We start from the raw sequence: 56684 nt of genomic DNA on the forward strand, positions 1-56684 counted from the left end.
TGGGGTTGGCGGCTTGGCGCCCTACTATCCTTTTGTTTTTTTTTTTGTTTGGGCGGGCGTGGGCCCGCCAACCCCATGAACCGCGATGCGGTCAGATCAACCCTTCACCGGCCAGCGTACGCAGCCCATCCTCGTCGAGGATCTCCACCACGTTCAGGTGGGGCAAGGCGATCAACCCCTGCTGGCGCAGCTTGGTGAAGGTACGGCTGACCGTTTCCATGGTCAGGCCCAGATGGTCGGCGATATCGCCGCGGCCCATCGGCAGCGATACGCGCAGGCCGTCGCCGCCCAGCTTGGCCTCGCGCGCGGCCAGGCGCAGCAGGAAATCGGCCAGCTTCTCGGCCGGCTGCAGGCGCGCCAGTGCCAGCGCGGCGTCCTGCGCGGCATCCAGTTCCTGGCAGGCACGCTGCAGCAGCTTGCGCTCCAGGTGCGGGAAACGGCTGCGCAGTGCCTTCATCTGTGGCAGCGCGACGCGGCAGACGCGGCTGTCGGCGATGGCCTCGATGTCGTAGCGATGGTGGTCGCTGCCGCTCAGGCCCAGGTAGTCGCCGGGCAGCACGAAGCCGTTGATCTGGCGGCGGCCGTCGGCCAGGGTGCGCACCAGCCGCAGTGCGCCGCCGGTCAATGTATAGACATGGTCGCGCTCTTCACCGGTGCGGGCCAGCGTGCTGCCCATGCTGACCTGCTGCGAGACGGTGACCTGCTCCAGCGCCTGCACTTCATCGGGCGACAGCGCCGAGCACACCGCAAGGTGGCGAACCGAGCAGTGCAGGCAGTCCAGCGTGGTGCAGGACGGCGAGGCGGGATCGTTGGTGGCGGGCGGAGCGCCGGAAGGCCGTGACATGTTGCGGGGGGGCGTATCGCGGGCGGGGAGGGCCTTATGATACTTCAAGCGGCCGTTCGACCCTGCCCGAGGCGGGGGCGCTAGAATGTCGCCCCCTCCCACGTCCCGTTCCAGCAGGAGTTCCGCCCGTGATCAAGCCCCGTACCCCGCCCGGCACCCTTGAACTGCTGCCGCGCGAGCAGATTGCGTTCCAGCGCATGCTGGACGTCATCCGCCGCAACTACGAGCGCTTCGGGTTCCTGCCGGTGGAGACGCCGGTGTTCGAGCTGTCCGACGTGCTGCTGACCAAGTCCGGTGGCGAGACCGAGCGCCAGGTGTACTTCGTGCAGTCCACCGGGGCGCTGGCGAACGCGGCCGAGTCGGGCGATCGCTCGCTGCCGGAAATGGCGCTGCGCTTCGACCTGACCGTGCCGCTGGCGCGCTACGTGGCCGAGCACGAACACGAACTGACCTTCCCGTTCCGCCGCTACCAGATGCAGCGCGTCTACCGCGGCGAGCGCGCCCAGCGCGGCCGGTTCCGCGAGTTCTACCAGTGCGACATCGATGTGATCGGCAAGGACAGCCTGAGCGTGCGGTACGACGCCGAAGTGCTGGCGGTCATCCAAGCGGTGTTCTCTGAACTGCGCATCGGTGATTTCAGTATCCAGTTGAACAACCGCAAGCTGATGCGCGGCTTCTTCGAGAGCCTGGGCGTGGCCGAAGGCGAGCGCCAGCTGGCGGTGCTGCGCGAAGTGGACAAGCTGGACAAGCGCGGCGCCGATTATGTGCGCGAGACGCTGGTGGGCGAGGGCTTCAACATCCCGGCAGAACAGGTCGAGAAGATTCTGGCGTTCGTCGCCGTGCGTTCGCAGAGCCATGCCGATGCGCTGGCGCAGCTGGCGACGCTGGAAGCCGACGCCGGTTCTTCGGAGATCCTGCGCACCGGCGTCGCCGAACTGCGCGAAGTGCTGCAGCTGGTGCAGGCGCTGGGCGTGCCGGAAACCGCTTACTGCCTGAACTTCTCCATCGCGCGCGGTCTGGATTACTACACCGGCACCGTCTACGAGACCACGCTGACCGACCACCCGCAGATCGGCTCGATCTGCTCGGGCGGCCGCTACGAAGACCTGGCCAGCCACTACAGCAAGTCGAAGCTGCCGGGCGTCGGTATCTCCATCGGCCTGTCGCGCCTGTTCTGGCAGCTGCGTGAGGCCGGCCTGATCGACGGCATCGAAGCCAGCAGCGTACAGGCGCTGGTTGCACTGATGGACGAGCAGGGCATGCCGCAGTCGCTGGACATTGCCCGCCGCCTGCGTGCCGGTGGCATCAACACCGAAGTGCAGATGGAGCCGAAGAAGATCGGCAAGCAGTTCCAGTACGCGGCCAAGGCAGGCATCCGCTTCGTGGTGCTGGCGGGTGAGGATGAACTGGCGCGCGGTGTGGTTGCGGTGAAGGACCTGCTGCGCGAGCAGCAGTTCGAAGTGTCGCGCGACGAACTGGCCAGCACCCTTCTGGTGGAGCTGGAGCAGTCCAAGGCGATGGTGTGAAGCCTGCCGCCGCAGGAGTGCTGAGCGTGCTTCTGCTGGCGGGCTGCCAGAGCGACCCGGCGCTGCACAGCACGCGGATCGGGCCGGCGCAGTACCGGCTGGCGGTTGATCGCTGCCATGCGATCGACCGCGCACAGCTGGAGGACGATCTGCAGGCCCTGGCCTCGCGGACGTGCCGGGCGGGAGCGGGGGCGTTGGAGAACATCCAGTCCCTGCCGAGCCGGCAGGGCAGCCTGTTCGGCGAATGCCTGCGGCGCGGCGCGCTGCAGGCCGAGGTGCGCTGCCTGCCCTGAGTCGGGCCAGGTTGTTGATTTGAAAGCAGAGCGCCCGCCCCTTGGTGGGCGTTTTGCGTTTGTGGGGAAAGAGCAGTCGAGCATGGCTCGACTCTACAAAAGCCGGTTCCGATCAGTTTCCCAGCGAGATCCAGCAGATCGCGGCCAACTGTCGAAGGCGGGGTGGGTCCGGTTGAGGGGGCGTGAGCCGCATGGATGCGGCGACCGAGCTTACATGGGTGAGGGCGCTTTGCTTGCGAAGCACGGCTTCGCAAGCGCCCGAACGCACAGCCGCCAGCGGCTGGGCCGGGCCCCGGAGGGGGACTTGCAGCGTCCCCGCACTCCGGCACCACCCCGCCATCCCATGGAAAGCCCGCTGTTGCTGTTGTTGCTCCTGAGGTTGCCGGCCAGCGGCCGGCACTACCGCGGGTGCAGGGCTGCAAGCCCTGCCGAACAACCCCTAATCGTGACCGCTGTCGTCCAGGCTGATGATCCCGCGCCGCAGCGCCTGGGTCACCGCATGCGTGCGATCACCCACGCCCAGCTTGTCCATCAGGCTCTTCATGTGCGCCTTCACCGTCTGCTCGGAAATCTGCATGCGCTCGCCGATGCGCTTGTTCGACAGGCCGCCGGCTACATGCCTCAGTACCTCGGTTTCGCGCGGCGACAACCGGTCTTCCACCACATGCGCGGCGATGCTGGCCGCCACCGCCGGGGGAATCGGTGCGCGGCGGCCGCCAGCGACCATGCGGATCGTATCGACCAGCTCATGGCGCAGCATGTCCTTCAGCAGATAGGCGCTGGCGCCGGCCTGCAGCGCGCGGACCGCGCGTACGTCACCACGGTAGGTGGTCAGCACGATGATGCGCGCGCGCGGGTCCATCGCGCGGATCCGCACGATCGCTTCCACACCATCCAGCCGTGGCATCTGCAGGTCCATCAGCACCACGTCGGGCTGCAGCCGCTGGTAGCAGGCGATGGCTTCCTCGCCATCGGCGGCTTCGCCGAGCAGGCGCAGATCGGGTTGTGCGCCCAGCAGCGCCGCCAGGCCGTCACGCAGCAGCGGGTGGTCGTCGACCACCAGCACGCCGATCAGGGCAGGGGACTCAGTCATGGTTTGCTTTACTCCAGGGCCAGCGCCAGCGCGATGGGCGGCGGTGATACAGGCGCCGGGCGGGAACCGCCAGCGCGACTTCGGTTCCCAGTCCGGCGCGGGTCCACAGCTGTAGTTCCGCACCGAGGCGCTGCGCGCGCTCACGCATGCCCTGCAGGCCCCAATGACCATGGCCGGCATTGTCGTCGGCGATGCCGACGCCATCGTCGCGCACGTGCAGCAGGAAGCACCGCGTGCCGTAGGACAGCTCCACTTCGATGGCGCTGGCGTTGGCGTGACGCAACGCATTGCGGATCGCCTCACGCCCGATCAGGAACACTTCTTCGGCCGCGTCGGCCTGCAGCGGTGGCGTTGCACCTTCCACGGTCAGGCGCAGTGGGTTGGTGCCATGCCCGGCGTACTCGGCGTGCACATCGGCCAGTGCCGAAGCGAGGTCGCGGCCAGCGAACGGTCCCTCACGCAGGGCATTGACCCGCTCGCGGCCCTCGGCCAGGTTGCGCTCGGCCAGTTGCATCGCCGATTCCAGCTGGCCGCGTACCTGCTCCGGGGTCTGCGGCGACTGGCTGATCGCGTGCAGGCGCAGGATCAGGCCCTGGCTGCCCTGCAGCAGGGTGTCGTGCAGGTCGCGTGCGATGCGTTCGCGTTCGCCATTGCGTTCCTGCAGGCGCGCGCGGAACAGCGCGGCCAGCTGCCCGCTGCGGATGCGCACCGCCATCACCAGCAGTGCGAGGATCGCGGCCGCACACAGCAGCTTGAACCACACCGTCTGCATGAAGGTGGGGGCGATGCGGAAGCCGCGACTGGCCGGTGCAGTGCTCCAGATGCCGTCCTCGTTGGCGGCTTCCACGTCGAACCGGTAGTTGCCCGGAGCGAGGTTGGTGTAATACGCGCGGGTGCTGCTGCCGGCATCCTGCCAGCCGTCGTCGACGTTGGACAGGCGATAGCGGTAGCGGTTGCGCTCCGGGCGCGCCAGCGACAGCGCCACGTAATCGATCTGCAATTGGCTGGTGCCGGCCGGAAGGCGCAGGCCATCGCGCAGTGGCTCGTGCTCACTGCCATACAGCACTTCGCCGATGCGCACGCTGGGCGCCATGGTGTTGACGTGCGAGCGGGTGGTGTCCAGCCAGGCCAGGCCCTGGTTGGTGGCCAGCCACAGCAGTCCGTCATCGGCCAGCGTGGCGGTGGCGATCGGTCCGCTCTGCAGGGCGATGCCCGGCATGCCATCCACCGCATCGAACAGGCGTGGCGTCACCGGCAGCCCGGTCCGCAGCGTCCGTCGCAGCTGATCGCTCCCCAGCCGGACCAGGCCACGGCTGCCATTGAACCAGAGGTGTCCGTTCGGATCGGCCACCATGCCGGTGATGCCTTCCAGTACACCGGCCATGTCGGTTCGCACCGGAACGAAACGACCGTTGCCAACGCGCGCAGCCAGACCGGCTTCGCCGGCGACCAGCAGCAGGTCCTGGTGATGCAGCATTGCGGTGATCGGCCCGACCGACAGGCCCTGGCTGGCATCGAAGCTCTCGATGTGGCCCGCGCTCATCCGGCGCAGGCGGCCGTCGGCATAGCCGAGCAGCAGCTGGCCATGGGCATCCAGCGCCAGCGATGAGCAGGCCTGCTCGGGCAGGCGGACCTCGCGCTGCCATTGGCCATGCAGGTAGTGCAGGACGCCGCGTTCACCCGTGCATACCCAGGCCTGCGCGTCGTCGGGGAACAGCAGGGCGTGCAGCGGTTGCCCGGTGAACGGGGCCGGCAGCGGGATCAACGAGGTGTGGCCGGCGACCGTGCGCGCAAGATTGACCCAATCGAACTGCCAGATCGGCGTGGGTGCCTGGCGCGCGGCGGCCTGCAGCTGCGGGGCACTGCCATCCAGCAGAGTGCGCCGCAGATCGTAGGGTTTGAGGTCTTCGCCATAGCCATACACGCGGCCATCGCTGGCCCGCACCAGCGAGCGGTAGGGATCACTCGGGCCCACTGCCAGGGTGTGCACGCTGCGTGCGCGGAAGCGGTTGAGGCCGAGATTGGTGCCGACCCAGAGATTGCCTTCGCGGTCGGCGATGATCGGCACCGCCGAGGTGGCGGTCAGCCCGTGCGGCGAATCGAAACGCTCCATGCGCACGGCGCGGCTGCCGTCGAAGGTGATGCGGGCGACGCCGCCGTGCGGGCTCATCGTGGCCCACAGCGCGCCATCGGCAGTGAACTGCAGGCGTGCAGCAACCAGTTCCGGAAGACGCCGCGCTTCACGTTCGCTGGCCGCCAACAGGCCCTGCGCGTTGGCCAGGGGTGAGGTGCCGCGCACCCGGTCGGCCAACCACACTTCACCCTGCGGGCTTTCGGCCAGCGTTGCCATCTGCGAGACCGCGATGCCGGTGTCCTCGAACGTGGTCTGGCCGGCCGCACGCATCCAGATCTTCAGGTCGGCCAGCACCCAGAACCTGCCCCGGCTGTCGTGCAGCACCCACTGCACACGGCGTTCGGGCAGGCCGGCTGCGGCCGGCAGTGGCTGCCAGCGCTGTCCATTAAAGCGGCGCAGCCCGCCATTGATCGCCGCCCACAGCTGGCCCTGGCGATCCTGGCTGAAGCGTGGGACCACGCCGACCGGCACCCCCTGCTCGCGGCCGTAGTTGTGCAGCCTCCCCTGTGCGAACCGGCTGATGCCGGCCTGGAAGTAGCCGATCCACAGGGCACCGTCGGCGGCATGCGCCAGCGTGACCATGTTGGTGGACGGGAACTGGCTGCCGACGGGCGCTGCCTGCCGTTCGAAGCGACGGCCATCAAAGCGGTACAGGCCCGAGCCGGTGGCCAGCCACAGCAGGCCGTCGCGGTCCTGGGTGATGTCCCAGATATCGCCGGGTGCACCCTGGCCGACCCGCCACGCGGTGTGCTCGTAACCGGGCAGCCCGCCGCTCACCGGCGGGCGCTGCACGGCAAAAGCGGGCAGGGCGGTCCACAGCAGCAGGCACGTCAGCAGCGTCGGCAGGCGACGCAGGAACGGGAAGGGGCGGCCACGCATGGCGCGCATTCTGGCAGGTGCGGGGCAGTCCGGGGTGACCCGAACGGGGTAGGCGGTCGCCGCCGCGGTCGGTTATCACGCCGGCATGCCCTGTGGAGCCCGGCCATGCAGCGCCTGTTCGTGATGTTCCCCGACCGCGGGCCGGGCATCGGCCTGCTGTGGCTGCGGCTGTGCCTGTCCGCGGCACTGTGCACGCCCGGCACGCATGCGGGCGGGTGGTCGGCGCTGTGCCTGCTGGCAGTGCCGATGCTCACGCTGGGTGTGTTGACGCCACTGGCCGTGCTGATGGCGGCCGTGGGCCTGCTCGCGCAGCAGGCGCCGTGGTCACAGGTGGTGCTGCCCTTGGCGCTGTTGATGTTGGGCCCTGGCGCCTATTCACTGGATGCGCGGTTGTTCGGTCGTCGCCTGCTCGGGCGTCGGCCTCCCCCATTCGGGTAGGTGCTGGCCTCGACCGACGGGGGTAGGGCATCGTGCGGCGGCCACGCACCATGGGGCACCCCCTCGCGGCGTCCCGCATGGCCACCGTCTTTTCGCCCGATCCGCCCGCCGTGGCGCTGGCACCGCAGCAGGCCGCCGCATTGCAGCGCGCCCTGCGCTATGTCGATGAGCACCTGTCGCAGCCGCTGCGGGTGACCGAGCTGGCCGCAGCCGCCTGCGTCAGCCGCTTCCATCTGGTGCGCCTGTTCCGGACCGGTACCGGTGCAAGCCCGCTGCGCTACGTGCGCCGTCGTCGCATCGAACGTGCGCGCCAGTTGTTGCCGGTCGCGCAGCTGCCGATGTCCTGCCTGGCGCAGCAGCTGGGCTTCTTCGACCAGAGCCATTTCGTCCGCAGCTTCCGCGCCGAAACCGGCTGCAGCCCCGGCCAGTACCTGGCCGGCGATGCGGCCCTGTTGCTTCCCCCTGATCGTGTTTCCAACGGAGTCCAACCATGAGCCTTGCCACCGCCACGCCCGCCCCGGCCCTGTTGTCGCCCACCGACCATGCCCTGGTGCTGATCGACTTCCAGTCGCAGATGGCATTCGCCACCCACACCATCGATATCTCCGCGCTGCGCAACAACGTGTCGTTGATCAGCAAGGGCGCCAAGGGCTTCAACGTGCCGGTGCTGCTGACCACCGTCGCCGAAGCGTCGTTCTCCGGCCCGATGTTCCCGGAACTGCCGGAGATCTTCCCGGGCCAGACGGTGTTCGACCGCACCTCGATGAACACCTGGGAAGACCAGCCGGTGATCGATGAGATCAACCGCATCGGCAAGCGTCGCCTGGTCGTTGCCGGCCTGTGGACCAGCGTCTGCATCGTCGGCCCGGCGCTGTCGGCGCTGGCGCAGGGTTTCGAGGTGTATGTGATCACCGATGCCTGCGGCGATGTCAGCGAAGAAGCCCACGAGCGTGCGATCACCCGCATGGTGCAGGCCGGTGCAGTGCCGATGACCAGCGTGCAGTACCTGTTGGAGCTGCAGCGTGACTGGGCGCGTGGCGAGACCTACGAGCTGACCACCGGCATCGCCCGCGACCACGCCGGTGGCTATGGCATCGGCATCCAGTACGCCAAGCGCATGTTCGGCGCGCAGGAAGGCGGGCACTGAGCATGCTGGCTGGCCATGGCCTCGACCTGGCCCTGCTGATGCTGCGCGTGGCAGCCGGGGGATTCCTGCTGCCACACGCGCTGGGCAAGCTGTTCGGTTGGTTCGGCGGTCCTGGGCTGGCCGGCTTCGCCACCGAACTGCGCGGTTTCGGCCTGCCAGCGGTGGCACCGCTGCCGCTGCTGCTGGCCCTGCTGCAGGTGCTGTCAGGGCTGGCCGTGCTGCTGGGCTGGCAGACCCGCGTCGCCGCGCTTGCAGCGGCGGCCTTCATCGGCTTCACCGTTCTGTTGGCCCTGCCCAAGGGCTGGTTCTGGATGCGCGGTGGCAGTGAGTACCCGTTGATGTGGACCACGGTACTGCTGGCCCTCGCGCTGACCGGGCCCGGCGCCTGGGCACTGGACGGCCAACGCCTTCCGGGAGATCTCGCATGAGTCACGATCCACTCGATCACGGCCGCCGCAACGTGGTGCTGGCCGGCAGCGCCGCGGTGGCGCTGGGTCTGGCCGGCCGTGCCGGTGCCGCACTCGATTCCACTTCCAAGGAGCGTCGCATGAGCACGCTGGTCATCCGCAATGCCCGCATCACCACCCTTGACCCACAGCAGCCGCATGCACAGGCGCTGGCCGTGCAGGAAGGGCGCATCGTTGCCGTCGGCAGCGACGAGGAGATCATGCGTGGCTGGGGCAATGAAGCGACCCTGATCGACGCCCAGGGCCGGCGCCTGCTGCCCGGCCTCAACGACAGCCATACCCACCTGATACGTGGTGGCCTGAACTACAACCTGGAACTGCGCTGGGACGGCCTGCGTTCGCTGGGCGATGCCTTGGACATGCTGAAGGCGCAGGTCGACCGCACGCCTGCACCGCAGTGGGTGCGCGTGGTCGGTGGTTTCACCGCCACCCAGTTCAACGAGAAGCGCCTGCCCACGCTGCAGGAGCTCAACGATATCGCGCCGGACACGCCGGTGTTCCTGCTGCACCTGTACGACCGGGCGCTGCTCAACCGCGCCGCACTGCGTGCCTGTGGCTATACCAAGGACACCCCGGATCCGCCGGGCGGGCAGATCGTGCGTGATTCGCTCGGCAACCCGACCGGGCTGCTGCTGGCCAAGCCCAACGCGCTGATCCTGTACGCGACCCTGGCCAAGGGTCCGAAGCTGCCGATCGAGTACCAGGCCAATTCCACCCGTCATTTCATGCGTGAGTTGAACCGTCTCGGCATCACCTCGGTGATCGACGCCGGCGGTGGTTTCCAGAACTACCCCGAGGACTACCAGGTCATCGAGCAGCTGCACCGCGATGACCAGCTGACCGTGCGCATCGCCTACAACCTGTTCACCCAGAACAAGGGCAAGGAAGTGGATGACTTCCGCGGATGGAGCGAGATGCTGCAGCCGCGGCAGGGTGATGACCTGCTGCGCCACAACGGTGCCGGCGAGATGCTGGTGTTCTCCGCGGCCGACTTCGAGTTGTTCAACGAGCCGCGCCCGGAACTGCCGCCGGAGCTGGAGCCGGAACTGCACGATGTGGTGAAGCTGCTGGTCGAGAAGCGTTGGCCGTTCCGCATCCATGCGACGTACGACGAGAGCATCACCCGCATCCTCGATGTGTACGAACAGGTCAACCGCGAGGTGCCGTTCGATGGCCTGCACTGGTTCATCGATCACGCCGAAACCATCACCCCGCGCAACATCGAGCGCATCCGTGCGCTGGGTGGCGGCATCGCCGTGCAGCATCGCATGGCCTATCAGGGCGAAGCCTTCGTCGAGCGCTACGGCGTGCAGGCCGCGCGGCATACGCCGCCGGTCAAGCGCATGCTGGCCGAAGGCGTGCCGGTCGGTGCTGGAACCGATGCCACCCGTGTGGCCAGCTACAACCCGTGGGTGGCGTTGTCCTGGCTGGTGACCGGGCGCACCGTCGGCGGGCTGGCCCTGTATGGCGATGAGAACCTGCTCGAACGCGAGCAGGCGCTGCGCCTGTGGACCCAGGGCAGTGCCTGGTTCTCCGGCGACGAAGCAGTGAAGGGTACGTTGAAGGTCGGCCAGTTGGCCGATTTCATCCTGCTCTCGGCCGATTTCTTCCGCGTGGATGATGCGCAGATCGCCGACATCACCAGCGTGTTGACCGTGGTCGGTGGCCGCATCGTGCATGCCGACGCCGACTATGCAGGGCTTGCGCCGCAGCTGCCGCCGGCGATGCCCAACTGGTCGCCGGTCAACCGGTTCGGCGGCTACCACGTCGGCGGTACCGCCACCGGGTTGGCCGCCGCCCATCGTCACCATCACGGCGTAGCCTGCAGCACTCACGGTGCTCATGGTCATGCGGCCCGGCACGCGGCGCCCACCGATGACCTGACCGCGTTCTGGGGCGCGATGGGATGCTCGTGCTTCGCGTTCTGAGCCTGGCATTGCTGGCCGCACCGTCGCTGGTGCAGGCCTGCGACGGCGGTCATTGCAGCGACGCCGGTGACGGCCAACTGCAATGGGATGCGTCGCTGCGTGTGCGTGGGCTGTACTACGACCCGACCCGGTTCGGCATTGGCGGCAGCGAGGATGGCTATGGCCTGCTGCGCGCGCTGGCCTCGGCCACGTATGTGGAAGAGACCTGGCAGGCGAAGTTGCAGCTGGGTGTGCACGGTGAGAGGGGCAAGGCCGGCGGCCCCGGCCGTACCGACCGTAGCGCGCTGGACGTGCAGCAGGCGTACTGGCGCTGGCAGCGCGATGGCTTCCACCTGCAACTCGGCCGGCAGGAAGCCGGCTATGGCAGTTCACGGCTGCTGTCGGTGCGCGACGGGCCGAACATTCGCCTGGCGTTCGACGGTGCGCGTGTGGGTTGGAAAGGCCGCCTGGGTACGCTTGATCTGATGGCATTGCGGCCAGTGGAAAACCGACCGGGTGCCTTTGATGATCGCGGCGAGCACGGTGCCCACCTGTGGGGTGCCTATGCCACCACGGTGCGGGGACAGGGCGCGGGACAGTGGGATCTGTATCTGCTGGACTACCGCCGCGAAGGCGCGCGCTTCGCCGCAGGCAGCGGTACCGAACGTCGGCACACTCTGGGCGCGCGCTGGTTCGGCCATGCCGGTGCACTGGACTGGAACAGCGAGCTGGTGGCGCAGGGCGGTGAACTGCGGACGACCGCCGGCACCCTCGATATCCGCGCCTGGACGCTGGCGACCGATACGGGGTGGCGCTGGACGAACCTGCCGCTGCAGCCGCGGTTGGGGTTGAAGGCCGACATCGCCAGTGGCGATGGCAACCTGCATGACGGCCGCCTGGGAACCTTCAACGCCTTGTTCCCGAAATCGGCCTACTTCAGCGAGGCCAGCCTGCTGGCCCCGGCCAACCTGATGGACCTCCAGCCGACCCTGACCCTGCGCCTGCACGACGCGGTGACGACGGAACTGGGCGTACAGATGGCCTGGAAGCATCGTCGTGCCGATGCGGTCTACACCACGCCGGCACCGCTGGTGGCGTTGCCAGGCAGCGCCGGTGGCGCGCGCCGCATCGGTAATCAATACAAATCCGAAACACGCTGGCAGGCCAGCGAACACTGGCAATGGCAGCTGCAGCTGGCCTGGGTCGATGCCGGTCCTGCACTGAAGCAGGCCGGAGGCCAGGACACGCTGTTCGCCTCGATCGTTGGAGCATGGCAATGGTGAACGCAACCGCGTCGCAACCCCCCGCACAGGCCGCAGGTGCCTGGTCCCCGCTGAAAATCCGGATGTTCCGCTCGATCTGGCTGGCGATCCTGGCCAGCAACATCGGCACCTGGGTCAACGATGTGGCCGCCGCCTGGGTAATGGCCGAGCGCACCGGCTCACCACTGATGGTGGCGCTGGTGCAGTCGGCCACCACGGTGCCGATCGTGCTGCTGGCACTGGCCGCCGGCACCCTGGCCGACATCGTCGACCGCCGCAGGTACCTGCTGGCCACCCAGGGCTGGATGCTGCTGGTCGCCGCGGTGATGGCGGCCCTGACCGCGATGGACATGCTGACCCCGCAGTTGCTGGTGCTGCTGACCTTCTGCATGGGCTGCGGTGCGGCGATGGCGATGCCGGCGCAGGCCGCGATCGTATCCGAACTGGTGCCGCAGCCGTTGCTGGCCTCGGCGGTGGCGCTGAACTCGATCGGCATCAACATCGCGCGCTCGATCGGCCCGGCCATCGGCGGTGTGATCGTCGCCCAGCTCGGCGCGGTCTGGGCCTTCGGTTTCAACGCCATCACCTTTGCCGCAATGCTGTTCGTGGTGTGGGGCTGGAAGCGCGACCCGAAACAGTCCAGCCTGCCGCCGGAAGGCTTCGGTGCCGGCCTGAAGGCGGGCCTGCGCTATGCCAGCCGCGCCGGGCGCCTGCAGGCGGTGTTGATCAAGTCGGTCGGCTTCTTCTTCTTTGCTGCAGCAATGAATGCACTGCTGCCGGTGGTGGTACGCGGCCAGATGCAGGGTGGGGCGGGGCAGTACGGCATGCTGCTCGGCTGCATCGGGATCGGTGCCGTGGGTGGTGCGTTGTTGCTGCCGAAGCTGCGCGCGCAGATGGATCGCGACCTGCTGGTGCTGCTGGCCACGCTGTCGCTGGCACTCAGCCTGGTCGGGCTGGCGCTGACCCGCAGCTGGTACGTGCTGCCATTGGTGATGCTGATCAATGGCTTTGCCTGGATCACCGTGCTGTCGTCGCTGCAGATTGCCGCGCAGACCGCAGTGCCAGCGTGGGTACGGGCGCGTGCACTGGCGCTGTACATCATGGTGTTCTCCGCTGGCATGGCGGCCGGTGGCCTGAGCTGGGGTGCACTGGCGCAGCGCACCTCGCCGGAGCTGGCCTTGCTGGTGGCTGCCGCGGGTGCGGTGATCGGCGGATTGCTGGTGTGGCGCGTGCGCATTGCCGGTACTGAAGACCTGAACCTGCGCCCGGCGGGACACTGGCCGGCACCGGAACTGTCGGTGCCGGTATCCAACGATCGCGGCCCGGTACTGGTCACCCTGGAGTACCGCATCGACGAGGCTGACCGCGCCGCGTTCCAGGCGCAGATGCGCGCGCTGGGCACGATCCGCCGCCGCGATGGCGCGGTGGTCTGGGGCGTGGTCGAGGATGTGGCCAGTCCGGGCATCCACCTGGAGTATTTCGTGACCCCATCGTGGCTGGAGCACCTGCGCCAGCACGAGCGCATCACCGCCGATGACAAGGCGATCCAGGAAGTGCTGCGCGGGCTGCATCGCGGTGAGCGTGCACCGGTGGTGCGCCACTTCGTGGGCGGGCATGACCCGCTGCCGAAGACCGGGGTCCCGCACCACCACAGCGATATCTGACAAAAAAGGGGACGGATGGGAATTAGTCGTTTGTGCCCCAAAGTCATAATCCCCTCCGTCCCCATTTTGCGCGATCAATCCATCCCGATCCTGCGCAGCCGGCCAGCGGTCGGCTCTACCACAGGGGCGGCGGCGCTGGGTGGCGCCGCCGCAGTGCCTCACCCGCGTGCGAACGCCAGCAGGTCGGCGTTGAACCGGTCGGCGTGGGTGACGGTCAGGCCGTGCGGCGCACCGGCGTACACCTTCAACTCGGCTCCCTTGATGATCTGCGAGGACAGCTTGGCCGAGGCATCGAATGGCACGATCTGGTCGTCATCGCCATGCACCACCAGCGCTGGCACATCGATCTTCTTCAGGTCTTCGGTGTAATCCACTTCCGAGAATTCGTGCACGCAGTCGTACTGGCCCTTGACGCCACCGAGCATGCCCTGCAGCCAGAACGAGTCACGCATGCCCTGGGTGACCGTGTTGCCGTCGCGGTTGGCGCCGAAGAACGGCGTGGTCAGGTCCTTGAAGAACTGCGAGCGGTCACCGCCGGTGCCCTTGCGGATGCCGTCGAAGACCTCCAGCGGGGTACCGGCCGGGTTGGCATCGGTCTTCAGCATCAGCGGCGGCACGGCGCCGACCAGCACCACCTTGGCCACGCGCTTGCTGCCGTGGCGCCCGATGTAATGGGCCACTTCGCCGCCACCGGTGGAGTGGCCGACCAGGATCGCGTCCTTCAGGTCCAGCGCCTCGAGCACGGCGGCCAGGTCGTCGGCGTAGGTGTCCATGTTGTTGCCGTCCCAGGTCTGGCTGGAGCGGCCGTGGCTGCGACGGTCGTGAGCGATCACGCGGAAGCCGTTCTGGCCCATGAACAGCATCTGCGGGTCCCAGGCATCGGACGACAGCGGCCAGCCGTGCGCGAACACGATCGGCTGGCCGGTACCCCAATCCTTGTAGAAGATGCGCGCGCCGTCGGCGACGGTGACGAAGTTGCTCATTGTGGTTTCCTTGACGGAAGGGAGGGAAGGCGCTGGCGCGGATGCCGGTGCCTTCGGCAGTACAGCGCAGCGCCAGACCGACGACTTGCACGGCTGTGCTGGATTACGCCGGATGTGACGTGTATCGCTCTGGCACGAAGCCGTGCCGGCATCGAGGATGGCGGCAGCCCTGACGAGGAGCCTGCAATGTCGAACGCGTGTTGGAGCCCGCTGTTGTACCTGCTGCTGGCCACGGGGGCGCATGCTCAGACCAACGTCTACAAATGTGTGGACGGGCCGCATCCGGTCTACCAGCAGACGCCGTGCCAGGGGCGCGCGGAATGGCGCTGGGAGGTGCCGGCGGAGCCGACCTCAACAGGTGCGAGCGTGGCCAAGGCAGCGAGCCCAGCTTCATTGCGTCCGCGTGTGGTGCAGCAGCGGCGTGCGCGGGCTGCACTGATACCGATCAGCGCGGATCCCGCCGCCTGTGAGCGCGCGCGGCAGCATCGTGGGAAGGTGCTGGCCAATGGCAAGCGCATGGACTTCGTGCAGCGCCGGCAACTGGACGATGCCGTGCATGAGGCGTGCCGTTGAAATGGAATGGTGCCGGAAACGACAACGGCGCCCGTAGGCGCCGTTGGACGGCACGCCAGGCGCTGGACCTCAGCGACCGTCGCTGGCGGCCGCCGGTGCCGGCGAGGGCACGCTGTCCGGCTTGGGCAGGCTCAGCTCCGGGTTGCCCTGTTCGGCCTGCAGGATCTGGATGCGGCGCTGCAGGGAATCCAGCTGGCTGTTGGTGCTCTGCACGTCGCTGCTCAGGCTGACCGCCTGCTGCTGGGCCTGCTGCAGGGCAGCGCTGACCTGGGCCGACTGTGCCTGCTGCTGTTCCATTTCCTGCTGCAGGGTGCGCAGGCGCTCCTCGTTGTAGGCCACCAGGCGCTCGGTATAGCGCTTGCCGGCTTCCAGTCGGGTGGTGTCGATGTAGACCTGGGCCAGCTGCTCTGACTGCTGCGCGAAGGTGCGGTAGACACGCTCGGCGTTGTCGACGGCATCGGTCTTGATCACCCGCCAGAAGTTCTTCTCCTGGAACAGGGCGACGTAGTAGGTCAGGGTGTTGGCATTGAACAGCAGGCTGGCGCCGTAGTTGCCGTTGTAGGTGGTGCGCAGCTCGGTCAGCTGGCGGGCATCCATCAGCTGCTTGAGCTCGTCAACGGTGTTGCGCACCACCGGTGCGGTACGTGCGGCCGGCTCTGCGGCTGCTTCGCGGTCGCCACGGGCAGCCATCGCCGCCGGTGCCACCAGCATCATGGCCACGGCCAGCAGTGCCGCGCCGCGCGCGTGCCGGGCGAAGACCGCGCCCCCTGAAGTTTCTCGCATGTCTAGACCATCCACGGATGAGTGTGGGTTGAGATGAAGGTGGTTCCCCGCCGGGAGTCTAGCATGTGCGCGGGCGCCGCCAAGGGCGCCCGTCACGGGTCAGTAGACCAGCTGTGCGGGCGTGCACTGGATGGACTGGACATGCACATCCGTACGGCCCAGTTCCAGGCCCAGCACCTGCGCCAGCAGCGAGCGCAGCAGGGAGCCGACGCTGTTGAGCAGCGGCTTCAGGACGTCCAGGGCGGGCTTCAGCAGCAAGCACAGCAGGCCCGAACAACTGACCGGGCCATTGCCGGGGGCGGTGACACCGTCGCCGGCGAACTGGTCCAGGAAGCCGTCGTGGGCGGTCTGCAGGTAAGACGCGAGGTTCTGCGTCATGCAGTTGTTGTAGGCCTGGTCGCTCAAGGAAATCAGCAGGCTTGCACACCGGTTGACGGTCAGTCCGCCGAGCAGGCTACCCAGCAGTGCCGGCAGCACGCCCAGCCCTTCGCCAGTCACAGCCGTGCGATAGCCTTTCCAGACCGAGCCATCCTCCCAGCATGTGAGCAGGCCCACCAGGCAGGGTTTTGGAACACCCTTGGGTACATCCCACGCGCCCAAAGGCTTCAACCCCCGCGTCTGGTCGCCAAGTTCAAGCAGCTTGATGGACGCATCGACGTCGTAGCGATTGCGACCAACGTTGGCTGCTTTCAGGTAGCGATCGGCCAACTGCGCTGCGGTCGAGCCCTGGCTCATGCCATCGTCGCGCGGATCGAGCATGCCGGACAGTACGCGCAGCAGTTCGCTGACCAGCTCGGACACGGCGGTGCCCACCTCCAGGGAGTTGACCTGGGTTGAACCGGTCGCGCCGGCGGGGAGGGTGAGGCTTTGCGTGTCGGTCAGCGTATTGACCTTGATGCTGTCATTGATCAACGGGGCGCCGAGCAGTGTGAGCATCTGTTCCTTCTGCAGGGTGTCGCCACAGACATTCTGCTTGGAGAACCGCTCGCTGTCGGCCACCTTGCCGACGCAGGCGCGCAGTACGGAAGACTCTACCTTGATCGTCGCCGTGGGAGGCGTGCTGCCACATTGCAGGCTGGTCAGGGTCGCCATTGCATTGGTCACGTCCGCATGGACCGGCAGCTTCAGGCGGATGCCCAGCAGTGAAAGCACGCCGCCTGCAACGGGAATGTTGTTGGTGTCGATGTCGAGGAAGACACGGATCTGCGCGTTGTAAGCGCGCGAGCCAATGCCACCGATGGCGATGGACGGCGGTTCCACCACGGCGGCTTTGGCATTGACCAGGCCCAGCAGGTTGAGTTCATCGACCGAGACCGCACGGCCGCCATTGGCGATGCTGATGCTGGTGCCGATCAGGTCCAGCACATTGACATCGGCCTGCAGCGCGCTGGAAATCGTTCCATCCGGCGCGACCACGCGTGCGAACAGGCCGCCACCGCTGTCATCGGAGCCGAGTTTCACCTCCAGCTGCTTGAGGTCGATGCCCTTCACGACCAGGGCATTCTCCAGTGCACTCAGGTCCACGTGGGCAACGCCCTGCTGGGTGAGCAGGTCAACGGTCGCCTGAAGGATCTTGCCCAGCTTGACCTTGCGGCCGGCCAGCAGATTGTTGAACTCCGCCACGCCCATGTTGACGTCGATCGGAATGCCCAGTGCCTGCAGCAGTCCATTCGGGGTGATATGCGCCTGTGCAAGGCCGTCGTAGCCGAGCAGGGTGGTCTTGTCGAGGTCGGCGCCCACCAGTTTCAGGACATTTCCCAGTGGCGTGTTGCCATTGATGCGCAGCAGTTGCGAGCCGACACTGAAAACCGCCGCCGGTTCTGCACGGCGCGCCACCGCCTGGGCGGTCACGGTCGGCAGGCTGCTGTTCTGCCCGAAGAAGGGAAGCACCGCGCGGCGGGTGATGACACGGACGGCGTTGCGTTGATTCGCTGCATCGACGACCGGGCTGAAGTGCCCTTCGGTGGCGCGGGTCACGTTCCAGTTTCCGCAGCGGATTTCCAGGCTTCCTGCGAAGGTGTTCTGGGTGAGTGCGCTCTGCCGCGCAGCACTGTTGTCGCTGTTGTCCGAGGTGCACAGTTCCAGTCGCTGCGCTCCGGCCAGTGCGGCCAGATCAGCGACTTTCTGTGCATCGCGCTTGGCCCAGAACAGGTAACCGATCTCGATCAGGCCCAGCATCGCCAGCAGTGCCAGCATGACCAGCATCATGGTGATCGACATGCCGCCCCGTGGGCGGCTGAAACTGAACTGGCGTGGGCGTTTCATGGCCTACCTCAGCGTCCGGATGAGGATGATCCCTTGGACTTGGCGACATCGGCTTCAAAGAAGTCCGGGATCTCGTGTTCGAAACTCTTCATGTAGCGGGCGTAGCTCAGCGTCGCCTGGTCGCCGAGGATCGGCAGGTGCTGTCCGGCTTGTTGCCCCGATGCCTGCAGGCGGAACAGGTTGCGCGTGGTATCGCCGATCTGGCTGCGGCCGGGCCGCGGGGCTGCAGTGCTGCCGTCGGTGTTGGCCACTGCTGCAGGCGCCGCCTGCGGCACCGGTGCTGGCGGGGCCGCCAGGTCCACGGTGGGCAGTGACTCGGACTGCAGCGGCTGCGAAGACGACGCAGCCGGCGTGCTGCCGCCAAGCATCTGCCCGGTCAGCGGCTGTTGCTGCGCCTGCACGGCGGCGGCTGGCAGCAGGCAGATCAGAACGGGCAGCAGGCGTCGGGTCAGGGGCGTCGCGGTCATGGTGTGTTCCCGTTCGGGTGGTCGGAGGCGCTGAAGCGTTCCAGCATCGAGGGCGGCAGGCGCTGCGGATCGCGTTCATCGCGGCTGTCGCGGCGCGGTTCCGCCGCCAGTCGCGTGGCGCCGGGCGGGTTGCCGGCGGCATCGCTGGCGAGAGCACGGGCAGTGGCCGGCACGACTGCGGCGGCTGCCGCTGCGGCCTGGCGCTGCTGCAGGCGGGTACGGATCTGCGCCGCCTGTTGCTGGATGCTGAGCCGGGTCTCGTCGTTGAGGTTCGCTTGCTGGGCGAGGCGTTCGGCAGTGGCGGTGTCGCCCCGCAGTACCGCCCAGAGGGCGAGGTTGGCGGTGGCCTTGGCATTGCCCGGCGACAGCTCCAGCGCCTTGGCCAGGGGTTCGCGCGCGCGCTCGAACTGCCCGGCGCGCAGCCGCGCATAGCCCAGGTCGCCGAGATAACTTGTATTCAATGGCTGCAGTTCGGTCGCCCGCGCCAACGCCTGCTCACTGCCGGCGTCGTCGTCGCGGCGCGCGGCAATCAGGCCCAGGCCATGGGCGGCCGCGGCGGCCTGGGGGCCACTGGAAAGATCGCGGTACAGGGTGACCGCGGCATCGGCCTGGCCGGTCTCGCGCAGCGCGTCGGCCTGCAGCAGGCGCAACGCCGGCGGATCGCCGTAGCGCTGGCGGAAGGCGTCGACGTGGGCGAGCGAGGCATACCATGCGCCTTGCTGCTGCATGCGCTCGATCAGCTCCAGGTAGGCATTGCGGCTGTCCTGCGGTGCCGGTTCGGGCGCGGCCAGGCTGGGCGCGCGCAGGTACTTCGGCGTGGTCGATGCACAGCCGCTGGCGCCGGCAACGGCAGCCAGGGCAACAATCAGGCAGGAAGTGCGCAGGGCAGGCATCAGGGGGACCCCATCTTGGACATGGTGGTGGCCAGCGCGACCAGCGCCGGACCGGCAAGGACCAGCATCAACGCTGGCAGCAGGGTCAGCATCATCACCACGGTCATCTTCACCGAGAGCTTGCCGACCTTTTCCTTCAGCGTGTTGCGACGCTGTTCGCGCAGGCGGACGCTGAACTGCCGCAGGGGCTCCTGCACCGCGCCGCCATGGGCGTGCACCTGCAGGATCAGCTGCATCAGGCTGGTCAGGTCATCGTCGGCATAGACCTCGCTCAGCCGGCGCAGGGATTGTGCGCGCGTGCGGCCGTGGGTATAGGCGATGTTGGCCTCCTGCAGCTCGCCGCCGAGGACCGGCAATGCATCGCGCAGCTTGTCGCCGAGCGTCTGCAGGCTCTGGTCCATGCTGAAGCCCACGCCTTGCAGCAGACGCAGCAGGTCGATCAGCAGCGGCAGCTCGTTGTCGACCGCTCGTCGGCGCCGTTTCACCCAGGAGGAGAGAACGAACTTGGGCAGCAGCAGGCCGGCGGCGAGGGCGCCGATGATCACCATTATCCTGGCCAGCCCGGTGACGCTGCTGAATGTCAGCACCAGTACCAGCACCAGCACGGCCAGCAGCAGGCGCAGGCCGAGGTAGATGGCCGTACCGCGGCGGGTGTTCCACCCGGCCAGATCCAACAGCAGCCGGTCTTCATTGGCCAGCAACGCCGTTTCCAGCCGGCCGCCGCTGAGGGCACGGCCGAAGCGTTCCAGCCAGCCCAGCGAATCGTGCCGCGCAGGCTCGGTGTCACGGGACGCCTCGCGCGGCTGCAGGGCGGTCTTCAAGGTGGCCGTTGTACGTTGCTCACGATGGCTGCGTACCCAGCCGCCGATACCGAGCAGGGCGATACCGGCGGCCAGCACGAGCAGGGAGAGGGCGAACCAGGCGCTGGCGCTCATCGGTTGTCTCCGGCGGGGCGAAGGGGGTTCATAGCGACTTGGCCAAGCGATACAGCAGGAAGCCACCGACAAGTTCCATGCCCAGTGCAAGCAGCAGGATCTTGTGGCCGAGCGGATCGTGCAGCACCGGCTGGAAGAAGTCCGGGCTGGTGATCGCCATCAATACCGCGCAGGCCGGTGGCAACAGGCCTAGCACCCACGCTGACATCCGCGTCTCCGAGGTGGTCGCTGCAAGCTCCTGCTGGGCCTGTTCCAGATCGCGCATGAAATCGCCCATGCGCTGCAGGATCTGGTCGGAGCGCCCGCCGATGCGCACGCTGACACCGATCACCACCGACAACACCTTCAGCACATCCATGCGATAGGGATGCGAGGCCTGTGCGAGTGCACGGTCCAGCTCCATGCCGCTGCGTGCAAAGCGCACCGTGGTGTCCAGCAGCCCGCGCAACGGCGCGCTCGTCTGCATCGACGCAACCTGGAACGCGGCCTGCAGGCTGTTGCCCAGTGCGGTCAGCCGCACCAGGTTGTCGAGGAAGTCCGGCAGCTGATGCAGCAGTTGCGCACGCAGCTTCGTGGTCCGCCGCATCACCCACAGCCAGCAGCCAAGCAGGTACAGCAGCAGGGTCAGCGGAAACATCCATGCGGTGCCCAGCCGCAGCATCGCCACCACCGACAGTACCAGCCCCGGTACCAGCAGCATGATGGGAATTTTCCAGCCGGTCGGCAGCCCTGCGCGCTGCAGCAGGCCATCCAGCGGCAGCACGCGGCGCCCGGCGCTGGCGGGCCGCGCCGGGTCGTTGGCAGCGGTGACGGACGGCCCGGCGGGTGCTCCGCCCGTGGCGCTTCCGCGCGAAAGCTGCTGCTCGGCGTGCCGCATTGAAACCTGGCGCTGCTCACGGCTGCTGGCCGTGCCCCACAGCCAGGCTGCCAGCGCCAGCAGCACCGCGATGATGCTCAGCATGCCCAGCAGCGCGCCGGTTCCCATGCTCAGAAGTCTCCGTAGAGCGATTCGCGCAGCTGCTGGCGGAACGGCTCCAGCTTGTGCGAGTGCGGATGGAAGCCCAGCCCGACCCAGCGATCGATCTCTTTGCCGTTGCCGTCGATCTGCAGCTCGTGGCGGAACATTTCCTGGGTGGTGATCAGGTTGTCGCTGACCCCGGTGATCTCGGTGATCGAGACCAGCACGCGGCGCCCGCTGCCCAGGCGCGAGATCTGCACGATGAAGTCGATGGCACTGGCAATCTGCCGGCGCAGGCTGTCCTCGCTGCCCTGGAAGCCGGCAAAGCCGGCCAGCATCTCGATCCGGTACAGGCAGTCGCGGGGCGAATTGGCGTGGATGGTGGCCATCGAGCCGTCGTGGCCGGTGTTCATCGCCTGCAGCATTTCCAGCACCTCGGCACCGCGTACCTCGCCGACGACGATGCGGTCGGGGCGCATGCGCAGGCTGTTGCGGACCAGATCGCGGATGCTGACCGCACCGTGGCCTTCGGCGCCGCCGATACGGCTTTCCAGGCGAACTACATGCGGGTGGTTGAGCGAGAGCTCGGCGGTGTCTTCGACGGTGATCACGCGCTCGTTCGCGGGGACGTAGCTGGCCAGGGCGTTCAGCAGCGAGGTCTTGCCCGAGCTGGTTCCGCCGGACACCAGGATGTTGCAGCGCCCCAGTACCATCGCCTTCAGCAAGGCCTGCATCGGCGCATCGAAGGTGCCCTTGGCCAGCAGTTCATCGGGGGTGAACGGGTCCTTGCGGAACTTGCGGATGGACACCATCGGTCCATCCACCGCCAGTGGCGAGATGATCGCGTTGAGACGGCCGCCGTTGGGCAGGCGCGCATCGACCATCGGATTGGAGTCATCCAGGCGGCGCCCAAGCGGGGCGAGGATGCGGCGCAGGATGCGCAGCAGATGCGTATCGTCGGTGAAGCGCTGGGTGGCCCGCTTGAGCTGGCCGCCCTGGGACACGTGCACATCCTTGAAACCGTTGATCAGGATGTCTTCGATGGACGGGTCGTGCAGCAGGTCGTCCAGCGGGCCGAAGCCGGTCAGCTCCTTGACCAGGCCGTCGGCAACCACCTGCATCTCCTCTTCGTTGATCGGGATGCGCCACTCCTGGATGAAGCCCACCGTCTGCACCTGCACCCAGCGGGCGATGGTGTCGGGGGCCCAGGAATCGATGTCGATGCGCTCGTCCTCGATGCTGTTGAGCAGGTGCTCATGCGCGGCCGACAGCACCTTCTGGTACTGCTCGGTCTGCGCGAACGGCTGATGGCCCGGCGAGCTTTCGGGCAGCACCGGCCGGGCAACGGCATGCGGGAACGGGGTTACCTTGTCTTCCATTGCGATCCACCCAGGGCAAGGGAGAGTCTTTCCCGCAGGCCCTGCGCCTGGACCGGGCAGGCAGCCGGATCCAGGCGCGAAACCAGCGGAGCGAGGGCACGCAGGTAGGGGTCGCGCGGCGCATCCTGCAGCAGCAGGTGACCCTGGCTGGCAGCCAGGCGCACGCGCGGTCGTTCGGGAAGCGTGGCCAGCAGGGGAACCTCGAAGCGGCGCGCGATCTGCTCCGGGCTCATGCCGCTGCTGTCATCGTGGCGGTTGATCACCAGCTGCAGGCGCTTCTCGCGTTCGCGCTGCCCGGCAAGATGCTTCAGTGCCTGGTCGAGCGACACCAGCGTGGCAATGGAGGCATCGGTGACCAGCCAGATCTCGTCGGCCTGGTCCAGCAGCAGCGGCGGCAGCTGTCGCAGCGGGCAGCCACCGGCATCACACAGCACGCTGGCGAACACGGTGCGCAGGCGCTGCAGCAGCGCACCCGGATCGGACGGCGGTACCGCATCGCTGCCGCTGGCGCGGTCCAGCAGCACCAGTCCGGAATCGTGACGGGCCATGGCCGTACGGGCGAGGGTGGCGTCGATGCGGCTGGCATTGCGCAGCGCGTCTTCGTAGTGGAAGCGGCTGTCCAGGTTGAGGTACAGGGCGAGGTCGCCCGAAGGCTGGGCCAGCTCCATCAGCAGGCCATCCTGCTGCAGTGCCTCGCCCTGTGCCAGTGCACGGGTCTGCTGTGCCAGCACCGCAAGATGCGCGGCCAGCGTACTGGTGCCGACCCCGGCGCGCACGCCCAGCAGGACGATCAGGCGGGCCTTGTGCGCCTGCTGCGCGGCGGCGGCCGGTCGTGGTGACAGGGCGCGACGCAGCGCGGCCTCGATGCCGACGTTGTCGCTGTCCAGGTCCAGCACATCACGCAGGCCCGCCCGCAATGCGATGACAACGCCTTCCACCTGGCCGGCACTGGTGGCACCGACTGCAACCAATGCCAGATCCGGCTCGGTCTGCTGCAGTTGCTGCGCCAGCACGCTGGAGGCGGCCGCATGTTCCGGGCGGAAGTCGAGCAGCACAAGGCTCTGCGGCCCGCGTTGCAGGTCCTGGGCGGAGGTCGGCGTGCTGCTGTCCTGCCAGTGCAGGGTGGTGGTTGGCGGCAGTTTCGCCGCCAGCCGGGGCAGCAGTTCGCGATCCATTCCGTACAGGACCAGGTTCATCGGCGGTCCTTGCGGATGCAGCGGCTGGGCAGTGGCGTAGGGCATGGGCGTGGTATCGCAGGCATCATGGAATCAGCGTGAGAAGCCGGGCACCGGGTCCTGGCTGATCGGACCCAGCAGCCAGGCGCCCCATTCGGGCATGTGCGGCTTGGCCTCGCGGTCGCCGGGCAGCGGCAGCTCGGTGTTGCGTGCCAGCGGCTTCACCAGGCGTGGCGTGACGATGATCACCAGTTCCTTGTCCTGGCGCTTGTAGTCGAAGTTGCGGAAGAACGAGCCGATGATCGGCAGGTCACCCAGCAGCGGGATCTTGCCGACGCTGGAAACCACGTTGGAACTGACCAGGCCACCGATCACGAAGCTCTCGCCATCGCCCAGTTCGACCGTGGTGTCGGCGCGGCGGGTGGTGATGGAGGGAATCTGCACGCCGTTGAGCGCGATGGCGTTGCTGTAGTCCAGGTCGCTGGCTTCCGGTGCGACTTTGAGGGCGATGCGGTTCGGTGCCAGTACCGTCGGTGTCACGGTCAGGCCGATGCCGAAGGGCTTGTAGGTGATGGTGGTGGTGCCCAGCCCCTGCGGTTCCAGGATCGGCAGCTCGCCGCCGGCCAGGAAACTGGCGCTCTGCCCGGACAGCGCGACCAGTGTCGGCTCGGCCAGCACACGCGCCATGCCATTGCTCTGCAGCAGGTCGACGTCGGCATTCCACAGGCCCTTGGTCGAGCCGAACACCAGGCGGAAGGCCGAAGAAATGGGTGATTCGGCTTCGTTGCCGGAGTTGCCTTCCTTCATGCCGGGCAGGATGCCGGTGTTGCCCGGCAACTGGCCGCCCGGGCGGGCGAAGCCGTAGGCGAAGTTGCCATTGCGGTTCTGGAAGCTGATGCCGATCTGCTTCAGTGCGGTCTTGTTGAACTCGACCACCTTGACTTCGACCTGGACCACGCCGCCGCTGCTCACTGTGGATGCGTCGGCAAGCAGGCCATCCTTGCCCAGGGCCATGGCGGCAGTCTTCTGCGCCTGCATGTGCGACAGCACGCTCTCGGTGCTTCCCTGCAGCAGGCCCTGATTGTCCTGCTGGGTGAATACCAGCCCGTTCGTGCCGGCGTCGGCCGCACCCTGCACCGCACTTTGTACCCGCACCTGCAGGCGCTGTGGTTCGGTCTGCTTGCGGTGCCAGAGCAGGAGCGTGGTGGTGCCCGGCGCCTTGCCGACCAGCAGGGCCTGGCGCTGGCCGCGCAGCATCACGATATCGGCCACGCCCGGATCGGCAATGGCGACCCGCTCCAGATCACCCGGCAGGGTCCAGGGGCGCTGCTCACGCGCCTGCAGCACCAGGTCGTCGGCGGCCACGCTTGTCGCCGGTGCCAGCAGCACCAGCAGCAGGGCCAGCCAGCGCTGGCGGGGGGAAGGGCGTGGACTGCGGCGACGTTCGGTCATGGATGCGCTCGATGCAGGTCAAAGGGAACCACGGGGGGCGGAGCTGTCACCTCGGATGATTTCGATGCCCGATGCGCGTGGGGCACTGCGCCGTGGTGCGGGTGCGCGTGCCGGGGCATCCTGGGTGCTGCGCGCGGGCGCGTTGCTGCGGCCGGCCAATGCATCGCCGTCGATGCCGGCGAAGGCGTGATTCTCTGGCCGCTGCAGCGCAAGCTGCTGTTCCGCATCCAGGCCACGCAGTGGATCAATCACCCCGCGTGCCTGCGGGAACAGCGCCAGATCGGGCTGGCCGGAATCGGCAGGGTTGCGCAGGGCGAGGAACAGCTTGCCCTGCTGTGCACCCAGCAGCAGCCGGTTGGCATCGGCCACCGGCACCGCCAGTACCGCGCTGCGTGCCGGCTGGGCGGTCCCGCTGCCCGTGCTCTGGGTGCTGCTGCTTCCGGTGATGTCGGCGGCGCGTGGATCGTTGCGGCCATCGGCCTCGTTGCTGGCAACAGCGTCATGGTTGGCCGGGGCGATGTCCTGCTGGCCATAGCTGAGCACGCGCAGGCGCGACAGCAGCAGGCGCGTCTGTGCTGCGTCGGCCGGGCCGCCGGCAGTGGATTGGGCAGTGCGCAGGTTGAGGAACACGTCGACGAAATCACCGGGCAGGATGCGGTTGCCGGCCCCCACCAGCTCGTCGACCGGGACCGCCAGTGCGCGTTCCCCGGGGCGCAGCTGCAGCGAGAATCCCTGCGCGAGTGCGTTGCTGCTGATCGCCGTGCCTTCGGCGATGTCCTGCACCGGCACCTTTCCGACCACGGCGGAAATGCTGGTGGCGGCGCCGGCAACCGGGGCGCTGCGCTGTGCGAGACGCAGTCCGTTGGCAGAGATCGGTTCGCCGGCCGGCAGTCGCGCCACCGCTTCCACCACGGTGATCGCCTGGGCTTCGCTCTGCGCTACCGGGGCAACCGTGGCCGGTGCGGCCGGCTTGCGCCCGATCATCAAGGCGATCACCGCCAGCAGCACGGCCAGCCCGATCAGGGCGACGGCAGCAATGCGGGTCAACTTGAGCATGGAACCGTCTCCTGTACCGAACGTCAGTTGCCGCTGCCGAGGTCGAGCTGAGCGACCGCGACGCTGCGGATGGGAGCCCGCATCACCCACTTGTAAAGCGTGGCGGTGCCGGGCAGGAAGGGATGGCTTGCGTAGTCGTAGCTGACCGTCACGGTCATGCACTGGGCGCTGGCCAGTCCGGCGCAGGGGGCCTGCGCGGAGACCAGAATGGCGTTGTTTCCGCCATTGCTGCAGTCGACCGGCTGACCCGAGAAGTTCAGCAGCCACTGCATCGAACTACGCGCCGCAACGCAGGCGGCGGTACGGCGTTCGTTGGCGCTGCCATAGCGCAGCGATGCACGTGCACCCTCGGCTGAGGCGGTTGCCAACGTCTGCTGGGCCGCCATGATCATCACGCCGGAGAACGTGAACAGCAGCAGCGGCAGCAGGCCCAGCATCAACATCAGCGCGAACTCGATGCTGGCCGCGCCACGTTGCCGGCGTCGGTTGTGGATGTTCATGCCACACCTCCGTACGTGCTGATGAAGACCCAGGCGATGGCGGATACCGCCAGGTAGGCGGCGTAGGGAATGCCTTGGCGTCCCTGGCGGGCGCTCTGCATCCCGCGCAGCGCCGGGTGCGAATGCCATTGCGAACTTGCCCGATGCATATGGGCTTGAAGGCCGATGGGCAGTACTGGGCCCAACCGGCGCGATACCAGCACCAGTGCGGCATGTGCGCCCGCTGCCAGGCTGGCCGCGATCCAGATCGGCAGCAGTGCCTGCCAGCCCAGCATCAATCCCAGTACCGAAAAGAATTTGACATCGCCGGCGCCCATCCAGCGCACTGCGTGGAAAGGCAGCAATGCGACCAGGCCGAGCGCCGCGCCGGCAACGTGGGAAGCCCACGGCAGGCGCGGCGCGTTGAACTGTCCGGCGATGAGCACGACAACGGTGATCGCGCATGCGGACAGCAGCCAGGCGTTGGGCACCCGACGGGCGTACAGATCGCTGATCGCGATCCGCAGGCACACACCGATGGCCAGCAATCCCAGCAGTGTCATCGCACCCTCCATTGTCCGTCAGTGGACGGTCAGCCGCCGCCTTCTGCAATGAGCCGCAAGCGCAGCCGACGGCTGCGCGGTCCCGGTCAGTTCCCGCCGGCAGGCGGTGCTGCACTACCGGAGGCCTTGGTGGCCAATGCGGAGAGATTGGTGAACAGGGTCTCGAAGAAGGACTTGATCTGCGCATTGCCGACCGCGATCAGGATGCCGGCAATCACAGCCGCCAGCAGGCCGTACTCGAGTGCGGTAACGCCATCTTCTTCCTTCAGGAACTTGCGGATCGATGCGTTCATGACGTTTGTCTCCCTCTACCTGTCTGCTACAGGACACCTGTTGGGCGGTGGCCCGGCTCCGCCGGGATCGTCCGTGGACCTCCGCACGTCCTGGCGGAGGAGGCACGGCGGGATGGACCCGCTGTGCTCAAGCAGGGTGATCGTTTCCAGGCGGGACGCCGTTCGCGCAACCGCGACCGCGCGGCGCGGGGCCGGTGGTCGACGTGTCGAGCGATACGTGCATGGTCATGCTGTCCCCCTGGGTGCGGTCATTATCAAAGACCGGATCACCGTGTTATCGACTTTGCCTGAATGGCGGCCGGCTGCAACCGGAACCTATATGCAAATTCGGCAGAATCCCATTGGTCCTTAATTTTCAAGCCGGGTTCTGTGACGGAAATCCGTTCGCCCGCACAACGATTCATCGACGTGCAGATAATGTGAGGCAGGCTTCAGGTCGCATGCGAAAACTGTGCCAAACGCGACAATCTGATTTTCACCTCTGTATCCATCTTATTCAACGCGGTGCAGATGTTTACCCCGTTGAATTATCGGGCATACTCGCATTCAAGTACTCGCGTTTCTTTTGGGGTGCGCACCTTGGCGGCGCGCATCCCGGTGATGGAAGAGATTCCATGAGAGGTGCGCGCCCTGTCAGGCAGTGGGGGCCGTACCGCACGGCGGATAATCGGGGGGACGACACTGTCATGGTCGATGGTGGGGTAGGAGACAGCGACGACAGCGGCCTGCGGTCGATCGACCTGGCGACGCTGAGCGGCGTGCTTCGTGTATGTGATGTCGAACTGCTTCTGCTCGATGGCAATGGGCCGCGGGCGGCCTTCGCGTCACGCGTGCACGAGGAGGCGTTGTTCTGCAGCATCAGCTGTGGATTCCATTGCCGTGGACGTTTCATGCTGCCGCCGGACTGGGCGATGCTGGGGTATCTGCATGCGACCGATGAAACCCTGAGCTGGTGCCATGGCGTACCGCTTGCCCCTGGGATGGCGCTGACCGTGATGCCCGAGGGCATCAGCGAGTTCACCCTGAGCCCGGGCACGCACATGACCCTGATGCTGGTGCCGGTGGCACGGGTGCAACGCAAGCTGACCGAACTGAGCCTGCGCAGCACGCCGCCGGCCGGACAGGCGCTTTCACTGTTCAATCTCGCCAGCGAGGCCGCCCCGCTGGCACAGCATTACCAGCAGCTGCACCTGCAGCTGGGCCAGGGCACGGGCCTGCAGCCGGAAGAAACCGAGCGGCTGCTGCACGAACACGTGCAGGCACTGCTGGGTGCGGGTTCCGCCGAACGCCCGGGTTGCAGCCGTGCGCGGCGCACGCATTATCTGATCGCACAGCGGGCGGAAAACTTCATGCGCCTCAACCTGCGCCGCAATATCTACATGAATGAGATCTGCGACGCTGCCGGTGTCAGTGAGCGTGGGCTGCGCTACGCGTTCGAGGACCTGTTCGGTACGTCGCCCAATCGTTACCTGTCGATGCTGCGCCTGTGCGCAGCCTGCCGCAGCCTGTCGATGGCCGATTCCAGCCGCCGTTCGGTCAAGGCCATCGCCCTCAGTTGTGGCCTGTGGGACCTGTCGCGTTTCGCCGACAACTACCGCAAGGTCTTCGGTGAACTGCCGCGTGACACGCTGATGCGCGCACCCGCGCAGATCGGCCAGCCCGCCTGATCCAGGCCCCATAAGGGTTTCCCGGCGGTTCCTGCCGGAATTGCATATCCGCTTGCCGATATGCTTGCCGCTTCTGCATAACCGGCTGCCGATTCCGACCGTGGATTTGCCGGAATGCGCGATTGCCGTGCCGGAATGAAGTGCGCAGCCGCCGTTGCAAACGCTGAAATGTCAGTCACCTGCCTAACGGCAAGTCCACTGACATTCCAGTTGTTCGCCTACGGGGGAAATGCTCATGAACCGCATCTACCGGCGTGTATGGAACCGCCAGCTCAATGCTCTGGTTGTGGCCTCGGAACTGGCCACCGGCGATAGCGGCGGCAGCGCCGCCCGCGATCCGCGCAGTGTCCTGCTGATGCCGACCGCACTGGCCCTGGCCCTGCTGTGTGCGCTGGCCAGCGGGCATGCAGGAGCATCCGAATCCAATCAGTCGCTGCGTGATCTGCAGGCACTGGCCGCGAAATACGCGCAGCCGATGCCGGTCAAGGTCGACGCAGAAGTCGCGCTGGCCGCGGCATCGCGCCAGGCGCAGAGCAGTCCGGCGATCAGCGCAGACGCGCGTGTGGGCCTGCAGCTGAGTACGACCTCGCTGCCGATCGTGCGCGACGTGCTGCCGGCTACCGTACAGGTGAAGCTGGCGGCGAATGCCGCGCCGAAGCAGGTCGCGGTTCCTGCACTGGCCGCCGATGTTCGCGCCAATGTCGGGCTGGGGCACGCAGCGTCCAATGTGGCGAAGATGGATGCCTCGCTGGCGGCCAACGTTGCGCCGTCCGCGCATGCGCCGCTCGGTGTGGCTGCGGATGCGCAGGCGAAGGCCAGGGTTGGCATCGCCGGTGCCCAGGCGGCCTCGATCGATACCGGTGCCAAGGCGGCCGCCGCTGTTGCTGGCGCATCCGCTGGCTCGCTGTCCGGCCTCAAGGCGTCCGTTGACGGCAAGGTGGATTCGCAGCTGAAGCTGGCGGGCCACCAGATCGATGGTCAGGGGCAGGTCAAGGCGACGGCGGCGGTCACGTTGCCGGCAAAGGAGGAGCTGCCGGGCGAGACCCATGATCGTGCGATCACCGCAGCTTTCGATACCGGTGTTGCCGGCAAAGTGCGCGTGCAGGCGCCTGATGGCCAGGAAGTCGTGGCCGACCGCAATCTGAAGCTGGCCGGCCAAGCGACTGTGGCAGCGCAGAACAGCGCACTGGGCGTGGGTGGCCTGGTGGGCGGCGTTGTCGGCGCGGCAGGTGGCGCCGTGGGTGGCGTCCTTGATGGCACCGTCGGCAACACGGTTGGTGCGGTCGGCGGCGCCGTGCACGGCACGGTCGGTGCGGTGGGCGGGGCAGTGGGCAGCACGCTCAATGGCGCCGTTGGTACGGTTGGTGCAGTCGGCGGCACCGTCGGTGGTGCGCTCAACGGAACGGTCGGTTCGGTCGGCAGCACCGTCGGCGGCGCACTCAACGGTGCGGTTGGCACGGTTGGTGCAGTCGGCGGCACTGTGGGTGGTGCACTCAACGGCACGGCTGGTGCGGTCGGCAGCACCGTCGGCGGCGCACTCAATGGTGCGGTTGGCACGGTGGGTGGAGTGGGCGGCACCGTGGGCGGCACGCTCAACAATACAGTGGGTGCGGTGGGCAGCACCGTCGGCGGTGTACTCAATGGCGCTACAGGTGGCAGCACCGGCGGCCTCGGTGGCCTGCTGGGCGATACGCTTGGCAATGTCGGCGGCGCCGTCGGCAACCTGCTCAATGGCAACCTCAACGGCACCATCGGCAATCTCGGCAGTGCCGTAGGCGGCCTGGTCGGCGGCACCCTCGGCGGTCTCGGCCTGACCAAGCCCTCGGCGATCCCGCCGACCAGCCCGAAGGCGCCGGCTCCGGCCGATCCGAACGCGGGCCTGATCATCGGCACCGGTGGCCTGGTCGGCAATGTCGGGCAGCTGATCGGCCCGACCACCACCAGCCTGTTCGGCGGCAACGGCTACCTGAGCAACGGCAACCTCAAGCTCAGCAACGCCAACGTGATGCAGACCTACTCGACGGTCAATGTGCTGGGCCTGCCCGTGGTCAACCTGTCGCCGGTCGGCAGCACTCTCAACGGCCTGGGTGGCGCCGTCACCGGCGGCAGCTCGCACCTGACCCTGATCGGTGGTGTCACCTCCGACAGCTACATCTACAACATCAACAACGGCAATCCGGGCGGCCTGCTCGGGCTGCTGCTGCCGAAGGATTCGCCGGCATGGGCGGCCAAGTGCCTGGATATTGTCCTCGCCGACATCTCCTGCTGGGCAGTCAATGCGGCGCAGGACTACCAGGTGCTGATGGGTGACGGCGCCTTTGCCAACGGTTCGAAGGAAGTGGTGATCGGTGCCAATGCCCGCCACGAGCTGCCGAAGGTCGATGCCAACGTCGCCTTCCCGGGCGCCGGCACCAATGATCCGAGCAACCCGACCGGTGTGCCGACCGCGGACTACGCCGCACGCATGGGCCATTCGGTGATCGTCGGCGACAGCGCGGTGGGCACGGCCAACGGGCAGACCCTGCTCGGTGCCGAGGCGACCTCCAACCAGGCCAATTCGGTTGCACTGGGCTACCGTTCGGCCGCGCTGCGCGGTGCCCAGGCCAGCTACAGCGCCTATGGCCTCACTGCGCCGCAGGTCTCGGCCGGTGAAGTGTCGGTGGGTACCGCCGGTGGCGGCGAGCGCCAGATCACCAACGTGGCCGCCGGTAGTGTCAATACCGATGCGGTCAACGTGGCCCAGCTGAAGGGTGCCATCAGCCTGATCGATGATGTGGCGGCCGCTGCGGTGACCTACGATCTGGACGGTGCCGGTAATCCGAACTATCGCCGCGTCACGCTCGGTGCGGGCACCGGCACTACCACCATCGGCAACCTGGCCGGCGGTGCGGTCACCGCCGGCAGCCTGGAAGCGGTCAATGGCGGCCAGTTGGCGGCGACCAATGCGGCCATCGCCAGCTTCTTCGGCGGTCGCGCAGCCTTCGATCCGGCCAGCGGTGCCTTCACCGCACCACTGTTCGAGATCAGCACCATCTCCACCGGCGGTGCGATCGCCAAGGGTCTGTATGAGAACGCCACCGATGCCTTCGCCGCGGTCGATGGTTCGCTGGTCAATCTCAACACGCAGATCACCGACATCCGCAACGGTGGCACCAAGTACCTGCGGGTGAACTCGACCGGTACCGAGGCACTGGCCAGCGGCGCCGACTCGATCGCGGTCGGTACCAACGCCCGCGCCACCGCCGCCAACAGCATCGCGGTGGGTGCCGGCAGCCTGGCTGACCGTGCCAACAGCGTGTCCATCGGTGCCGCCGGTGCCGAGCGTCAGGTCACCAACCTGGCTGCGGGTACCGCCGCCACCGATGCGGTCAATGTCGGCCAGCTGCAGGCGTCGGAACAGGGGGCACTGCGCTATGACCTCAATGGCGATGGCAGCGTCAACTACGCCAGTGCCACGCTCGGCCAGACCGGCACGGCCACCACGCTGCGTAATCTCGGCCCGGGCCAGGTCAGTGCCACCAGCAGCGAGGCCATCAACGGTGCCCAGCTGTTTGCGGCCAACCAGGCCGTGGCCACCCACCTCGGTGGTGGCGCGGCGGTCAACGCCAGCGGCGTGCTGACCGCACCGACCTACTCGATCAACAACGTCGCCGCCAACGGCACCGTGACCAAGGGCAGCTACAACGACGTTGGTACCGCCTTCGATGCGGTCAGCAACTCGCTGGCCAACGTTGCCGACCAGACCGATGAGATCGACAAGCTGGCCGTGAAGTACGACGTCGATGGCAGTGGCAACGTGCTCAACAGCGTGACGCTGACGGGTACCGGCACCGGCGCGGTGAAGATCACCAACGTCGCCGCCGGCAGCATCCTGGCCGGCAGCAGTGATGCCATCACCGGCGACCAGCTGTTCAGCACGAACAGCTCCATCGCCAACTACTTCGGTGGCACCACCGCGTACAACGGCACCACCAACGTGTGGACCGCGCCGAAGTTCAGCATCTCCAGCATCGCCACCGACGGCACCTTTACCAGCGGCGACTACAACAATGTCACCGCCGCCTTCACTGCGGTGGACGGCTCGCTGAAGGTCCTCAACCAACGCATCACCAACAACAGCGGTGGCAGTGCCTACCTGGCAGTGAACTCGACCGCAGCGCCTGCAACGGCTGCCGGTGCGGAAGCGGTGGCGGTCGGCCCGCAGGCCAGTGCGGCCGGTGCCAACAGCGTGGCGGTCGGCAACGGAGCCAGCGCCAGTGCCGGCAACAGCGTCGCCCTGGGTGCCGGGTCGGTGGCCAGCGTCGGTGCGCAGAGCGGCTACACCGGCGCCTATGGCCAGACCGGCGCCAGCAACTCGGCCGGTGAGGTTTCGGTCGGCAGCACCGGCAGCGAGCGCAAGATCACCCATGTCGCCGACGGTTCCGATACGTACGACGCAACCAATGTCGGCCAGCTGAAGAACGGCGTGAACTACGCCATCGACGAATCGAAGAAGTACACCGACCAGAAGATCCAGAACATCACCAACGTGGCCGGCAGCTTCCGCGCCAACAACACCAACAACCTGGCCGATCCGTCCGCCAGCGGTGCCAATTCGGCCGCAGGTGGCGCTGGCTCCACCGCCGCCGGTGCCAACTCGACCGCGCTGGGCAATGGCTCGCAGGCGCAGGCCGACAACTCGGTGGCGCTGGGTGCGGGTTCGGTGGCGAACCGGGCCAACACGGTCTCAGTGGGTGCCGCCGGTGCCGAACGCCAGGTGGTCAACGTGGCCGACGGTTCGCAGGCGACCGACGCGGTCAACGTACGCCAGCTGCAGGCCTCGCAGCAGGGTACGATCCGTTACGACACCACGGTGAACGGCGCGACCAACTACAACAGTGTCACGCTGGGCAGCACCAACAGCGGCCCGACCACGGTGCGTAACGTCGCCGCCGGCACCGCCGGTACCGACGCAGTCAACGTGGACCAGCTGAAGTCGGGCATGGCGCAGACCCTGGACTGGTCGAAGGCATACACCGACGAGCGCATGGGTGGCTTCGAGCGCGACCTGCGCAAGACCGACAACCGCGCCTCGGCCGGTATCGCCTCGGCTATGGCCACCGCAGCACTGCCGCAGCCCAGCGAAGCGGGCCGCAGCATGGCCTCGGTCGCCGCCGGCAGCTACAACGGCGAGTCGGGCGTGGCGGTTGGTATCTCCGGTGTCTCCGAAGGAGGGCGCTGGATCTACAAGTTCAGCGGCTCCACCAACAGCCGTGGCGAGGCCGGTGTGGCCGTCGGTGCCGGCATCCAGTGGTGATCCCCGCCGCCGGGCCGCACGCGCGGCCCGGCATCGCGGAAACGTCCAAAGGGGGAATGACATGAAACAGCATCGCATCGCCCGCACCGGCCAGGTGGCCGCAGTGCTGGGCCTGGTCCTGGGAATGGGCCTGCTGGCCGCCTGCCGCAGCCATGCGCCGGCCGCCGAAGGTCCTGCCGAAACCACCGCCGTGCAGTTCCCGGAGGCCTCGAAGGCCTCGCTGAAGGAAGGCATCTATCCCGACGTCGCCGACCTGCGCCGCTTCGCGCCGGGCATGAGCAAGCGCCAGCTGTACACGCTGCTGGGCACGCCGCATTTCAACGAGGGCATGTGGGGCGTGCGCGAGTGGAACTACCTGTTCAACTTCCGCACTGCGCAGGGCGCGGAGTACTTCACCTGCCAGTTCCAGGTGCGATTCGACAGCAAGGGCATCGCCCAGGGTGGCTACTGGAAGCCTGAATCATGTGCGGCGGTGCTGGACCCGCCGCGGCCGCCGGCCCCGCCTGCACCGGCGCCGTTGCCGGAGCAGCCGTTGCGCCTGTCCGCCGATGCGCTGTTCGGTTTCGACAGCGCGGTGCTCAGTGCCGAAGGCCAGCAGGCCGTGCAGGGCGTGCTGGCGCAGGTGCGCGAGGCCAGTCAGGTGCAGTCAATCCGGGTGACCGGGTATACCGACCGTATCGGCAGTGCCAGCTACAACCAGGCCCTGTCGCAGCGACGTGCCGAGGCCGTGCGCAGCGCGCTGGTGCAGGGCGGCGTGCCTGCAGCCAGCATCAGTGCCGAAGGACGCGGCGCGGCCGAGCCGATCGTGCAGTGCGAGCAGCGCAACCGTCGCGAGCTGATCGCCTGCCTGGCGCCGAACCGGCGCGTGCAGATCGCCGGAATGGCCCAGCCGCGCTGAGAGTCCCGCACCGGGGCCACGCCCCGGTATCTCGAGTCCCCCCTGACCGTCGGCAGGACGTGGCCACGTCTCCCCCGTTGTCCACGCCTGCCGGCGGCTCAGGTTTTCCATGGTGCACGCGATGAACGCCCAATTCCTGCCTCTTTCCATGAAGACGGAAACCACACTGAGTGTGTACGGCCAGCTCGGCAATCATGCGGTGGTGCGCATTCCCGGGCGGCGCCTGCCGGGGTTGATCCTGCAGGCAGACACCGTGGCCGGCTTCCTTGCCCAGCTGCAGGAAGCCCAGGCCTGCCTGCGCAGTGGGCGCGCACAGCGCACCGACGCCGAGCTGGACATGCTGATCGACGTGCTGCAGCAGTGGTATGCGCTGATTGAATCGCGCCTGGCGGACGCCGGCGAGGCGCTGTAGTAGAAAAAGGGGACGGAGGGGATTAAGTCGTTCTTGCCCCGGCTGTGCCGGAAACGACTTAATCCCCTCCGTCCCCATTTTTGTATCAGGCGCGGGCGCGGACCAGCCAACAGGCGGCATCGACGCGCACACGGTCGCCTTCGATGAAGGGCGCGAACGCGGCCAGCGCCTTGTTTCGAAGTGCGTCGGCGCGGTCTTCGGGCAGGTTCCGCAGCGCCAAGCCCAACGGGCCCAGCTGGCCGACATAGGTCGGCAGTTCATCGCGGGCGATCGAGCAGGGCAGGTCTACCGCGACCAACTCCACATCCTTCCAGCCGGCGGCCTGCAACAGACGCTGCACGCGCTGGCCATCGGCAAAGGCAAATTGGCCGGGTGCTCCTGGCACCCGCGGCGGAAGCTCAAGTGCATCGCCGATCGCGCGTTCGGCCGTGGTCATGAACGGGTTCTCGTCGGCACTGCGCCAGGCGATGAAACGCAGCCCAGCGCCTGGCGTTGCAGCACGATGCAGGTTGGCGAAGGCGGCCTCGGTATCTTCGAAGAACATCACACCCAGCCGCGACTGGATCCAGTCGAAGTGCGCGGAGGGCAGCGGATGCTGCTGCGCATCGGCCACGATGAAGTCCGCGTCCAGTCCGGCCGCCTCGGCGCGCTGGCGGGCCAGTGCCAGCATCGGCGCGGAGATGTCCAGGCCGGTGCTGTGTGTCGCCGGGCGAGCGGCGGCTGATGCCAGCAGGCTCGCGCCGGTGCCACAGCCGATATCGAGCAGTTGCGTGACGGTTTGCGGAAGCTCGGCCACCAGCAGGTCGGCCATGGGCTGGAACAGGCCGTCGAGGATGGCCTGCTGGGCGACCCAGATCTGGCCGCCAGGGCCATTCCAGAGCGCATTCTGATCAACGGGGGATGTACTGGCCATGGCCTTGTCCTGCCGGGAAGTTGCCCATAGGTTGATGCTTGAAGGCGACTTGAGGTCAAGCCCATGCGTGAACTGGATATCGGCGAGGTGGTGAAGCGCAGCGACGTGCCGGCCTCGACCCTGCGTTACTACGAGCAGCTCGGGTTGTTGCAGTCGCTGGGCCGTCGCGGCCTGCGCCGGCAGTACGACGAGCAGGTGCTGGAGCGCCTGGCGTTGATCGGCCTTGGCCGGTCGGCCGGGTTGTCGCTGCAGCAGATCGGGTTGTCGCTGCCGCCTCAGCGCGGATGCATTACGCTGGATCGCGAAGCCCTGCTGGCACAGGCCGATGTGCTGCAGCAGCAGATCTCCCAGCTGCAGCGGGTGCGCCGTCATCTACAGCGCGCGGCGGCCTGCCCGGAAGCACAGGACGCGCGCCAGTGCGGTTCGTTCCGCAAGTTGTTGAGGGCCCAGCAGCGCCTGGCGGGTGGGTGAGAGAAGCGCATCCACGCATGGCGTGGATCTACTGCACCACAACCTCGGTAGATCCACGCCATGCGTGGATGAATCAATCGCGGGTACTGACTTCCCAGGTGGCATGCAGCACGCCCGGCACGTGCTCCATCCGCGCCAGCACAACGTCCAGCTCATCGGCACTCACGGCGGTACTGACCAGCACCGCGATCACATCGGTGGGCGCGTCGGCATGCTCGACCACCTGCACATCACCGACCGGATACTGCGCTGCTTCCAGCGCATCGACCAGGCGCTCGCGCACGCGCGGCACCGCTTCGGCATCCACACTCAGGCGCACCTCGTAGGTGGCCTCGGTGGCCGTCTCGTTGATCGGGATGCGGTTGATCGCATTCACCAGCGGCCGCAGCAGGGTGTTGCCGGCGATGATCAAGACCGTCAGCAGCACGCCTTCGGCCAGCATGTCCGCGCCGGTACAGCTGCCGACCGCCGCCGAGCACCACAGGGTGGCGGCGGTGTTGAGGCCGCGCACGTTCATGCCTTCCTTCATGATCACGCCGGCGCCGAGGAAGCCGACGCCGGAGACCACGTAGGAGATCACCCGCACTGCCTCGGCGCTGCCGGCGATGCGCATGCCCAGGTCGACGAAGGCAGCGGCGCCGACGGCGACCAGCACGTTGGTGCGCAGGCCGGCGGTGCGTTGGCGGTACTGGCGCTCGGCGCCGATCAGCGTGCCCAGCACGAAGGCGGCCAGCAGGCTGACCACGGTGTCGGCGAAGGGGCCGGCCTGGAAGGTTTCAATGAAGCGCATGGCCGGAGTCTACCCGGTCGAGGTGACAGTAGATCCACGCCATGCGTGGATTTCGAGGCGGCCAGAAACGACTTAATCCCCTCCGTCCCCTTTTTGCGGGGTCAGTCGGTGTCCTCGACCCGCTCGCCCATCAGTTCGCGCTGGCGCTTGTCCAGTTCCTCGGCGTAGCGCTTGCGTACGAAGGCTTCGGAGACCACGCCCAGCACCTGGCCGTCGGCAGCGACCACGGCCAGTTCGTCGGCCTGGGTGTGGTCGAAGCGCTGCATCACGGTGACCACGTCCGCGCTTGGCAGCAGTGACACGTCGCGGTTTTCCGCCAGTTCGCCGATCATGGTTTCGGGCTTCACGCCGTCGCCGTACACGCGCGGAATCTGCACGATGCCGGCGTAATGGCCTTCGCTGTCGATCAGGATCACGCGGCTGCCCGAGCCCAGTGGGAAGCGCTGGCGGAAGGTGGAGGCGTCGAGGTCGGCCGGCGCGGTGGCCACGCCCTTGCGCATCAACCGGCCGGCGTTGAGGTTCTGCACCCAGCCCACGTCGCGGGCGCTCTTGATGGTCTCGCCGCGCAGGTGCATGCGCCAGGTCGAGAACGAATAGCCGAACCACTGCCGCACGAGCGTGCTGGAGACCAGCACCGCACTCATCACCACGCTGGTCAGCAGGAAGTCGTGGGTGCCTTCCAGCACCAGCATGGCCATGGTCATCGGTGCGCCGACCACCGCAGCGGCCAGCGCTGCCATCCCGGCCAGTGCGGCCGAGGTGGCGTCGATCACCGGCACGCCGGTGGCCATCGCCAGCAGGCCGGCGAACAGGGCACCGACCAGGGTGCCCATGAACAACGAGGCGAAGAACAGGCCACCGCGGAAGCCGAAGCCCAGCGAGATGCCCGAGGCCAGGCACTTCAGGGTCAGCAGGCCACCGATCCAGATCAGTGGCAGATGCGTGGTCAGGTCCAGGTGCAGCGCGCCATGGCCGGACGACAGCACCTGTGGGCTGGCCAGTGCCAGCGGAATCAGCAGCAGGCCGCCCACCACCGGCCGGCCCCACAGTGGCAACGGGCTGCGCTTGACCGTGCCTTCGATCGAGGCGATCAACCGCATCACCGCGATGCCGACCATCGCGCAGCAGCAGCCGAGCAGACCGTAGATGGCGTAGTCGGCGGCGCGGACATCAATCGTCGAGGCGGCCGGCAGCAGGTAGGCCTCGATGCCGGCCTGGTCGGCCACGAATGCGCCAGCCAATGCAGCGACCGCCACCGGGGCCAGCGCGGCCGGGGTGTAGGCGCCGATGACGATCTCGAAGGCGTAGAACGCACCAGCCAGCGGTGCACCGAAGGCGGCGGCGATGGCACCGGCGGCACCGGCGCCGACCAGGATGCGCACATCGTTGCGGCGCAGGCGCATCACCCGGCCCAGCTGCGAGCCGCTGCCCGCGCCCATCTGCGTGTACGACGCTTCCAGTCCGACCGAGGCGCCACAGCCGTTGGACAGCAGGGTCTGGGTCAGCACGATCAGGTTGTCGCGCATCGACATGCGGCCGCCATGCAGGGCGTTGGCTTCCACCGCATCGAGCAGGGGCCGCTTGAGCCGGGTCGCAGCCAGGCTGACCAGCCCGACCAGCAGGCCACCGAGCGGCAGCACCAGCAGCGCGGTCCAGGTCAGCGAGGGCAGGGAGCTCAGGCGCATGCCGTCGTCCAGCCCGTACAGAGTGCCCTGCAGCCAGCGTGCGATGCCGGACTGCAGCAAGGTCAGGTAGCCGGCGATCAGGCCGACCAGCAGGGCAAGCGCAATGAACCACAAGTCACTGCCGCGCAGCCGCAGGCGCAGGCCCTGGAAGGCCGCATGCAGGCGCGATGGCGAAACAGGCAGTGACATGGTGGCGGCATGATACGCCGCCACCGTGATCGCCGCCGTCACTGCATCGGGCGGTTACTGCGTCAGAAGCGGTAGCGGCCCTGCGCGTAGAAGGTGCGCGGCGCAGCCACCATGCGGCCGGCGTTGCCATCGACGTTGCGGGTATACCAGCGCTTGTCGGCCAGGTTGTTCACGCCCAGCGCGATCTCGCTGTCACCCAGTCCCGGCACCTGCCAGGCCACCTGCGCGTTCCACAGGCGTACGCCCGGCACGCGGCCCACGCGCGCATCGGCGCTCTCGGCCCAGGTGTTGGCGGCGTCGGAGAACTGGCCGCTCTGGTGGGTGCTGGAGACATTGAAGGTCCAGCCGGCCAGTGCATAGCGTGCGCCGACGCTGTCGGTGTCGCGCGAGTAGAACGGCACGTCCAGGCCACGGTTGTCGCCGGACTGCTGGATCGCCTTGGTCCAGGTGTAGTTGGCGTACAGCTCCAGACCGGCCAGTGCGCTGTCTTCGGCGAAGCGGTACTCCAGCGCGCTTTCCACGCCCTTGTGGTCGGTGGCGCCGATGTTCTGGAAGGTCGGCGGGGTGATGCCTGGCACCTGCAGGATCTGGTTGTCGAAGCGCATCTTGAACACGGTCACTTCCGCGCGCAGTGCACCGTCCTGCCAGCGCGCACCGAGTTCGGTGGTCTTGGCGATTTCCGGATTCAGCGGGTTGCTGGCGGTCTGTGAGTTCAGCTGGATGTTCTGCACCGGCCCGAACGAGGTGGTGTAGTTGCCGAACACGGTCAGCTGCGGAGTCAGCAGGTAGGCGACGTTGATCGAGGGCAGGGCCTTGTCGTTGCGGCTGCTGAAGGTCGCCGCGCCACCCGCCTGGCGGCGGTCCATGTCGATCCACTCCATGCGCACGCCCGGGGTGATCCGCCACTGGCCGATCGCGATGCGGTCGTCGATGTAGAAGGCGTGTGCGTCGGTGGCGTTGTCGAAGCGGGTGGTGGCACTGGCCGCGCCGGTGCGGCGGGTGACTGTGTAGCTGCGGTCGTTGCCACGCTCTCGCAGGAAGCGGTAGCCGGCGGTGATGTCGTGCACGCTGGCGCCCCAGTGCAGGCGCTGGGTGTAGCGCGGCTCGATGCCGAGCACACGGTAGTCGCGCGGCTGCACGGTCAGCTGGGTATTGGCGGCGTTGATCAGCGAGCTGGCACGGCTGCTTTCGTTGTAATAGGCCAGTACCTCGAACTCGCTGTTGGCCGAGAGCGTATTGGTGTAGCCCAGGTCGATGCCGGTGCGGTGGCCTTTCCAGAAATCGGTGGGGCGTGTGTTCTGGAACGGGTCGGCTTCGTACTGGGCGCGGGTCAGGCCACCCGGGGTCAGCGAGCGCACATCGTAGTAGGAGAGCTTGGCGCGCAGTTCCTGCTGTTCGTCGATGGCGTACGCGAACTTCAGCGCGAGGTCGTTGAAACGGTCATCGCTGCCCTGGCGCCAGCCGCGGCCATCCTGGCCGGAGTACAGCAGGGCCGCGCCCAGGCCGTTGTCGCCGGTGCCGCCGAGGAAGGCGCTGTACTGGGTGCTGTCGCCGCCGCCGTGGTCGTAGGCGGTGTAGCGCACACCGGCTTCGCCGTGCAGGCCGGCCTCGGTGGGAATGGCGCGGGTGCTGAAGTTGATGATGCCGCCCACGTTCTGTGGGCCGTAGCGCACCGCGCCGCCGCCGCGTACCACGTCGATCGATTCGATGTTGGACAGGCTGGTCGGCGCGAACGACAGCTGCGGCTGGCCATACGGCGCCACTGCCAGCGGCACGCCATCGAGCAGCACGGTCGAGCGCGGCGAGTAGCGCCCGGTCAGGCCGCGCACGCCGATGTTCAGCGAGACCGAACTGCCGGCGGTGCTGGAGTTGTCGGTGACCTGCACGCCGGGGATGCGACGCATGGCATCGCCGATGCTGGCCGCGCCGCTGGCTTCGATGCGCTGGCGGTCCACCACGGTGCGCGCGCCAGCGAAGCTCTTCACGCTGTCATGCAGGCCGGTGCCCAGCCAGCTGCCGGAGACCTGGATGCTGTCCAGCGTGGTGGCGCCGTCCTGGGCGAAGGCGCTGGCGGCCGGAATCAGGCACAGGGCGAGGGCGGCAGCCAGTGGCAGGCGGGCCGTTTGCGGGGCGTGGGTGGGCATCGGTGCGGGTTGTGGAAGGTCGTAAATGAGAATTATTGCTGATTCCATTCGCCAATGGAATGCGTCTCCGGTTCATGCTGATGGGCCGGTGGTAAAGTGGGTGATTGCTTCCTGACTCGCTGAGATCCGCCATGTCCCAAGCCGCTTTCTACCCCGTCGGAACCCCTGGCCAGCCGTGGGGAGCGGCGGAACGGGAGGCGTGGCGTGGCCGCCAGCAGCGCCTGCGTCGCTATGACGAGGAAGTGCTGCCGCGCATCGAGGCGCTGGCCTCGCGCTTCGACAAGGTGGCCTATGGCCAGCTCGACTACGCTGGCGAGACCTACACCTTGTTCGCCCTGCGCAGCCGCGACTGGAACCCGGCACTGCCGGCTGCACTGGTCACCGGTGGTGTGCACGGCTACGAGACCAGCGGCGTGATGGGCGCGCTGGAATTCCTCGAAAAGCACGCCGCCGACTACGCCGGCAAGGCCAACCTGCTGGTGGCACCGTGCGTGAATCCGTGGGGCTTCGAGCGCATCAACCGCTGGAATTTCGATGCGATCGACCCGAACCGCAACTTCCGCGCCGATGGCCCGGCCCGCGAGTCGACCTCGCTGATCGAACTGATCGCACCGATCAAGGGCCAGTTCGTGCTGCACATCGACCTGCACGAAACCACCGACAGCGACGAGAGCGAGTTCCGCCCGGCGCTGGCGGCGCGTGATGGCAAGCCGTTCGAGCCAGGCCTGATTCCGGATGGCTTCTATCTGGTGGACGACAGCGAGGCCCCGCAGGCGGCCTTCCAGCAGGCGGTGATCGCCGCGGTGGAAAAGGTCACCCACATTGCGCCGGCCGACGACAAGGGCGAGATCATCGGTTCGCCGGTGGTGGCGCATGGCGTGATCGAGTACCCGCTGGTGAAGCTGGGCCTGTGCGCCGGCATTACCGGGGCGAAGTACACCACCACCACCGAGGTCTACCCGGACAGCCCGCGTGCGACCCCGCAGCAGTGCAACGACGCACAGGTGGCGGCGGTGTGCTCGGCGCTGGATTACGCGCTAGCCCATCGTTGACCGGTAGTGCCGGCCGCTGGCCGGCAACTGAAAAAGGGGACGGAGGGGATTAAGTCGTTTGTGCCACAAACGACTTAATCCCCTCCGTCCCCTTTTTCGGTTCACCCCAATGCGTCGGCCCACCAGAGTGCGGCCGGTCCCGGCGGCGTATCACGGCGCCACAGCAGGTCGCTGTGGATGCGCCGCGGCCAGCCGGGCAGCAGCAGTTCCACCATCCGCCCGCGGTCGTAGCGCTGTACCAGTGCGCGCGGCAGTTCGGCCCAGCCGAGGCCGTCCTCGGCCATTTCCATCACCATCAGGTAGTCGGTGGCGGTCCAGGCCAGGCCGGTGACCACGCGGGATTGATCGACTTCCGCGCTCAAGCGCACCTGTCTATGCCGCGCCAGCTGTGCGGCGGCGCGACGGCCAGCGCTGGCCAGCGGATGCTCGCGCGCCACATACACCGACAGCTCGCTGTGGTGCGCCAGCGGACGTGCCACCAGTCCGTCCGGATAGTGCTCCTGCCGTGGCAGCAGACCCAGCGCGGCGCGTCCGTTGCTTACCAGTTCCAGCACGTCCTCGCCCTCGGCATCCAGCCATTCCAGCTCGATCTCCGGGAACGCCTCGGCGAAGCGTTGCAGCACCCGTTGTTCCGGGTCCAGTTGGTAGACGTCGGAGAACGCCACGGTCAGGCGCGGTTCGACCGGTGCGGCCAGGCGTACGCTCAACTGCTGCAGGCGGGCATCGGCAGCCAGGATTTCCTGCGCGTGCCCAAGTACCTGGCGCCCGGCCTCGGTCAGCTGCGGGTAGCGCCCGCTGCGGTCGAACAGGCTCACGCCCAGGTCGGCTTCCAGGTGGGCGATGGCGGTGCTGACCGTCGACTGGGTCTTGCGCAGGCGCCGCGCCGCCGCCGAGAACGAGCCCAGCGCCGCGGCTTCCACGAAGGCCTGCAGGGATTCAGGGGAGTAGGGCATTGATCCATCGCTCCTGTCGATGGAATCCATTTTGATACCACCGTAAAAGGCGATGATACTGGCTTCCATCGCCCCCGTCTGCGGGGCGTTCCGGACCCTCCACGCACGGCGTGGATCTATTGAAAAGGCGGCGCGGTCCCCGCCCTGCAAGGAGTTTCACATGTCCCGTACTGTTCCCGCCCGTGGCGCGCTGGTCGCCTGGGCCTGCCTGACCGTGGCGATCGTCGCCGAAGTGGTCGGCACCTCGTTCATGGCCCATGCCGCTCGCGATGGCGGCTGGACCGGCTATCTGATCATGGCCGGCGCGCTGGCGCTGTCCTATTTCTTCCTCGCGCAGTCGGTGCGCCGCATCGCCGTGGGCGTGGCCTACGCAGTGTGGGAAGGCCTCGGCCTGACCCTGCTCACTGTGGTCGGCCTCACCGTCTTTGGTGAAAGCCTGTCGCTGCAGCAGCTGGCCGGCCTGGTGCTGGCAGTGGTCGGCATCGTCTGCGTCACCCTCGGGGAGGCGCACTGATGAATACCTTGGCGTTTTTTTTCGTGATCTGTTCGGCCTTGATCGACGTCGCCGCCAACATGATGGTGGCCAAGTCGGAAGGTTTCCGCCGCTGGCGCTGGGGCGTCGCTGCAATCGTCATGGTCTGGATCGCCTTCGCCCTGCTCGGCCAAGCGGTGCGCTACATGGACCTGGCTACCGCCTATGCGATGTGGGGTGCGATCGGCGTGATCGGTACCGCCACCTGCGGCCGCCTGTTGTTCGGCAACCGCCTGCGTCCGATCGGCTGGGTCGGCATTGCGCTGGTCACTATTGCAGTGCTGCTGCTGAGTACCGCGAAGTGACGCATCGTTGCGCCAACCAAGGTTGGCGCCTACCAGAACCACGGTTGGCCCCTTCCAGAGCGTGAGCGGCCGCAAGCAAGCGCCCCGGGGATGATCTCCCCGGGGCGTTGCTGTTTCTGAAGCACTCAGAAGCGTGCGGTGAAGTTCAGCCGCGTGGTGCGCCCCGGGCCCGGCATCAGGCTCATCGCCAGCGTGTCCATGTAGTAGGTGTTGCGCAGGTTGCTGACCACCAGCTCCACTTCGCTGCGCGGCGTGAACTGCCAGCGCGCATAGAAGTCATAGATCGCGGTCGGCAGGTAGATGTTCTGCAGGCCGGTCGAGCCGGTGGTGTTCCAGGGCTTGTCCAGTTCGTGGGTGGGGCCGCTGTTGTAGGTGCGGCGGATGCCGGTATCCAGTCGCTTGTCGAACAGGCGGAAGCCCAGCGTGCTGTGAATCGAGTACTTCGGTGGGTTCTGCGCGTTGACGAACGAGGTGCCGAAGCCGCCGTCCACGCAGTCCGGAGTGGTGTCCAGCTTGCTCCACTTCGCATAGGGGTCTTCGCGCAGGCGCTTGGCGGTGGCCGCATCGCAGGTACGCGCGCGCTGGTAGTAGCTGGCCGACAGGTCGAGGTAGGCGATGCCGGCGTCATAACCGGACTGCAGCTCGTAACCGGACACGGTGTAGTTGTCGACGTTGTCGACGTAGAACGCCCAGTTGCTGGAATCGAAGCGGCGGGTAATGGCATTGTCGATATCGTTCTTGAACCACGCCACCTTGAACGCCAGGCGGTCACCGTTGCGCCACAGGTCCTGCTTGAGCAGGCTGAAGCCGATGTCCCAGGCGCGGTTCTTCTCCGGCTTCAGGTCAGCCACCGGCGCCGAGGTGCTGTTGCCCAGCGTCGACTCGAACAGGCTGGGCATCTTCCAGCCCTGCGCGTACTTCACGTAGAAGAACATGTCCTCGTCGAGGTTGAAGCGTGCTTCGGCATAGGGCGCGAAGCCGTGGCCGGAGCGCCGGATCGCCGGCTTGTAGCCCCAGGCAGTGGGAATCTGCTTGGTATAGAAGCCGTTGGCGCCGCGCGGATCGGGAATGAAGCCGTCGAAATCGTAGGCCTGGCCCAGCGTGCTGTCGCCATAGGGCGTAGCGCGCAGCGAGTCATAGGTGTAATTGCCCTGGGCATCCGGGTACCACTCCTTGTACCAGCCGGGCAGCAGCTGGCCGCCCTTGCTCAGGCGCGCGAAGGTGTAGCGCAGGTCGCGCGATTCACTGACGAAGGCCACGCGGTTGCGGTCGCGGGTGCGGTAGTCGGTGAAGCGGCCGCCCGCGGTCAGCGACAGCCAGTCCCACGGCTGCCATTGCAGCGAGGCGACGACGCTGGCCTCGCGGCGCGTGCCCGAGCGCAGGTAGCGGTTGTTGTTGAAATCCACCGGCAGCACCGGTGAGTTGGGCGCGGTGTCCTCGTGCTGGAAGGAGGCGCCATAGCGCAGCGTCCAGTCGCCCAGAGCATTGCTGAAGCGCGTGGTGTTGCTGCTGTCCACGCCCCAGCGCTGGGTCTTCACGTCCGACTGCAGTCCCGGGCCGTAGGTTTCGCCCAGCGTGTCCGGCATCTGGTCGTTGGGCACGTCCTTGAACAGCGGCGTGTTGGCGATGTTGCTGTTGAACATGCGGCTGGTGGCGGTGGTAAACCACAGCGTGCTGCTCAGGTCCAGCCACGGATGTGCCTCGGGCCGGTAGCGGTGGCGCAGCGAGGTGGCGTTGACCCGCATTTTTCCCGGCTCGAACTGGAACATGGTGTTGGCCTTGTCCACGTAGGTCACCCATTCATTGGACTCACCCACGCGTCCGATCGCCGACGGCATGATCTCGCCGAAGCTGGAGTTGAAGTAGCGGTGGCTCAGCTCCAACCGCTGGTCCGGGTTGGGCGTCCAGGTGAATTTCAGCAATGCCGATTCGTTGTCGGTATGCGTGTTGAGCACCTCATCGCCCGGATGGAAGAGCTTGGATACGGCCTGGCTGGACATGCCGGTACCGCCGCTGGACAGGTGCTGGTTGTCGTAGCGATGCGCACCGTTGCTGCCGGCGAAGAAGTTGCCCTGGCGGCGCCGCGCATAGGCCGCGACCAGCTGCCAGTCTTCGCCACGCTGGGCGAAGGCCACGCTGCCATTCCAGTCGCGCGGGTCGCGCAGGCTGTTGCGGTTTTCGCTGCCGCGCGCGATCTGCTTGAAGGTGCGGGTGCGGTCGATGCTGTTGTCGGCCACGCCGCCGCGCATGCGCAGGCCCCAGGTCTGGCCATCATCGAGGATGTCATCGACGTTCAACGTTTCCATGTAGACCACGCCGCCGATCGCGCTGGCGGCGTTGGCGGCCAGGCTTGGTCCCTTTTCAATGCTGACCGCACTGATCAGATCGGGATCGAGATAGCTGCGCTGCTGCACGCCGGCATAGCCGCGGTACACGTCGATGGCCTGCTGGCCGCCGTCGATGATCACCGGCACCCGGTTCTGGCCCTGCAGGCCGCGGATGTTGACGTCCAGCGCACCGCCGTTGCGAACGTCAGCGGTGTGCACGCCCACCGCACCGGCCAGCACGTCGCCGATCGACTGGCCGCGGAAGCGTTCCAGTTGCTGATGGTCCAGGTGCACGCGGGAGCCGCTGTCACGGTAGACCGCATCGGCATCGGCGAGGCCCCACGGTGAAGCGCCTTCGCCGGCCTGGCCAGCCACGCGCAGGGTGCCGATCTGGCGTACCCCGGCTTCAGCGGTGGGTGCCGCCTGCAGCACCACACCGCTGGCATCACGCTGGAAGGCCAGGCCGGTGCCGGCCAGCAGCTGCGCCAATGCGGCGTCAGTACCGAGCGTGGCCTGCACGCCGCTGCTGTGGCGGCCGCGGGTCAGGCGCGCATCGGCAGCGATCGACAGGCCCGACTGCTGGCCGAACGCGGTCAGGGCCTGGTCGAGCGGGCCGGGCGCAATCTGCCAGCGGACCGCAGCGGCGGTCTCCTGTGCATGGACCGAGGCAGGCAGCAGGCAGGGGGTCGCCAGGGCCATGCACAAGGCGATGGCCAGGGGGCGAGGGGAGGGGCAGGGCAGTTTCATGGGGGCGGCAACATCCGCAATGGGTTCCCTTGTAGTGCCCGGTGAGCGCGCAGAAAGGGAACCGCGATTTCAAAGCGGACGCACGACGGTCCACCACGGCCAGCGCTGCTCGACACGGATCGGCAGGGCGCGGGCCAGCAGATGCAGCGCCTGGGTGCTGTCCAGGCGTGGCAGTACTGCCGTGACCTTCAATGCGGCGAGCGCCGGATCACAACCCAGATAGCCCTGATGGTGGCGGGCCAGCTCATCGATGACGCGGACCAAAGGCGTGTCCTGTACCTGCAGGCGTCCGTCCTGCCAGTCACCGCGCAGAGGATCGGCAGCGACCGTTGTGAGCCCGCCCATCGGGCCGATCCGCACCGCGCCTCCGGCAGCCACATCCAGCGCCACACCGAACATCGGCAGGCAGCGCACCACGCCCTCGAGCACATCCAGGCGGCTGCCCTGCGCCTCACGACCGACCGCGAAGCGGGTGCCGATCGGCTGCAGGCGTGCTCCCGGCACATGCACGGTCAACGGCTGGCCGGCGAACGCAGGGTGATGGCCGGTCTGCAGCAGCAGCTCGCCACGCAGCAGATGCAGGGCGCGGCGGCCGCCGCCGATGTCGATGGTGACTTCGCTGTCGGCGTTGAGCCACAACTGGCTGCCATCAATCAGTCTCCAGTGCCCGGTGTGCCCGGCAACGGTGCGCTGCGTCTGCAGGCCGCGTTGCGCCTGCAGGCCATGCCGGCCCAGCAGTGAAACCGCGCCGATGCCAAGTGCACCACCGAGGCTGCACAGAGCCTGCCGGCGACGACGGCCTGCGGCATCCAGCGCGGTGGCGGCGGCCGGCGCCGACAGTGGAGCAAAGGACTGCCAGACCGTCTCGACCCGGCGCCACGCATCGGCATGGCCAGCATCGGCATGCAGCCATGCGTGCCATCGCTGCTGGTCGCTGTCACTCCAGCCCTGCTCGCGCAGCGCGAACCACTCTGCCGCCTGCTCCAGCGCCGGGCTGGCCAGTGCGGCATTCATGCCGTGGCATCGCCGGACAGGCGCAGGCAATGCAGCATCGCCTGCGCCATGTATTTCTTGACCATGCGCTCGGATACGCCCAGCTGTTGGCCGATTTCCGCATAGCCCAGGCCGGACAGCCGGGCCAGCAGGAACGCACGCCGCGGGCGTTCGGCCAGGCCGGCCAGCATGTCGGCGATGGCGTGCAGCAGTTGCAGTGCCTGCGTGCGTTCTTCCGCCGATGGATGCACCGGCTCCGGTTGGGCGGCCAAGGCCGTCAGGTAGGCGCGCTCCAGATCCGCGCGCTGCCAGTGATTGACCAGCAGCGCGTGCGCGATGGTGCTGAGATAGGCACGCGGCAGGCGCAGTTCGGACGGATCGACACGACGGCTGAGCAGGCGCACGAAGGTGTCCTGGGTCAGGTCGGCGGCGCAGTCGGCGTTGCGGGTGCGGCGGCGCAGCCAGCTCAGCAGCCAGCCATGGTGTTCGCGGTAGAACCCCGCCAGCGCGGTGCTGGAGGCGGCGGGCACGGCCATCGGCATCGATCGTTAATGAGAATGATTCCCATTATAGTGTGATCGGGAGGTGTACGACAAACCCTGTGCAGGGGGGGCAACGGCCAGGGCGTTTGCGATGACCGCCGGGCTCGCCGACACTGCGGTCTTTCCGCAGGGAGTGCCCGCATGTTCAGCCACATCACCGTTGGAACCAACGACATGGACGTCGCGCATCGCTTCTACGATGCCCTGTTCACCGCATTGGGCGCCCGTCCCGGTGTCTTCGATGACAAGGGGCGGCTGGTGTACTTCAAGGACGGCCGCATGTTCATCGTCACCGCACCGATCGATGGGCAGCCGGCGTGCCATGCCAACGGCGGCACGATTGGTTTCACCCTCGACAGCGCCGAGGCGGTGCGTGGCTGGCAGGATGCGGGCGTGGCCCATGGTGGCACCGCCATCGAAGACCCGGCCGGCATCCGCACCATGGCCGGGCGCCAGCTGTTCCTGGCCTACCTGCGCGACCCGGATGGCAACAAGCTGTGCGCGGTGCACGTAATGTCGTGATTGGCCAGTACGCGCGTGGCCGCGATGCACGCGGTCCGCGCGCGGCTGCGCTCGCAGGCACGCTTCGGCGCGCGCGTGATAACACGGAATGGTGGGCCGGGCCTGTGACCGCAGGCCGCAACTTCATGCTCTGTCCACTGCGGTTCAGCCAGAATCGATCGGCTAACCCTTTGATCTACCGGAGAACGCCGCCCCATGGAAGTACTGGAGCCGCAACAATCCCCGGTGCGCACTCTTCGACCTGTGTTCGCCTTCGCGGCGATCGTTGTCGTGGCGTTCGCGCTGTTTGTCAGCCTGTTCCCGCTCGGTGCGGGCCGCCTTCTGGTCAAGGCGCAGGACTGGGCCGCACTCAATGTCGGCTGGTACTACCTGCTGGCGATGACCCTCTACCTGGTGTTCGTGGTCGGCGTGGCGCTGTCCAAGTACGGTGGAATCAAGCTCGGTGCCGACCATGACGAGCCGGAGTTCAGCTATCTCTCCTGGGCCGGCATGCTGTTCGCCGCCGGCATCAGCATCACCCTGTTCTTCTTCTGCGTCTCCGAACCGCTGACCCATTACCTGCAGCCGCCACAGGGCGATCCGGCGGCCGGTGAGGCCGGCGCGCGCCAGGCCATGCAGCTGCTGTTCCTGCACTGGGGCCTGCACGGTTGGGGCGTGTTTGCACTCGCTGCGATGGCGATGGCCTACTTCGCCTACCGCCACAATCTGCCGCTGGCCCTGCGTTCGGCGCTGTACCCGCTGATCGGCAAGCGCATCAATGGCCCGATCGGCTACACCGTGGACGCGCTGGGCATTGTCGCCACCGTGTTCGGCATCGGCGCCGACATGGGCTTCGGCGTGCTGCACCTCAACGCCGGCCTGTCGCACCTGTTCAACATCCCGCACTCCAACCTGGTGCAGATCATCCTGGTGGTCAGCATGATGGGCGCGGCGGTGGCCGTGGCCGTTTCAGGCGTGGAGAAGGGCGTGCGCTGGATGGCCAACATCAACATGCTGCTGGCGATCGCGCTGGTGCTGTTCATGCTGTGCGCCGGGCCCACCCAGTATCTGCTCAGCACGCTGATGCAGAACCTGGGCGACTACCTCGGCAGCGTGGTCGGCAAGAGTTTCGATGTGTACGCCTATGGCGGCCGACCGGAATGGCTGGGCGGCTGGACGGTGTTCTACTGGGCCTGGTGGATCGGCTGGGCGCCGTTCGTCGGCCTGTTCATCGCCCGCATCTCGCGTGGCCGCACCATCCGCGAATTCGTGTTCGGCGTGCTGCTGATCCCGCTCGGCTTCACCCTGGCGTGGCTGTCGATCTTCGGCAACAGTGCACTGGACCAGGTGCTGCACCATGGCCAGCAGCAACTGGCGCAACTGGCGGTGGATGATCCACCCACCGTGCTGTATGCCCTGCTGGATGGGTATCCGTGGAGCAAGGCGGTGATCGCCGTGACGGTGTTCGTCAGTTTCATTTTCTTCGTGACATCGGCCGACTCCGGCGCGGTGGTGCTGTCCACGTTGTCCTCGCATGGCGGGGCGCCGGAGGATGATGGTCCGCGTTGGCTGCGCGTGTTCTGGGGCACGGTGATCGCGGTGCTGACCGCCGGGTTGCTGCTGGCCGGCAGCATCGATGCGCTGAAATCGGCGGTGGTGCTGGCGTCGCTGCCGTTCTCGGCGGTGTTGTTGCTGATGATGTGGGGCCTGACCCGCGCCTTCAGTGACGAATCGCACCGCAAGCGCGCGCTGCAGTACCGTCCCTCGCCGCTGATCGGTGACGACCGCCACCACCAGGGCTGGCGCCAGCGCCTGAGCCAGGCCATGCACTTCCCGGTGCGCGACCAGGTCTACCGCTTCATGGACGACACCGTGAAGCCAGCGATGGAGGCGGTGGCCGAGCAGCTGCGCGGGCAGGGCTGGGATGTGGCCACGCGGTTCGAGGCCGGCGACATGGAGTTGACGGTGAACCACGGCGAGCAGCAGGACTTCCTGTACCGGGTGATCCTGAGTGGCTACCTGACCCCGTCGTTCGCCGCGCAGCAGCTGCGCAACCAGCGCTACTACCGCGCTGAAGTGCACCTGTTCGAAGGCAGCCAGGACTACGACCTGGTCGGCTACAGCCGCAAGCAGATCATCAACGACATCATCAGCCAGTACGAACGGCACCTGCAGTTCCTGCACCTGAGCCGCTGATGCACGTTGATGGTAGTGCCGGCCGCTGGCCGGCAACGCGAACGGGGCGGCGCATCACCGCCGCCCCGATATCGCATCAGAACCGGTAGCGCGCCCCCAGCGAGACGAACTGCCCGCGCAGGTTGTACTGGCTGATGTCGAAACCGTTGGAGCCACCGGCCGGGTCGAACGGCGGGTCCTTGTCGGTCAGGTTCAGCACCGACAGCGACAGCGTGGTGTTGGGAATACCTTCGTAGGCCACGTAAAGATCCAGCTGGTGATACGGCTTGATGCGGTCACGCAGCCCCGGGTTGCTGGTGACCGTCGCCACACGCTGGTCGTAGCCACTCACGTACTGCAGGCTCAGCGTGCTGCTCCAGTCGCCCACCGCCCAGTTCAGCGAGGTGGTGCCGCGGGTGCGCGGCAGTGCGCCGTGGCGGTTGTTGCCGGCCCCGTCATAGGGCGCCTGGCCGGCCACCAGCGGCTGCTTGAAGCTGAGCAGGTGGGTCCAGCTGCCGGCGACGGTGAAGTTGCCCCAACCGTCGGTGCGGAAGGTACGGCTGGCGTCCAGGTCCAGCCCCGAGGTGGTCAGTTCGCCCTGGTTGGCGTACTGGTTGGTGATGAATTGGATGCGTCCGTTCTCGCGTTGTACGCGGCCCGGGAACAGGGTCGGGTTGTCGACGATGAACTGCGCACTGTCAGGCTTGACCAGGTTGTCCTGTTCGATGCGGTACCAGTCCAGGCCGATGCTGGTATCGCCATCCGGCGACCACACCGCACCCACGTTGAAGTTACGCGAGCGCTCGGCCTTCAGGTCAGGGTTGCCGGTGCGGATGTTGGTCACGCCGCGGCTGCCGCCCGGTTGCAGTGGGTCGAACGGATCGATCACCGAGCCGTAGCTGACGGTCTGGCCCGGCGCGATTTCGGGCAGCGACGGTGCACGGAAGCCGCGCGAGAACGAGCCGCGCAGCAGCAGGCTGTCCAGCGGCTGCCAGCGCAATGCCACCTTCGGCGAGAACGCCTTGCCGAAGTCGTCGTAGCGGTCGCCGCGACCGGCCAGCTGCAGTTCCAGCGTGCGGTGCAGCGGCACGCTCAGTTCTGCGTAGGCGGCACTGACCTGGCGCTCGCCGTTGACCACGTTGATGGCCGGGCGCAGCTCGGTACCCGACAGCACCTGTGCGCTGGTGCGCGCATCCAATGATTCCTTGCGGAACTCGGCGCCCCAGGCGAAGCCGACTGCACCGGCCGGCAGCTCCCACAGCGTGGTCGACGCCTTTACGTTCAACGCGTGCAGCTTGTACCAGCCCGGACGCTTGGTCTGCAGGCGCAGTGCATCCAGCGCCCCCGGCGTGCTGGACGGGTTGAGGAAGTTGTAGCTGCCATCGCGCAGGATCTGCTCGAAGGCGTAGCGGTTGACGAAGTTGTCGACGTACTCGCGCTGTGCACTCTGCGAGGTCAGCGCTGCCACTTCCCAGTCCCAGCGCTCGCCACTGCCGCGCACGCCGGCCAGGGCACGGTAGAACACCTGGGTGTTGTCCTTCAGGCGCGGGCCGAGATCGAAGAAGGTGTACTCGAACGGCAGCGGCGTGCTGCCCGGGTTGTTCGGGTGGCCGACCGGCAGCACCGCCGGCACATCGATCAGGGTGCCGGTGGCCGGGTTGTAGGCACGCAGGCCCGGCCCGACGGTCAGTGGCGCGCTGAAGATCTGGTCGGCCTTGTTGTGGCTGTACAGCACATCGGCGAAGGCCTCGACGCTGTCATTGAAGCGGTAGGTCGCACTCAGCGACGCCTGCAGGCGCTCGGCGCCGGGCTGCAGGGTCTTGAACGGCTGCGCATTGAAGGCGCAGGCCTGGCCGGGCAGGGTGCTGCCGAAGTCGCTGTACGGGCGCAGCTGGCTGCCGTCGGGGCAGTTGGCGAACGGTTGCGGCGCACGCGGGTTGCTCAGCCAGTTGCCACCGGCAGTGGACCACCCGGCCAGGCGACCACCGGGCTTGTCGCGGAAATCGCCGCTGCGGGTATAGGCACGGTCATCGCCATCGAGGCGGTCGCGCTTGAGCAGATCCAGCCCGAACAGCACGTTCCAGCCCTGCTGTTCCAGATCACCGAAGCCGGCCAGCAGGTTGGCCTTGCGTTCGTTCAGGCCGCCCTGGGTGGCGGTACCGAAGCCGCCGCCGACTTCCACGCCCTGGAAGTTCTTGCGCAGGATGATGTTGATGACGCCGGCGATGGCGTCGGAGCCGTACACCGCCGAGGCGCCATCCTTCAGCACTTCGATGCGCTCGACCGCACTGATCGGCAGCGCGTTGAGGTCAACGAAGGTGTCCTGGGTGTTGAGCGCGAAGCCGAAGTTGGACACCCGATAGCCGTTGACCAGCACCAGCGTGTTCTTCGGTGACAGGCCACGCAGGCCGATCGATGCAGAACCGGCGGCGAAGCTGCCGGTGTACTGCTCGTCGAAGCTGTTGCCGGCATTGGCCGACAGGTTGCGCAGCACGTCGGTGAGGGTGGAACGACCGGTCTGTTCGATCTGTTCGCGGCTGACGATCTGCACCGGGTTGGGCCCGGCGGTATCGCTGCGCTTGATGTTGGAGCCGGTCACCAGCACAGTGCCGAGGGTGGTGCTGTCCTTGCCGGAATCGGCGGTTTCAGCGGCGCCGGCAGCGCCGGCGGTGAGGCCCAGCGCGATCGCGCCGGCAAGCAGGTTCAGGGTGGTGCGGTACATGGAAGCGACAACGCCAAACGGGGGAGGAGCCGTCAGTACCGCACGCAGCCACGTGCGCCTTCCAATGACGAAAGCGCATTCAGTTATACATCACAGGTTCTTAACGAAAGTAGACGCTCTCGGCGGCGCGATCTGTCCTTCGGTGGGTGCGGACCGTTGGTCCGCACTCCTCCTGCGGGTCAGATCCCGTTCCAACGGAAAGGGATCCGACCCCGGTTGTCCGGCCATCACGGCCGCAGCAGCACCTTGCCGTTGCGGCCCGAACCCGCACCGGCCTTTGCTGCCTGGGCGATGTCGTCCAGCGCGAAGACCTGCTCCACCGGCAGGGTCAGTTCGCCGCTCGCCGCACGCTTCAGCAGCTCGCCAACCAGCCGGCGCTTGTCCTCCACTGCCATCGCCTGGCTGACCTTGCTGCCCCAGAAGCCCTTCACCGTGGCTTCCTTGTAGATCAGGCCGCCGGCGGGAATGCGCATGGGTTCGCCGCTCATCACACCGAACGACACCAGGGTGCCGTGGTGGCCAAGCAGGTCGACCAGATCGCCGCTGGCGTCGCCGCCAATGGAATCCACCGCGGCCGCGGCCTGCGCTTCGCCGGTCGCTTCACGAACGCGATCCTTCCAGCCGTCCACCGAGGTGTCGAACACATTATCGATGCCCAGCGCCTGCAGCTGTGCGACGGCATCCGCATTGCGCACCAGGTTGGCCACATGCACGCCACGCGCCCGCGCCAGCATCGCCAGCGACTTGCCCACCGCGCCGTTGGCGGTGTTCTGCACGATCCACTGGCCCGTCTCGACGTGCAGGAACTCCAGCAGCATCAGCGCGCTCAGCGGCATCGCGATCAGCTGTGCGGCCATTTCGTCGGGGATCGCCTCCGGCATCGGAATCACCATGCGTGCCGGGGCGATGAAGGCCTCGGCCCAGGTGCCGTGCACCGAGGCGGCGGCAACCCGCTGGCCGATCTGCAGGCCGTCGACGCCGTCGCCGAGTGCATCGACCACGCCCAGTGCTTCACTGCCCCCGATCGCCGGCAGCGTTGGCTTGTAGCCATACAGGCCGCGCACGGTCAGCAGGTCGTGGTTGTGGATCGAGGCCAGCACGGTGCGGATGCGCACTTCGCCGGGGCCGGGCTCGGGCAGGGCGGCATCGGCAATGGCGAGGACGTCGGCCGGGTCGCCGAAGGAGGGGTACTGGGCAGCGCGCATGGGCGGTGTTCCGGGGAAAGTTGATGTTGTACCGAACTGGGGACGCAGGGGATGTCGACAAGGCGCCGCCGGTGCAACACGGCATCCTGCGACTGATCGTCGCGACATGTGCTGATTACCGCATCTTGTGTTGACGGCTCCGAGTATCCCCACTATGTTGTGGCCGTCACTCCCGGTCAGCCGCCGCCGCCGGACATGCAGCAAACGTCCCGCGGCCCGCCCCTGAAGGCTTGCCGTGTCGACGCGGCCGCCATCGT

At 67.3% G+C, this 56684-nt stretch carries 47 protein-coding genes; 20 read left to right on the plus strand and 27 right to left on the minus strand.

Going from position 1 to position 56684, the window contains the following annotated elements; all coding sequences use genetic code 11:
- Positions 1-91: 91 nt before the first annotated feature.
- Complete coding sequence (locus ABE423_RS06630) at positions 92-844, minus strand: helix-turn-helix domain-containing protein (protein WP_032127414.1); 753 nt, start codon at positions 842-844, stop codon at positions 92-94.
- Between the two features lie 128 nt (positions 845-972).
- Here ABE423_RS06630 and hisS point away from each other — a divergent pair, with 128 nt between their 5' ends.
- The gene (hisS, locus tag ABE423_RS06635; protein ID WP_346485468.1) at positions 973-2370 is read left to right on the plus strand and encodes a histidine--tRNA ligase; all 1398 of its coding nucleotides are present in this window, start codon (positions 973-975) and stop codon (positions 2368-2370) included.
- A 26-nt stretch (positions 2371-2396) separates the two neighbouring features.
- Complete coding sequence (locus ABE423_RS06640) at positions 2397-2663, plus strand: hypothetical protein (protein ID WP_065428524.1); 267 nt, start codon at positions 2397-2399, stop codon at positions 2661-2663.
- Positions 2664-3102: 439 nt separating this feature from the next.
- On the opposite strand, the gene ABE423_RS06645 is transcribed toward ABE423_RS06640, so the two are convergent.
- Both ABE423_RS06645 and ABE423_RS06650 read right to left on the minus strand, forming a co-directional pair.
- Positions 3103-3756, minus strand: coding sequence for a response regulator transcription factor (locus ABE423_RS06645; protein ID WP_107432195.1), 654 nt, complete (start codon positions 3754-3756; stop codon positions 3103-3105).
- Positions 3749-6778: a two-component regulator propeller domain-containing protein gene (locus ABE423_RS06650; protein ID WP_346485470.1), complete on the minus strand. Its 3030-nt coding sequence runs from the start codon at positions 6776-6778 to the stop codon at positions 3749-3751. The genes ABE423_RS06645 and ABE423_RS06650 overlap by 8 nt, the downstream gene beginning before the upstream one ends.
- Positions 6779-6874: 96 nt before the next feature.
- Between ABE423_RS06650 and ABE423_RS06655 the strand changes: the two genes are divergently transcribed.
- From ABE423_RS06655 to ABE423_RS06685, 7 genes are all read left to right on the plus strand, one after another.
- Positions 6875-7207, plus strand: a complete 333-nt coding sequence (locus ABE423_RS06655; protein ID WP_125894352.1) for a hypothetical protein — start codon at positions 6875-6877, stop codon at positions 7205-7207.
- 50 nt (positions 7208-7257) lie between these two features.
- The gene (locus ABE423_RS06660) at positions 7258-7701 is read left to right on the plus strand and encodes an AraC family transcriptional regulator (RefSeq protein WP_053091059.1); all 444 of its coding nucleotides are present in this window, start codon (positions 7258-7260) and stop codon (positions 7699-7701) included.
- Positions 7698-8354, plus strand: coding sequence for a hydrolase (locus ABE423_RS06665; RefSeq protein ID WP_049422794.1), 657 nt, complete (start codon positions 7698-7700; stop codon positions 8352-8354). Before ABE423_RS06660 ends, ABE423_RS06665 begins: the two co-directional genes overlap by 4 nt.
- A 2-nt stretch (positions 8355-8356) precedes the next feature.
- Positions 8357-8782, plus strand: a complete 426-nt coding sequence (locus ABE423_RS06670; RefSeq protein ID WP_049398467.1) for a DoxX family protein — start codon at positions 8357-8359, stop codon at positions 8780-8782.
- Between the two features lie 119 nt (positions 8783-8901).
- Positions 8902-10749: an amidohydrolase gene (locus ABE423_RS06675; RefSeq protein ID WP_180837664.1), complete on the plus strand. Its 1848-nt coding sequence runs from the start codon at positions 8902-8904 to the stop codon at positions 10747-10749.
- The gene (locus tag ABE423_RS06680) at positions 10728-12011 is read left to right on the plus strand and encodes an alginate export family protein (RefSeq protein WP_180837647.1); all 1284 of its coding nucleotides are present in this window, start codon (positions 10728-10730) and stop codon (positions 12009-12011) included. The genes ABE423_RS06675 and ABE423_RS06680 overlap by 22 nt, the downstream gene beginning before the upstream one ends.
- Positions 12005-13654 (plus strand): MFS transporter, encoded by a 1650-nt coding sequence (locus ABE423_RS06685; RefSeq protein ID WP_180837646.1) that lies wholly within the window; start codon positions 12005-12007, stop codon positions 13652-13654. The genes ABE423_RS06680 and ABE423_RS06685 overlap by 7 nt, the downstream gene beginning before the upstream one ends.
- 158 nt (positions 13655-13812) lie before the next feature.
- Here the strand turns inward: ABE423_RS06685 and ABE423_RS06690 are convergent, their stop codons facing one another.
- Positions 13813-14637 (minus strand): alpha/beta hydrolase, encoded by an 825-nt coding sequence (locus ABE423_RS06690; RefSeq protein ID WP_125894358.1) that lies wholly within the window; start codon positions 14635-14637, stop codon positions 13813-13815.
- 186 nt (positions 14638-14823) lie between these two features.
- Here ABE423_RS06690 and ABE423_RS06695 point away from each other — a divergent pair, with 186 nt between their 5' ends.
- The gene (locus tag ABE423_RS06695; protein WP_346485475.1) at positions 14824-15210 is read left to right on the plus strand and encodes a hypothetical protein; all 387 of its coding nucleotides are present in this window, start codon (positions 14824-14826) and stop codon (positions 15208-15210) included.
- 69 nt (positions 15211-15279) lie between these two features.
- Here the strand turns inward: ABE423_RS06695 and ABE423_RS06700 are convergent, their stop codons facing one another.
- The 13 genes from ABE423_RS06700 to ABE423_RS06760 all read right to left on the minus strand — a co-directional run bounded on the left by ABE423_RS06700 (position 15280) and on the right by ABE423_RS06760 (position 27908).
- Positions 15280-15993 carry a DUF2968 domain-containing protein gene (locus ABE423_RS06700; protein WP_043402505.1) on the minus strand — a complete coding sequence of 238 codons (714 nt, stop codon included), beginning with the start codon at positions 15991-15993 and terminating at the stop codon, positions 15280-15282.
- Between the two features lie 99 nt (positions 15994-16092).
- The gene (locus ABE423_RS06705; protein WP_346485477.1) at positions 16093-18258 is read right to left on the minus strand and encodes a TadG family pilus assembly protein; all 2166 of its coding nucleotides are present in this window, start codon (positions 18256-18258) and stop codon (positions 16093-16095) included.
- A gap of 8 nt (positions 18259-18266) precedes the next feature.
- Positions 18267-18725, minus strand: coding sequence for a DUF3613 domain-containing protein (locus tag ABE423_RS06710; protein WP_346485479.1), 459 nt, complete (start codon positions 18723-18725; stop codon positions 18267-18269).
- Entirely contained in the window at positions 18722-19618 is an 897-nt protein-coding gene (locus ABE423_RS06715; protein WP_346485480.1) for a Flp pilus assembly protein TadD, read from the minus strand. Before ABE423_RS06715 ends, ABE423_RS06710 begins: the two co-directional genes overlap by 4 nt.
- Positions 19618-20553 (minus strand): type II secretion system F family protein, encoded by a 936-nt coding sequence (locus ABE423_RS06720; RefSeq protein ID WP_346485482.1) that lies wholly within the window; start codon positions 20551-20553, stop codon positions 19618-19620. The genes ABE423_RS06715 and ABE423_RS06720 overlap by 1 nt, the downstream gene beginning before the upstream one ends.
- Before the next feature lie 28 nt (positions 20554-20581).
- Positions 20582-21538, minus strand: coding sequence for a type II secretion system F family protein (locus tag ABE423_RS06725; protein WP_346485484.1), 957 nt, complete (start codon positions 21536-21538; stop codon positions 20582-20584).
- A gap of 2 nt (positions 21539-21540) precedes the next feature.
- The gene (locus tag ABE423_RS06730; RefSeq protein ID WP_049398477.1) at positions 21541-22890 is read right to left on the minus strand and encodes a CpaF family protein; all 1350 of its coding nucleotides are present in this window, start codon (positions 22888-22890) and stop codon (positions 21541-21543) included.
- Positions 22875-24131, minus strand: a complete 1257-nt coding sequence (locus tag ABE423_RS06735; RefSeq protein WP_317618055.1) for a fimbrial protein — start codon at positions 24129-24131, stop codon at positions 22875-22877. The genes ABE423_RS06730 and ABE423_RS06735 overlap by 16 nt, the downstream gene beginning before the upstream one ends.
- 27 nt (positions 24132-24158) lie before the next feature.
- On the minus strand, positions 24159-25517 hold the full coding sequence (locus ABE423_RS06740; RefSeq protein WP_346485487.1) for a type II and III secretion system protein family protein: 1359 nt from the start codon (positions 25515-25517) through the stop codon (positions 24159-24161).
- A gap of 18 nt (positions 25518-25535) precedes the next feature.
- Positions 25536-26573: a Flp pilus assembly protein CpaB gene (gene cpaB / locus ABE423_RS06745; RefSeq protein WP_180837643.1), complete on the minus strand. Its 1038-nt coding sequence runs from the start codon at positions 26571-26573 to the stop codon at positions 25536-25538.
- A gap of 23 nt (positions 26574-26596) precedes the next feature.
- Complete coding sequence (locus ABE423_RS06750) at positions 26597-27073, minus strand: TadE/TadG family type IV pilus assembly protein (protein WP_049398481.1); 477 nt, start codon at positions 27071-27073, stop codon at positions 26597-26599.
- Positions 27070-27615, minus strand: a complete 546-nt coding sequence (locus ABE423_RS06755) for an A24 family peptidase (RefSeq protein ID WP_125894372.1) — start codon at positions 27613-27615, stop codon at positions 27070-27072. Before ABE423_RS06755 ends, ABE423_RS06750 begins: the two co-directional genes overlap by 4 nt.
- A gap of 86 nt (positions 27616-27701) precedes the next feature.
- A complete protein-coding gene (locus tag ABE423_RS06760) occupies positions 27702-27908 on the minus strand; it encodes a Flp family type IVb pilin (protein WP_126927984.1) in 207 nt (68 codons plus the stop codon).
- 686 nt (positions 27909-28594) lie between these two features.
- Here ABE423_RS06760 and ABE423_RS06765 point away from each other — a divergent pair.
- The 4 genes from ABE423_RS06765 (at position 28595) to ABE423_RS06780 (ending at position 36181) form a co-directional block, all read left to right on the plus strand.
- On the plus strand, positions 28595-29575 hold the full coding sequence (locus ABE423_RS06765; protein ID WP_032128070.1) for a helix-turn-helix domain-containing protein: 981 nt from the start codon (positions 28595-28597) through the stop codon (positions 29573-29575).
- A gap of 235 nt (positions 29576-29810) precedes the next feature.
- Positions 29811-34871 carry a YadA-like family protein gene (locus ABE423_RS06770; protein WP_180837642.1) on the plus strand — a complete coding sequence of 1687 codons (5061 nt, stop codon included), beginning with the start codon at positions 29811-29813 and terminating at the stop codon, positions 34869-34871.
- 61 nt (positions 34872-34932) lie between these two features.
- Entirely contained in the window at positions 34933-35769 is an 837-nt protein-coding gene (locus tag ABE423_RS06775; protein ID WP_346485491.1) for an OmpA family protein, read from the plus strand.
- A gap of 121 nt (positions 35770-35890) precedes the next feature.
- Complete coding sequence (locus ABE423_RS06780; protein WP_019659952.1) at positions 35891-36181, plus strand: hypothetical protein; 291 nt, start codon at positions 35891-35893, stop codon at positions 36179-36181.
- 85 nt (positions 36182-36266) lie between these two features.
- Here ABE423_RS06780 and ABE423_RS06785 read toward each other — a convergent pair whose 3' ends face one another.
- Entirely contained in the window at positions 36267-37094 is an 828-nt protein-coding gene (locus tag ABE423_RS06785) for a class I SAM-dependent methyltransferase (protein WP_180844364.1), read from the minus strand.
- Between the two features lie 63 nt (positions 37095-37157).
- On the opposite strand from ABE423_RS06785, the gene ABE423_RS06790 reads away from it, so the two are divergent.
- On the plus strand, positions 37158-37565 hold the full coding sequence (locus ABE423_RS06790; protein ID WP_346485494.1) for a MerR family transcriptional regulator: 408 nt from the start codon (positions 37158-37160) through the stop codon (positions 37563-37565).
- Positions 37566-37638: 73 nt separating this feature from the next.
- Here the strand turns inward: ABE423_RS06790 and ABE423_RS06795 are convergent, their stop codons facing one another.
- From ABE423_RS06795 to ABE423_RS06805, 3 genes are all read right to left on the minus strand, one after another.
- The gene (locus ABE423_RS06795) at positions 37639-38355 is read right to left on the minus strand and encodes an MgtC/SapB family protein (protein ID WP_024957423.1); all 717 of its coding nucleotides are present in this window, start codon (positions 38353-38355) and stop codon (positions 37639-37641) included.
- 101 nt (positions 38356-38456) lie between these two features.
- Positions 38457-40229, minus strand: coding sequence for a chloride channel protein (locus ABE423_RS06800; RefSeq protein ID WP_346485496.1), 1773 nt, complete (start codon positions 40227-40229; stop codon positions 38457-38459).
- A 62-nt stretch (positions 40230-40291) separates the two neighbouring features.
- The gene (locus ABE423_RS06805; protein ID WP_346485498.1) at positions 40292-42373 is read right to left on the minus strand and encodes a TonB-dependent siderophore receptor; all 2082 of its coding nucleotides are present in this window, start codon (positions 42371-42373) and stop codon (positions 40292-40294) included.
- Between the two features lie 131 nt (positions 42374-42504).
- Here ABE423_RS06805 and ABE423_RS06810 point away from each other — a divergent pair, with 131 nt between their 5' ends.
- On the plus strand, positions 42505-43425 hold the full coding sequence (locus ABE423_RS06810) for a M14 family metallocarboxypeptidase (RefSeq protein ID WP_346485500.1): 921 nt from the start codon (positions 42505-42507) through the stop codon (positions 43423-43425).
- A 101-nt stretch (positions 43426-43526) separates the two neighbouring features.
- Here the strand turns inward: ABE423_RS06810 and ABE423_RS06815 are convergent, their stop codons facing one another.
- A complete protein-coding gene (locus tag ABE423_RS06815; protein WP_329810551.1) occupies positions 43527-44378 on the minus strand; it encodes a LysR family transcriptional regulator in 852 nt (283 codons plus the stop codon).
- Positions 44379-44538: 160 nt separating this feature from the next.
- On the opposite strand from ABE423_RS06815, the gene ABE423_RS06820 reads away from it, so the two are divergent.
- Positions 44539-44892 carry an SMR family transporter gene (locus ABE423_RS06820; protein WP_010485170.1) on the plus strand — a complete coding sequence of 118 codons (354 nt, stop codon included), beginning with the start codon at positions 44539-44541 and terminating at the stop codon, positions 44890-44892.
- Entirely contained in the window at positions 44892-45215 is a 324-nt protein-coding gene (locus ABE423_RS06825) for an SMR family transporter (protein ID WP_125894389.1), read from the plus strand. Before ABE423_RS06820 ends, ABE423_RS06825 begins: the two co-directional genes overlap by 1 nt.
- A gap of 125 nt (positions 45216-45340) precedes the next feature.
- On the opposite strand, the gene ABE423_RS06830 is transcribed toward ABE423_RS06825, so the two are convergent.
- The 3 genes from ABE423_RS06830 to ABE423_RS06840 form a co-directional block, all read right to left on the minus strand.
- Complete coding sequence (locus ABE423_RS06830) at positions 45341-48289, minus strand: TonB-dependent receptor (protein ID WP_346485502.1); 2949 nt, start codon at positions 48287-48289, stop codon at positions 45341-45343.
- Positions 48290-48358: 69 nt separating this feature from the next.
- Positions 48359-49303: a FecR domain-containing protein gene (locus ABE423_RS06835; RefSeq protein WP_180837634.1), complete on the minus strand. Its 945-nt coding sequence runs from the start codon at positions 49301-49303 to the stop codon at positions 48359-48361.
- Complete coding sequence (locus ABE423_RS06840; protein WP_346485504.1) at positions 49300-49818, minus strand: sigma-70 family RNA polymerase sigma factor; 519 nt, start codon at positions 49816-49818, stop codon at positions 49300-49302. Before ABE423_RS06840 ends, ABE423_RS06835 begins: the two co-directional genes overlap by 4 nt.
- A gap of 147 nt (positions 49819-49965) precedes the next feature.
- On the opposite strand from ABE423_RS06840, the gene ABE423_RS06845 reads away from it, so the two are divergent.
- On the plus strand, positions 49966-50346 hold the full coding sequence (locus ABE423_RS06845) for a VOC family protein (RefSeq protein WP_106468284.1): 381 nt from the start codon (positions 49966-49968) through the stop codon (positions 50344-50346).
- A 195-nt stretch (positions 50347-50541) separates the two neighbouring features.
- Positions 50542-52521 carry a choline BCCT transporter BetT gene (gene betT / locus ABE423_RS06850; protein ID WP_049400600.1) on the plus strand — a complete coding sequence of 660 codons (1980 nt, stop codon included), beginning with the start codon at positions 50542-50544 and terminating at the stop codon, positions 52519-52521.
- Between the two features lie 76 nt (positions 52522-52597).
- On the opposite strand, the gene ABE423_RS06855 is transcribed toward betT, so the two are convergent.
- Entirely contained in the window at positions 52598-55222 is a 2625-nt protein-coding gene (locus ABE423_RS06855; protein WP_125894395.1) for a TonB-dependent receptor, read from the minus strand.
- Between the two features lie 227 nt (positions 55223-55449).
- Positions 55450-56427 carry a zinc-binding dehydrogenase gene (locus tag ABE423_RS06860; protein WP_346485507.1) on the minus strand — a complete coding sequence of 326 codons (978 nt, stop codon included), beginning with the start codon at positions 56425-56427 and terminating at the stop codon, positions 55450-55452.
- Positions 56428-56684 lie beyond the last annotated feature (257 nt).

Origin of the sequence: Stenotrophomonas sp. TWI1409 (assembly GCF_039673015.1) — a bacterium.
GTDB classification, from domain to species: domain Bacteria; phylum Pseudomonadota; class Gammaproteobacteria; order Xanthomonadales; family Xanthomonadaceae; genus Stenotrophomonas; species Stenotrophomonas maltophilia_A.

What these genes read in the sequence shown, in the direction of transcription:
- ABE423_RS06630 (WP_032127414.1), bottom strand. Translation starts at nt 844, where the DNA reads ATGTCACGGCCTTCCGGCGCTCCGCCCGCCACCAACGATCCCGCCTCG.
- ABE423_RS06645 (WP_107432195.1), bottom strand. Translation starts at nt 3,756, where the DNA reads ATGACTGAGTCCCCTGCCCTGATCGGCGTGCTGGTGGTCGACGACCAC.
- ABE423_RS06650 (WP_346485470.1), bottom strand. Translation starts at nt 6,778, where the DNA reads ATGCGCGCCATGCGTGGCCGCCCCTTCCCGTTCCTGCGTCGCCTGCCG.
- ABE423_RS06655 (WP_125894352.1), top strand. Translation starts at nt 6,875, where the DNA reads ATGCAGCGCCTGTTCGTGATGTTCCCCGACCGCGGGCCGGGCATCGGC.
- ABE423_RS06660 (WP_053091059.1), top strand. Translation starts at nt 7,258, where the DNA reads ATGGGGCACCCCCTCGCGGCGTCCCGCATGGCCACCGTCTTTTCGCCC.
- ABE423_RS06665 (WP_049422794.1), top strand. Translation starts at nt 7,698, where the DNA reads ATGAGCCTTGCCACCGCCACGCCCGCCCCGGCCCTGTTGTCGCCCACC.
- ABE423_RS06670 (WP_049398467.1), top strand. Translation starts at nt 8,357, where the DNA reads ATGCTGGCTGGCCATGGCCTCGACCTGGCCCTGCTGATGCTGCGCGTG.
- ABE423_RS06675 (WP_180837664.1), top strand. Translation starts at nt 8,902, where the DNA reads ATGAGCACGCTGGTCATCCGCAATGCCCGCATCACCACCCTTGACCCA.
- ABE423_RS06680 (WP_180837647.1), top strand. Translation starts at nt 10,728, where the DNA reads ATGCTCGTGCTTCGCGTTCTGAGCCTGGCATTGCTGGCCGCACCGTCG.
- ABE423_RS06685 (WP_180837646.1), top strand. Translation starts at nt 12,005, where the DNA reads ATGGTGAACGCAACCGCGTCGCAACCCCCCGCACAGGCCGCAGGTGCC.
- ABE423_RS06690 (WP_125894358.1), bottom strand. Translation starts at nt 14,637, where the DNA reads ATGAGCAACTTCGTCACCGTCGCCGACGGCGCGCGCATCTTCTACAAG.
- ABE423_RS06695 (WP_346485475.1), top strand. Translation starts at nt 14,824, where the DNA reads ATGTCGAACGCGTGTTGGAGCCCGCTGTTGTACCTGCTGCTGGCCACG.
- ABE423_RS06700 (WP_043402505.1), bottom strand. Translation starts at nt 15,993, where the DNA reads ATGCGAGAAACTTCAGGGGGCGCGGTCTTCGCCCGGCACGCGCGCGGC.
- ABE423_RS06705 (WP_346485477.1), bottom strand. Translation starts at nt 18,258, where the DNA reads ATGAAACGCCCACGCCAGTTCAGTTTCAGCCGCCCACGGGGCGGCATG.
- ABE423_RS06710 (WP_346485479.1), bottom strand. Translation starts at nt 18,725, where the DNA reads ATGACCGCGACGCCCCTGACCCGACGCCTGCTGCCCGTTCTGATCTGC.
- ABE423_RS06715 (WP_346485480.1), bottom strand. Translation starts at nt 19,618, where the DNA reads ATGCCTGCCCTGCGCACTTCCTGCCTGATTGTTGCCCTGGCTGCCGTT.
- ABE423_RS06720 (WP_346485482.1), bottom strand. Translation starts at nt 20,553, where the DNA reads ATGAGCGCCAGCGCCTGGTTCGCCCTCTCCCTGCTCGTGCTGGCCGCC.
- ABE423_RS06725 (WP_346485484.1), bottom strand. Translation starts at nt 21,538, where the DNA reads ATGGGAACCGGCGCGCTGCTGGGCATGCTGAGCATCATCGCGGTGCTG.
- ABE423_RS06730 (WP_049398477.1), bottom strand. Translation starts at nt 22,890, where the DNA reads ATGGAAGACAAGGTAACCCCGTTCCCGCATGCCGTTGCCCGGCCGGTG.
- ABE423_RS06735 (WP_317618055.1), bottom strand. Translation starts at nt 24,131, where the DNA reads ATGCCCTACGCCACTGCCCAGCCGCTGCATCCGCAAGGACCGCCGATG.
- ABE423_RS06740 (WP_346485487.1), bottom strand. Translation starts at nt 25,517, where the DNA reads ATGACCGAACGTCGCCGCAGTCCACGCCCTTCCCCCCGCCAGCGCTGG.
- cpaB (WP_180837643.1), bottom strand. Translation starts at nt 26,573, where the DNA reads ATGCTCAAGTTGACCCGCATTGCTGCCGTCGCCCTGATCGGGCTGGCC.
- ABE423_RS06750 (WP_049398481.1), bottom strand. Translation starts at nt 27,073, where the DNA reads ATGAACATCCACAACCGACGCCGGCAACGTGGCGCGGCCAGCATCGAG.
- ABE423_RS06755 (WP_125894372.1), bottom strand. Translation starts at nt 27,615, where the DNA reads ATGACACTGCTGGGATTGCTGGCCATCGGTGTGTGCCTGCGGATCGCG.
- ABE423_RS06760 (WP_126927984.1), bottom strand. Translation starts at nt 27,908, where the DNA reads ATGAACGCATCGATCCGCAAGTTCCTGAAGGAAGAAGATGGCGTTACC.
- ABE423_RS06765 (WP_032128070.1), top strand. Translation starts at nt 28,595, where the DNA reads ATGGTCGATGGTGGGGTAGGAGACAGCGACGACAGCGGCCTGCGGTCG.
- ABE423_RS06770 (WP_180837642.1), top strand. Translation starts at nt 29,811, where the DNA reads ATGAACCGCATCTACCGGCGTGTATGGAACCGCCAGCTCAATGCTCTG.
- ABE423_RS06775 (WP_346485491.1), top strand. Translation starts at nt 34,933, where the DNA reads ATGAAACAGCATCGCATCGCCCGCACCGGCCAGGTGGCCGCAGTGCTG.
- ABE423_RS06780 (WP_019659952.1), top strand. Translation starts at nt 35,891, where the DNA reads ATGAACGCCCAATTCCTGCCTCTTTCCATGAAGACGGAAACCACACTG.
- ABE423_RS06785 (WP_180844364.1), bottom strand. Translation starts at nt 37,094, where the DNA reads ATGGCCAGTACATCCCCCGTTGATCAGAATGCGCTCTGGAATGGCCCT.
- ABE423_RS06790 (WP_346485494.1), top strand. Translation starts at nt 37,158, where the DNA reads ATGCGTGAACTGGATATCGGCGAGGTGGTGAAGCGCAGCGACGTGCCG.
- ABE423_RS06795 (WP_024957423.1), bottom strand. Translation starts at nt 38,355, where the DNA reads ATGCGCTTCATTGAAACCTTCCAGGCCGGCCCCTTCGCCGACACCGTG.
- ABE423_RS06800 (WP_346485496.1), bottom strand. Translation starts at nt 40,229, where the DNA reads ATGTCACTGCCTGTTTCGCCATCGCGCCTGCATGCGGCCTTCCAGGGC.
- ABE423_RS06805 (WP_346485498.1), bottom strand. Translation starts at nt 42,373, where the DNA reads ATGCCCACCCACGCCCCGCAAACGGCCCGCCTGCCACTGGCTGCCGCC.
- ABE423_RS06810 (WP_346485500.1), top strand. Translation starts at nt 42,505, where the DNA reads ATGTCCCAAGCCGCTTTCTACCCCGTCGGAACCCCTGGCCAGCCGTGG.
- ABE423_RS06815 (WP_329810551.1), bottom strand. Translation starts at nt 44,378, where the DNA reads ATGCCCTACTCCCCTGAATCCCTGCAGGCCTTCGTGGAAGCCGCGGCG.
- ABE423_RS06820 (WP_010485170.1), top strand. Translation starts at nt 44,539, where the DNA reads ATGTCCCGTACTGTTCCCGCCCGTGGCGCGCTGGTCGCCTGGGCCTGC.
- ABE423_RS06825 (WP_125894389.1), top strand. Translation starts at nt 44,892, where the DNA reads ATGAATACCTTGGCGTTTTTTTTCGTGATCTGTTCGGCCTTGATCGAC.
- ABE423_RS06830 (WP_346485502.1), bottom strand. Translation starts at nt 48,289, where the DNA reads ATGAAACTGCCCTGCCCCTCCCCTCGCCCCCTGGCCATCGCCTTGTGC.
- ABE423_RS06835 (WP_180837634.1), bottom strand. Translation starts at nt 49,303, where the DNA reads ATGAATGCCGCACTGGCCAGCCCGGCGCTGGAGCAGGCGGCAGAGTGG.
- ABE423_RS06840 (WP_346485504.1), bottom strand. Translation starts at nt 49,818, where the DNA reads ATGGCCGTGCCCGCCGCCTCCAGCACCGCGCTGGCGGGGTTCTACCGC.
- ABE423_RS06845 (WP_106468284.1), top strand. Translation starts at nt 49,966, where the DNA reads ATGTTCAGCCACATCACCGTTGGAACCAACGACATGGACGTCGCGCAT.
- betT (WP_049400600.1), top strand. Translation starts at nt 50,542, where the DNA reads ATGGAAGTACTGGAGCCGCAACAATCCCCGGTGCGCACTCTTCGACCT.
- ABE423_RS06855 (WP_125894395.1), bottom strand. Translation starts at nt 55,222, where the DNA reads ATGTACCGCACCACCCTGAACCTGCTTGCCGGCGCGATCGCGCTGGGC.
- ABE423_RS06860 (WP_346485507.1), bottom strand. Translation starts at nt 56,427, where the DNA reads ATGCGCGCTGCCCAGTACCCCTCCTTCGGCGACCCGGCCGACGTCCTC.